We start from the raw sequence: 57671 nt of genomic DNA on the forward strand, positions 1-57671 counted from the left end.
GAAGATCAACGTCTCGACCGTGCTCGCCGGTCAGAGGCTCGGAATAAAGGAGGTCGACGACGGCATTTGGCTCGTAAGCTTCATGGACTATGATCTGGGATATATCGACCTGGAACAGAGAACCTTGCAGGCCATCGACAACCCGTTCGGCACGAGGTTGTCACCCATGTCTTAGGTACATTCTGTTACCTATGTCTCCGGGTCGTACCAATTTGAGAATTGGCTGGGGCGCCAGGATTCGAACCTGGGAATGTCGGTACCAAAAACCGATGCCTTACCACTTGGCGACGCCCCAACAGCCGGAGCGTGCCCGCTGTGCGCGCGGCCTTATAGGACGAGCCGGGAGAAAGCTCAATGCCGACATATCGACTATGCGCGACCGATCCACCAATTTTGCCATCGCTACTTTGAACGGATCTATTCACCCCACACCGCCATTTCATTGCCAGCCTGCTAGACGAAACGGAACCGCCTGCCGCCGGGGAATGAAAAGATCGGCTTGGCGATGGTGCCGCCGGCATTCTCGACGGCGCTCAATCTTCCTCCAGCCTTTCGGAATAGAGCACGGGCAGCGGCTTGGCCGGCGCGCATCTTCGGCATCAGCCTGAAAACCGCCGTCCAGCCCTTCAGCAAAGGCTGAATAGGTTGGCCGTAATCGGTGAACGACCATGAGAAGGCCGCGCTGTAGAAAGCCTTCACGCTGTCCAGCGTTCCGCCTGTCGCCGGCATTTCCAGACCACGAGCTTTCCGGTCATTCTCATCGTTCTGTCCTTTGTTCACGTTATGTTCTCCAGCAGAGCTTTCCAAAGAGCAGGTCTTTTCGGCGCAGCTTTTCATTAATCGATTGTAGAGGCCGGCCGGCTTGGTCGATGCCTTGCCTTTCGCACTGCAGCATCATATCGCTCGATTTGCCAATATTACAATCTCCTGCAACCGGGGAGCAAGCATGACCAAATGGGTTTACACCTTTGGCGACGGCGCCGCGGAAGGCCGTGCCGGTGACCGCGATCTGCTCGGCGGCAAGGGCGCCAATCTTGCCGAAATGTGCAGCCTGGGCCTGCCGGTGCCGCCGGGCTTCACCATCACCACCGAGGTCTGCAACGCTTATTACGCCAACGGCCACGCGTACCCGGCTTCGCTGGACGAGGACGTTGCGGTCGCGCTCGACCATATCGGTCGGCTGACCGGGCGCCGTTTCGGCGATCCCTCGAAACTGCTTTTGGTGTCGGTTCGCTCAGGTGCGCGCGCCTCGATGCCAGGCATGATGGACACCGTGCTCAATCTCGGCCTGAATGACGAGACGGTCGAAGCCTTGGCCGCCGATTCAGGCGATCCGCGCTTTGCCTATGACAGCTACCGCCGCTTCATCCAGATGTATTCCGATGTCGTCATGGGCCTCGACCATGAGGTGTTCGAGGAAATCCTCGAAGACCAGAAGGGCGGGCTCGGCCATGAGCTCGACACTGAACTGACAGCCATCGAATGGCAAGGCGTGATCGCGCTCTACAAGGCCAAGGTCGAGGAGGAGCTTGGCAAGCCCTTTCCACAGGATCCGCACGAGCAGCTCTGGGGCGCCATCGGCGCGGTGTTTTCCAGCTGGATGAACAACCGCGCGATCACCTACCGGCGCCTGCACGATATCCCCGAAAGCTGGGGCACAGCAGTCAACGTCCAGGCCATGGTCTTCGGCAATATGGGCGACACTTCGGCCACCGGTGTTGCCTTCACCCGCAACCCGTCGACCGGAGAAAAGCAGCTTTATGGCGAGTTCCTGGTCAATGCCCAGGGCGAGGATGTCGTCGCCGGCATCCGCACGCCGCAGAACATCACCGAGGCGGCGCGGATTGCCGCCGGCTCAGACAAGCCGTCACTGCAGAAGCTGATGCCGGAAGCCTTCCAGGCTTTCGTCAGCATCTCCGACCGTCTGGAAAAACATTACCGCGACATGCAGGATCTCGAATTCACTATCGAGCGCGGCAAATTGTGGATGCTGCAGACCAGGTCCGGCAAGCGCACTGCCAAGGCCGCGCTGAAGATTGCCGTCGACATGGCCAGGGACGGACTGATTTCGAAGGAGGAGGCCGTCGCCCGCATCGATCCGGCCTCGCTCGACCAGTTGCTGCATCCGACAATCGATCCGGAGACCGCGCGGGATGTGATCGGGGTCGGCTTGCCGGCCTCGCCGGGCGCTGCCACCGGCGAGATCGTGTTTTCCTCGAACGACGCCGAGGAGGCCAAGACGCAGGGCCGCAAGGCGATCCTGGTGCGCATCGAGACCAGCCCCGAAGACATCCACGGCATGCATGCGGCCGAAGGCATCCTGACGACGCGCGGCGGCATGACCAGCCACGCCGCCGTGGTGGCGCGCGGCATGGGCAAGCCTTGCGTTTCGGGCGCCGGCTCGCTGCGCGTCGACTACAAAGCCGGCACGCTGATGGCGATGGGCGCGACCTTCCGCAAGGGCGACATCATCACCATCGACGGCGGCAACGGCCAGGTGCTGAAAGGCGCTGTGCCGATGCTGCAGCCGGAACTCTCGGGCGATTTCGCCGCCATCATGGAATGGGCCGACGGTGCGCGCCGCATGAAGGTGCGCACCAATGCCGAGACGCCGCTCGATGCGCGCATGGCGCGCTCCTTCGGCGCCGAAGGCATCGGGCTTTGCCGCACCGAACACATGTTCTTCGACGGCGACCGCATCGTTGCCATGCGCGAGATGATCCTGGCCGATACGGAAAAGGACCGGCGGACGGCGCTGGCCAAGCTGTTGCCCATGCAGCGCTCGGATTTCCTTGAGCTGTTCGAGATCATGGCCGGCCTGCCGGTGACGATCCGCCTGCTCGATCCGCCGTTGCACGAATTCCTGCCGAAGACCGAGGAGGAGGTGGCCGAGGTCGCCGCTGCCATGAACGTATCGCCGGACAAGCTCAGGCGGCGCACCGAAGCGTTGCACGAGTCCAATCCGATGCTCGGCCATCGCGGCTGCCGGCTTGCGGTTTCCTATCCCGAAATCGCTGAGATGCAGGCACGAGCCATCTTCGAGGCAGCCGTCGAGGCCGGCAGGAAGGCCGGCGCGTTGGTGGTCCCGGAGATCATGGTGCCGCTGGTCGGCCTGGCGAAGGAGCTCGAATTCGTCAAGGCGCGCATCGATGCCGTCGCCAAGAGCGTGATGGAGGAAACCGGCGTCAAGATCACCTATCTTACCGGCACAATGATCGAACTGCCGCGCGCCGCGATCCGCGCTCATGTCATTGCCGAGGCGGCCGAATTCTTCTCCTTCGGCACCAACGATCTGACCCAGACCACCTTCGGCATCTCGCGCGACGACGCGGCCTCGTTCCTCGAGACCTACCGGCAAAAAGGCATCATCGAGCAGGATCCATTCGTGTCGCTCGACATAGACGGTGTCGGCGAGCTGGTGCGGATGGCGGCCGAGAAGGGCAGGGCGACGCGGCCCGACATCAAGCTCGGCATTTGCGGCGAGCATGGTGGCGACCCGGCCTCGATCCATTTTTGTGAGAAGGTCGGCCTCGACTACGTCTCGTGCTCGCCCTATCGGGTCCCGATCGCCAGGCTGGCCGCCGCTCAGGCGGCGGTACAGACCGCGAAGGCGGGGGCGTGACATCAGGTCGAAGCTCTGGCGCATACAGCGCTATCAGCTGGAAGTGCTCTCCGCCAGCGCCAAGCATGGCCTATCGCGACGCTCTGGATGCAAGCAGTGCTCCTAAAAGCGTCCCGGATGGGTTCTATCCCCGCAAGCGCAGATTGATGTTGTTACTGGACGCGTGAAATGGATGCGGGACGGTTGTCTATGACGAATGACGAAAAAAGCCGCTGCGGCGCGCTGGAACGCCGTCGGCCGCGACAAGCCTCTGCTTGTGGCGGTGGCATGGATCCTTTGCCTCTATTGCGCTGGTCGCCGGGCCGATGGGCTACGCGGTCCTGGCCATCAATGGCATCGCGGATTTCTCCAAGTAGTCCGAGTGGCGCTCGCACTCGGCGCCTCGTTTCGCTTCCAGCCACTTGCGCGATCGGGCCGAGAGTTACTTAGACTAGTGGGCGCCTCAAACAACAAACATCTGAATTCACCAGACAACAGCGACATTTCCACGGGCAAAGCCCGGCGGTTTCAGGCTTTAGTCTCAAGCGACTGATTCTAAAGGGAAACGTGCAACCGCCGGACCTTGCTCGCACAAAGCCGCGATTCATCTAACAGAATCAATTGTTTGCCGTTTATGGACGGGAGCTAGACTAGCCTGACGTGATTGCTTAGCCGGGATAAAACTGTTCTCCTCAATCGTTCGTACGTTGCGGGTACGAGGGTGGGAGGACATGTGACGATAAGGTCAGGCTTCCGGGCGGACTTTGAACATCAAGAAACAGGCGAGCTCCGGCCGCGAGCAGAAGCGTCAGGTGCCGGTCCGGCAGATCGGTAAGTATTTTCTTATCTGGTGCCCAGCGACACGCCCGATCGCCCATCCTCGCCCAGGAGATAGCCGCGCAGTTGGGGCACCGCTCGGGCGAGGCGCCGACGTCTATGAGGCTGCCTTGCACAATGGCGCGAAGCCAATGGCGGTGCGTGTCTTCAGGATGCCCGGCGGCACGCTGAAAGTACCGGAAATTGCGCAACCGCGAGGGCGCCGCGGCGTCCCCTGGCGGTCGAACAGGCAGCGCCGCCGCCAGCAACCAGCCGCTTGGCTGACGATAGGAGTCGGTCCGCGAGGGGTCAAAATTCTGGCGCCATCGGGCCACTGGCTCAGACGTTCAGCCTAAATTTGCGCCCAAGAAAAGTTGATGAGGCCGCGCTGTTGACTCTTCCGTTGGGGAAGGACTCTATTTGTTGCATTGCACATATATTTGCTGCGGCGCACAAGTGAAGGTTAGACCGATGGCGTTGCGTATCAGGCTGCCTAGCGGCACTCTGAAGATGAAGACTTATCGCGAATTGCGGGTTCGGGAGCGCGATCGGCGCGTACCTGTCTGGAAGATGGGATCGGTGTATTTCATCTGGTGGTCCGACAAGCAGAAACCCAACACTGGTCAGCCATCGGACGACATCTCTCGTTCCGGTAGCTCCATCTAAAATTGCAACCAGCATCTAGTGGCGATCCCCGACATCAGCTAAAGAACGGCTGGGTTAGGGGATTTAAGGCACGTGGGGCTCATCAAGATCAGGGGCATCCTTTCCACATGGAAGGGGCGCGTTATCGCGAGGAATATTGTTCCGTGGTCAGATCACTGGACCGTTCGGACGGCTGCGATCGCGGCGCACCTGCAATGGATAGGTCCAAATAGCCTTATGCTTGTCGGGACTCGCTCTTGGAACTTGTTCCGCCGCACCCGCTCGAAGGTCTCAAAGTAGTAAGCGCTGGCTTTGGCGGTGCGACCGCGGCCAATGTCTATGCTTCCATCGGATCCTCCGTCGTGTTGTCGGCTCTGAAAGCAAACCCGCCGGCAAAAGCCGTGATCCAAGTCGGAACGAACGACAGCAAGACAGGCGCCGACGCGGTCGCCGCAAAGACCATGGCGATTTGTTCTCTGCTTCGGAGCATCGGCACCGAAGCCATCGTGTTCGCGATCCCGCCAATCGAAGAGAAGAAAACCGCCTTCAGATCGGCTTCTGTCCCCGCCGCGATCAATGACGCGGCACGCCTGGCGTGTCTCAGAAGCGGCGTACCCTTTGTAGACCCGTACATCGCAATTCGCGGCTCGAATGCCGTGGCTGCCATCCACCGTAGCGGCGCTAATCAGTTCCTTGGTTGGGATCGCAGTCGGTTACCTCGCGCACATTGTTGTCGAGAAGAGAATTCAGCGCTATTTTGAGCCGATCAAAACACAAGCGAAGCTCCAGCCCAATCCGGCTCATCCCTAGACGCTCACCAGCGGTGCGATGTTAGCGGCAAAATTCACGACGAAGATTTTGACTGTCGACTTTAGCGCCCCGAGGTTGGCAATCAGTGGCTTGTAGGTCGCCTTGAAGCTGGCCAGTGCGGTCTGCGCAGCCCTGTTGTTGTAGTCGAACATGATGAGAGCAACGTCAGGATTGGCGTCGCCAAGATCGGTTTCCCAAGCGGAATTCACCAGCGAAGAGCCGTAGCCGAGATTGATATGCCGCCAGCCCTTGCGCGGCACAGTATTTCCATCCACGTCTTATCGGTGCGAGCGCGATCGGCGCCTACCGGTCATGAAGATAGGGTCGATCTACCTGATCTGGTGGTCGGCTAAGCAGAAGCCGGATGAGGATCGCGCAGGTAAATAATCACACGCGAGAGTACATTCGCCTGACCTAGTTTTCCAAAAAGAAATCAGCTAAAGACGACGCGGGTTTGGAGGAATTCGCATGTCTCGTAGCTTTTTTCTTTCCGTCTATAGAGCGATGCCCACCTCGCTGCAGGAGGATGCGGCGATCTGGCGGCACATGATGCTCAATGCGCGGATGGTAAAACAGCGCTCGCGAGCGCGGCAGTGCAACATATGCGGATACGATGGGCACTTCAAAACTCATGGTTTCCCTTTCCGGCTCGATGCCCGCTGTCCACAATGCCAGTCGCTAGAGCGGCACCGCCTTCTCAAGATGTGGTTCGACGAAAACAAAGACCAGCTAACGACCAAATCTGTGTTGCACTTTGCCCCGGAACCGGCAGTGACGCGCTTCGTTCAGCCGCTTGTTTCAAAGTATCTGACGACCGACCTGGATCCGTCGCTCGGCGAAGTTGTCCTGAACATCGAAGCCATCGACATGCCGGACAACTCCTTCGACCTGATCATATGCTCGCATGTTCTTGAGCATGTGGACGACGGGAAGGCGCTCAGAGAGATGGACAGGATCCTGCGGCCGGCAGGGACTGCGCTTCTAATGACGCCAGTGATCGAAGGATGGGCGGAGACATACGAGAACAGCTCTATTGTCAGTCCGCAGGACCGGGCGCTGCACTATGGGCAACGCGATCATGTACGGTATTTCGGCTCGGATATCCGCACCAGGATCACGGATGCAGGGTTCTCATTGAGCGAGTACACGGCTGTCGAACCATATGTTCACACACACGCGCTGACGCGCGGCGAAAAGGTATTCATAGCGTCGAAGCCGTCGAAGTCGGTTAGACGAAAACCCCGTTGAAAGCCGCCCACTCACTCTCGACGGCCTGCTGCGCTGTTCGACGCATCGTTGTCGCTTCTGCGGCCATCTCCTCGATGGCAAAGCGGGAGATCGTTTCCCTTCGACGTGAGAGACATGAAGATGTGACAAGATGTGACCGGTCGGGACCTCGTTCAGCTCCGAGGGTATCCCCGCCGTGTTCACACCTACCTGAACTCCGTCGTGAAACAACCTGACCTCTTCCTCCGGGATAAACGAGTAGGCGATCATATGAACGGCGTCTCGGGCCAGGGAGGGAGTATTGACGATGGCATGCAGCTCGGTGGTGCCGCTGACCGCAACAACACAAGGATTGTCGCCCGCGTTGCCCTGGTCGACCGTGAACTGAGAATTGCCAACCGTTGAAGATGTCCTACCCAGGTTTCGACGGACCCACGGCACATATGCGGTGGTCGCCCCATCTGTTGCCACAACATGAACAGGGCTGGCAACGTTCGGTCAAACCGCTGATCGGGTCCTAGATCGACCATGTCCCAAGAGCTAAGGTTGCCGCTAGAGTCCCACGTCGAGCCCTGACGCAGCGCGGTCTGTTTGATGCGAAGGCTGAGTCCCGCACGGATTGTCGCTCCGGCGCCACCCGCAAGATCATTGAAGGTGGCGCTGGTGGGGATACTTGTGGCAACGCTTGGATTGCACAAGGGATTGGTGAAGTCGAACATGCGTGGGAAGCGCCCCACCATCATGCTGGCGGGGGTTTTTGCGTCGGCCCTTGGGTTCTCACTGTTGCTGCTGGTCGTACACACGGTAGGCAGGTTCCTGCCGTAGTAACGCTGCCCCGCTGAGGTTGAGCTTCTTACGAGATTTAAACTATTCAGACCGGCGGGTGCGGCTCAACGGCCGGTTCAGGTGGGTCCGTCACAGATCGCTTGTTCGCTCGACGGATTTGTAACCCCGAGCCGCCCAGGCCCTTGGACTTGAGATTCACGGCGACTTCCTTCTAGCCGAGCGCGCAAAAGTTGTGGACATCCGGAGTTTCGCGCGACCTAGCCGAGGCTGATGAAATCGGCTAAGGAGAGCGTGGGATTTGGGGAAATCGTTACATGCTATTGGATTTGCTTCGCATGTGGATCCACGGCGGAGATCCGTCGAACTGGTCCCAGACTTATACTTTCAGCCACAAAGAACTGCCGGACGGTTCATCTGCTGCCGGGCCTCTCATGCGTCGTTGGCGGCATGGTCGTTGGGAATACAGGCGAATGACCGAGGAAGAAGCTCAAAACAAGGCTGAGGAATCAGCTTGGTAACAGCGAACGGACTGCCTTCGCATCACCTCGACTGCAACCAGGATCGCAACGCCTGCCGTTCCAGTCGTGCCACTATAGCCTCCCCAGCGGTCGTCCGGTGCGTTCCATCGATATAGTAGGTTGCGTGCGTATAATCCTGAAGTTGGGTCCGGCGCGAATGTCGACCAACGCGTCAACGTACCCCGACGCCACTGCCTGTGCGGCGAGCGCGGGCATTTGAATGAAGTGGACTGCTGGGGTGAATTGACTCGCCGTCCGGGCAAGCGCCTATTATTGCACTGCGCAATCTGGCGGGCTGTCAAAGGGCGTTGCGGATCAAGCTGCCTGGCGGCACTCTGAAGATGAAGACTTATCTCGAATTGCGGACCCGGGAGCGCGACCGCCGCGTGCCGGTGGTGAAGGTGGGCTCCCTATACTTTATCTGGTGGTCCAACAGCCAGGGGTCGAATGGTCCTTCTAGAAGCCGCAGGACGGCGCACGGTAACCATAGGCTCTGCGTCATTATCTACAAAGTCAGGGCTCCGGCTGGTGAGGACCACGCCCTGGAGGCGTGGGGGTGCAGTTGCGGTTCGTTCCAACTTTAAGGAATTCGCTCATATCACGTCTCACCGCGTCGGATGGCCGGATCCTGCTGGAGGCGAGGCGACGCGGGACACTGGAGCTTCTCGATCCCAGCTCTGAAATCAAGCAAAGAACTCAATGAGCTGACATGTGCATTGCGCTTTCAAGATGACGGCAAGGTTCTGAAAACGACCTGGCCGCAGTTGCCAATTCAGCTTACCTATTTGTAACCAAATTCACGCGAACGTGCGCGTGCCGGCTCCAAATCCCGACATCGTTTCTGCCCAGTTTCCGGCTCCCGAACCCGCCCCGGTGCCAGAAACAGATGTTGCAGAACCCGCCCACGCACGTCCGCTCGATTCTAATCCTTCAGACGAAATTCATCGGCGATCTTGTCCTCGCCTCGGCGCTCGCCAGAAACCTGCGCCTCGAATATCCAAAGGCCAGGATCGTGTTCCTTTGCGAGGCGAGCTTTGCCAGTTTCCTGACGGCTCATGGCATCGCCTCGGACGTGGTGGCGTTCCGGCGCGCCCGGATGCGTGGCACCCCACTGGAGCGTGGCCGCGAGCTTTACGCGATGGTGCGCGCTCTGCGCCGGTTCCGGTTTGACCTGACCATCGACCTGGCCGATTCCAAAACCTCACGCATCATCGTCAGGCTCGTCAATGCCAAGACCCGCGTCGGGTACGATCCTCCCGAAAAACCGTTGCGCTGGCTGGAGCGCCAGCCCGCCAACGTTTTGGCCAAGCCGTTTGGCTTTGGTGGCCAGCATTATCTCTACCGCTATCTATCGCCGCTTGAGGCGCTTGGCGTAGAGTTGCGCGCCCCGGTCCCAACGATTGAGCCGCTGCCGCTGGAGACCGCCAAGGCATTGGCGCTTCTCGACCGGCATCATCTCCGGCGTAACGCCTTCATAGCCGTTCATGCGGGAGCGAGCTTCCGGGGCCGGCAATGGCAACTGGAACGTTTTGCGCTGGCGATCGACGAGCTCTCGCGACAGACCGGGTTGGACTTCCTGCTTGTCGGCGGCCCCGGTGAACAGGCATCTGCCGAGCGCATCGTCGCCAAGGCCGTTTCGCCGGTCGTCAATTTGGTCGGGGCGCTTTCGCTGGCAACGCTGCTGGCGGTCCTCGGCCAGGCACGCCTGTTTCTGGGGAACGAGAGTGGCCCGATGCACTTGGCCGCCGCCGCGGGAACGCCGGTTGTCGGCCTCTTCGGCCTGACCGACCCCGCCGTCTGGGGTCCTGTCGGCGTGGCCAGTGTTACACCGCGGCCCTCCATGCCTTGCGAGTGCATAGCCAGGGACCTGTGCCGCCGTCCCGATCCGAGCAAGGCTTGCTGCGTCTGGCGACTAGAGGTCAAAGCGGTTGTCGACGCGGTGCGCGCGATCCTTTCACGAACGGTTAAGGACGTCGAGCACGCATTGTGACCTTGTGCTTGCCAACGGTCAGGCCGGCGGTCAAATTGCCGCTGCCGACGCTTTTGCAGGGGCATCGTCCCGATTTCCGCCTTGATGCCGGTCTTGGGGTCGCCGCTTCAACTTTGATCCGGCGACCTGGAAATAATCAATGCGCCTGTTCCAAAAGCATTTTTGCGCTATTGCGATATCGCTGTGGGCTGCCTCTCCCAGCAACGCCCAGTTGCTCGTCGAACCGACGCTGCACATCAAGGCTGAGGCGGGCGGCGGCCGCGTCGCGCTGACGCTCGATGCGTGCGGCGGAAGGACCGACACAAGGATTCTCTCGGCGCTGGTGGAAAACAAGATTCCTGCTACCATTTTCGTCACCGGCATCTGGCTGAAGCACAACGCCACCGCCGTCGAGATCATGCGGGCGCATCCCGAACTGTTTGAATTGGAAAACCATGGCGGCCGCCACGTTCCGGCCGTCGACACGCCGCAAAAGATCTACGGCATTCGCAGTGCCGGTAGCCCGGAGGCCGTGCTGGCCGAAGTCGAATCGGGTGCTGCCGCTCTTGCCGTGACCGGCGAACCGGCGCCGAAATGGTTTCGCGGCGCAACCGCCGAATACAGCCCGTCGGCAATCGCAATGATCCGCAAGCTTGGCTTCAAGATCGCCGGATTCTCGATCAACGGCGACGGCGGCTCATTGCTCGGCGCAAAAGAGACCGCCCGGCGCATCGCGGCGGCAAAGGACGGCGACGTCATCATCGCTCATATCAACCAGCCGACCCATGCGGCCGGGGAAGGCGTGGTGCAAGGACTTCTGGCGCTGAAGGCGAAGGGCCTCACCTTCGTGCGGCTCGACGATGCCGACGGCATCGGCGATGAAGGCACCACCGACTGATCAGCCGGGCGTGGCCTCGATGGTCACCTTGTTCGGATAAAACGCGCCGTGATCGCGAATATCTGACATCTCGTCGAAGGGCCGTTCATAGGCCCACATCGCGTCCTTGCCGGCATCGCCGGCGGGCAGCACGCTCCAATAGCTGGCATCGCCCTTGTAGGGGCAATGGGTCGAGTGTTCGGTCTTGCCAAGCTGTTTGAAGTCGATGTCGTCGAACGGAATGTAGAAAACCGGTGGGTAGGGCGATTCGGCCAGCACTTTGACCTTGCTGGACGAAGCGATGACGACATCGCCGGCGCGCACCGTCACGGTGCCCTTATAGGGCTCGACGGTGATGACCTTGCCCGGATTGCGCTGAAAGCCTGGTGCTGGGTTTGCGATCTGGTCCATGTCGGATCTCCTTGCCTCAACCCAAGATGTGTCTGGCAAGAGCCTCGCGCAAGAGCTGCCTGCCACCAAGCGGGTGTCGCCCGTGAGGGGAAGTCTCGCCTCTTTCTTCCGCTTCGCGGAAAACTCAGGCGGCGGCCTGGAAGGCGTCCATCAGCCCGGCATAGGCGGCGGCAATGCCGGCCACCGGATTGGTGCTTTTCGAGGTGGTCTCGACCTTCAGCGCACCACCGCTGGTCGGCAAGGTGAGCAGCAGGAACTGGCGATTGCCGCCATCGCCGACGCAGGCGGCAGCTACGTGCTGACTTTCGCCCTCGTTCTCGACGCACATCTTGAACAAGAGCGTGCCGCCGACCGCCTCGAGGGCGCCACCGACGACCTCGACGAATTCATCTTCGGAAACGGTTTTGGCGTCGGGCACCAGATCGGCCTGCGCGACATCGGCTGCCACCAGATCGGCCAGACTTTCAGCAAGCGTATTTTCGAGGGCTTCGTCGTCGAGCTGCGCGTCCATGCGACACCTCTTTCATTCGCCAATCGCGCCCCGTCCGTTAATCAACGTTAACGCCGAGGATGGCCGGATTGTGGCGAATTCGGCCTCATTTCGCCCTATGCACCGCTCCAGCCCGGTCACCGCTGGACAATTCGCCGGTTCGTCCCACAATGGCGCAAAAAATAACGGGAGGAGCAAGATGCTCGGGTTGATGCAGGAATGGCCGCTGCTTTGCCATAAGCTGATCGACAACGCCGAGAGGCAGCACGGCAGACGCGAGATCGTGTCGCGCTCGATCGAGGGGCCGATCGTGCGCAGCACATACGCCGAAATCCATCATCGCGCCCTGAAGGTCGCCGAGCGGCTCGATCGTGACGGCTTCGGGCTTGGCGACCGCATCGCCACCCTGGCCTGGAACACCGCGCGCCACATCGAGGCCTGGTACGGCATCATGGGTGTCGGCGCGATCTATCACACGCTCAACCCGCGGCTCTTTCCCGAGCAGATCACCTGGATCATGAACAATGCGGAGGACAAGGCGATCTTCGTCGACCTGACCTTCCTGCCGCTGCTCGAAAAGATCGCCGGCGCGGTCAAGTCGCTGAAGCAGGTTATTGTGCTGACCGACACGGCGCATATGCCTGAGACTGCGCTGCCCAATGTGGTTGCCTATGAAGAATGGCTTGCTCAAGCCGACGGCAACTTCGCCTGGAAGACATTCGATGAAAACACGGCCGCCGGCATGTGCTACACCTCGGGTACGACGGGCGACCCGAAAGGCGTCCTCTACAGCCATCGTTCGAACGTGCTGCACGCCATGATCGAGGCGATGCCCGACGCCATGGGCCTGTCGTCGCGCGATACCATACTGCCGGTCGTGCCGATGTTTCACGCGAATGCCTGGGGCCTTGCCCAGAGCGCGCCGATGATTGGCGCCAAGCTGGTCATGCCCGGCTGCAAGATGGATGGCGCTTCGCTGTACGAGCTGCTCGACACCGAGAAGGTGACCTTCAGCGCCGCTGTGCCGACGGTGTGGATGATGCTCCTCCAGCACCTGGAAGAGACCGGCAAGAAACTTCCCTATCTGCAGAAAGTCGTCATCGGCGGCGCGTCCTGTCCACGCGCGCTCACGACGAAGTTCCAGGACAATTACGATGTCCAGGTCGTCCACGCCTGGGGCATGACCGAGATGTCGCCGCTCGGCACGCTGTGCACCCTGAAGCCGGACTACGCCGGGCTGAAGGGCGAGGCCCGCCTCGGCGTCCAGCAGAAGCAGGGTTTTACCCCGTTCGGTATCGAAATGAAGGTGACGGACGATGCCGGCAACGAACTGCCATGGGACGGCAAGACCTTCGGCCGGCTCAAGGTCCGCGGGCCGGCCGTCGCGCGCGCCTACTATGGCGGCATCGGATCCGAACAGTTCGATCAAGACGGCTGGTTCGATACCGGTGACGTCGCGCACATCGATCCCTGCGGCTATATGCAGATCACCGACCGCGCCAAGGACGTGATCAAGTCGGGCGGCGAATGGATCTCGACCATCGAGCTCGAGAACGTCGCGGTCGGCCATCCCGATGTGGCAGAGGCCGCCGCCATCGGCATTCCGCATTCCAAATGGGGCGAGCGGCCTTTGCTCGTGGTCGTGCGCAAGCCGGGCAGGGAGCCGACCAAGACGGATATTCTCGCCTTCATGGACGGCAAGGTGGCGAAGTGGTGGATGCCGGACGACGTCGCCTTTGTTGGCGAAATCCCGCATACCGCTGCCGGCAAGGTCCAGAAGATTACCTTGCGCCGGCAGTTCCGGGATTATCACCTGCCGACGGATTAACCGGAGATGCGGCGTCTTTGCGCCTTCAAGCCGCCGCTGAAAGGCACTATGCCTTTGTTCGGGTTGGGGCAGCGCGGAAAACAATGACGGGAATTCCCGAGCGACAAACGTCGAGGGCTGCCGGTTGGTCGCGGCGCGCCGGCGCGTTTTCGGCAGTCCTGCTGCTGACCGCTCTCATCGGCCATCGCTATGACTTCGTCGAGACCCCAGCTTTCCTATGGGTGCTTGGCATTGTCGCCTTGCTGGCCGCATTTGCGCTTCCGTTTGCCGGATTTGCCTTTGCGCGATTGTGGAATTTCGGCGATCGCGGCGGCCAAGACCTGACCGTCGGCGCCTTGCTGGCGGTTCTGGTGCTCGTCCCATACGCTGTCGCGGCCTACTGGGCGGCGACCTATCCGCCGCTGCGCGACATCTCGACGGATCTGGACGACCCGCCGGCGCTCGATATTTCTACCCGGACAAAGGATATGAACGAGCTTTTGCCGCCGACACCCGGCGAGCAGCGCCTTCAAATCGAAGCTTATCCGCTTGTTACCGGACGCAGCTACACCTTGCCATTCGATCGCGTTCTGGAGGCGGTCAAAACCGTGCTCGATCGGCGCGGCTGGCAGCTCACGGCGCCATTCCCCGACGCAGCAGGGCAAAGCGACGTGACGGTCGATGCGCTGGCCAAGAGCTTGCTGCTCGGCCTTCCCGCCGATGTCGCCATCCGCGTGACCGACGACGGCGACGTGGTCATCGTCGATATGCGCTCGGCCTCGCGTTACGGCCGCCACGATCTTGGCGACAATGCAGCGCGCATCACCGATTTTCTTGCCGAACTCGACCAGGAAGTCGCCGGCCAGGTGGGCGTGGCGCCGGCGGAATGATATCGGGAGGGTACTACTTTACCGGCGAATAGATGCCGTCGATAGCCGGCGCGCCGTCGGTGTGGACCAGGCCGCGCGCCACCAGGTCTTCCAGATGGGCAAGTACCGACAGGCCGGCCGCGCCATGCAGGCGCGGGTCGGTGTCTCGATAGATCGCCTCCACCATGTCCTTGATTGCCCGGTCGCCGCTGTTGATCCGCTCCAGAATTGCCCGTTCGCGCATTTTGCGATGCGTTTTCAATCCGCGCATGAAGTTGCGCGGCTCGGTCACCGGCCCGCCATGGCCGGGCAGCAGCAGCCGGTCGTCGCGTTCGATCAGCCGGTCGAGCGATGTCATATAGTCCGCCATCGCGCCGTCCGGCGGCGCGACGATCGTGGTTGCCCACGCCATGACGTGGTCGGCCGAGAAAAGGATGCCGGTTCCCTCCAGCGCAAAGGCTGCGTGGTTGGCGGTATGGCCGGGCGTCAGCACCGTCCGGATCGCCCAGCCGTCGCCGTCGATCACCATATCGTCCGGCAGCGCGATGTCAGGAGCAAAGTCGGTGTCGGCGCTGGCATCGAGCGGACTGACCTCGCCGGTACGCAACGGCCGCGCCGGACGATGTCGGCCTTCCGCCAGAACCGCCGCACCCGTATGCTGCTTCAGCCGCGCCGCCAGCGGCGAATGGTCGCGATGCGTGTGGCTAACGAAGATATGGCTGACCGGCCTGGTCCCGATCGCTTCGAGCAGTGTTCTAAGATGTGCCTCGTCATCCGGTCCGGGATCGATCACCGCCAGTGTCTCGCGTCCGACGATATAGCTGTTGGTTCCGTGAAAGGTGAACGGGCTTGGGTTCCTGGCGGTGATCCGAAGGACGTCGGGTGCAACGGCTACGCCCTGGCCGTAGGCAGGGTCGAAGTGTGTGTCGAATTTCAGCGCCATGCGAACGTCGCGACCTTTTTTGGGGCGAGGGCAAAACCGATTGCCGCTTAGCACGGAAGCCAATATAGGAAAACGCAAGGCCGCGTTCGGCGGCAATCCGGAACGGGGAAGACCATGGCAATTGCAACGACGATGCGTCCGCTCATTTCTCTCGCTTTGCCCGAAAAGGGCGCAGCCCGCCTGGCGGGACAGCTTCTGCTGGCGTTCGCCGGAACGCTGCTGCTGGTCTTGTCGGCCAAGACCAAGGTCATGCTCGGTCCGGTCGATATCTCAATGCAGACGCTCGCCGTCTTCCTGATCGCTGCCTCCTTCGGCATGCGCCTCGGCGTCGCAACGCTGCTTCTCTACATGGCTGAGGGCGCGATGGGCTTTCCGGTCTTCCAGAGCACGCCGGAAAAAGGCATCGGCATCGCTTACATGCTGGGTTCGACCGGCGGTTATCTAGCCGGCTTCGTCGTCATGGCCGCGATCGTCGGCTGGGCTGCCGACCGTGGCTGGGATCGCCATCCTATCAAGCTCTTCAATGCCATGCTGGTGGCCGAGATCGTCATGATGGCAATGGGCTTTGCCTGGCTGGCGCTGTTGATCGGCCCGGAAAAATCCTGGCAGTTCGGGGTGGTGCCCTTTATCGTCGGCGATCTGATCAAGGTTGCGCTGGCCGCGAGCCTGGTGCCGGCTGTCTGGTCGCTGCTGAAGCGTTCGTGAAGCCGGTCGAGCGGAACTTAAGTCAAAAATGGACCTGCACGTTGCATCGCTGTCGCCATGTTATTGCCTGAACCCCCATGACTCGATGGTGACCCGTTCTGCGCGAAAACCTGCCGAATGGTTTTCGCCGTACTTGGTGTGACCGTGCAGGATCTTTGTCGCTGGCGGCAGGCGTGTGCGCGACGCCTTCCGTCACATTAGCTTCAAGTCGACGGACTAAGTACCAGAACCAACGGGCGATTCGTCACGACCAGCGTAACCAAGCACTTCCGTATGGAAATAAATTGCTCGACATAGCATCTCAGCCAGCTGAAAAAGAAAGCGGCTCGGTGATTATTTAGGCACAGCTAAATTTCTGGGCAATGTGTAGGAAATTCTTAACCCAACCGCCTTGACTCTAGTGGCTTGGTTGTTTGCTGGTATCCACACACTGTCGTAACCGTTGAGCTGAGATCATGCCGCCGACCGCCGAAGGGAGACACGTGAGTAGCGCGGAAAAAACAACGAGCAAGGCAACAATCCCGTCGCCTGAGCCGACCGCCGCGCCGGCAACCCGCTGGTATGCGGCCAGCGTCTTTCCCGGAAAGGAGCACGTTGCCGAGCGGCATCTCCGGATCCAGGGGTTCCAGCCCTTTGTGCCTCGCTGCGAGAAAACCGTGCGTCATGCCAGGCGGCTCGAAACACGAGTTGCGGCTTATTTCCCGGGCTATATGTTCATCGCCTTTGATGTCGCGCTGCAGCGTTGGCGCTCGATCAACGGAACGTTCGGTGTGCGCTCCCTCGTCATGCAGGGGGACCGACCTTTGCCTGTCCTCTCCGGTCTGGTAGAGCGCTTCATTGCATTGACCGGCAGGCATGGCTTGCTCGATTTCAGCGGCGGCCTCGCAGCCGGCGCTTCGGTTCGGATCCTTTCCGGCCCTTTCGCCGAAATGATCGGTCGCCTTGACCGGCTCGATCCAGCCGGAAGAGCTCGGGTTCTGGTTGCCATCATGAATGGCGAGATCCCTGTCGATCTGGATGCCAGGGATCTCGTAGCAATCGCATAGCCGTAAGCATCAAGGTGCGGCGAGGCGATGCAAATGTTGTAGGATCGGCTCTCGGGTTTTCACCCGGGAGTGCGGTAGCCGTTCTTCGGTGGGACTAGGCGCTGTCTGGCGAGATCGTCTCATCGGCGCTGATTGAGGGTACGCGGTATGCGAATAACAATGATTGGTGCCGGCTATGTAGGGCTCGTCTCGGGCGCCTGCTTCGCCGACTTTGGCCATCAGGTCTGCTGCGTCGATCGGGATGCGGAAAAGCTTGCCATGCTCAAACTCGGCAAGATACCGATCTATGAGCCAGGGCTTGACGACCTCGTCACCACCAACGCCGCGCAAGGCCGCTTGCGTTTCGACGACAATCTGGCGGACGCCGTTTCTCAGTCGGATGTCGTCTTCATTGCCGTAGGCACGCCATCGCGACGGGGCGACGGTTTTGCCGACTTGTCCTTTGTTTATGATGCGGCGGCCGAAGTCGGCCGCGCGCTGAAGGGATTTACGGTCGTGGTGACGAAATCGACCGTCCCCGTCGGTACCGGCGATGAGGTCGAACGAATCATCCGCGAGCAAAATCCCGCCGCCGATTTTGCGGTGGTCTCCAACCCGGAATTTCTTCGCGAAGGATCGGCGATCGAGGACTTCAAGCGGCCCGACCGCATCATTGTCGGCACCGATGCCGAACGGGCCAAAGCCGTCATGGGCGAGATCTACCGCCCGCTCTCGCTGAATGTCGCGCCGATATTCTACACGAGCCGGCGTACGGCTGAGCTTACCAAGTATGCCGGCAACGCGTTTCTGGCCATGAAGATCACCTTCATCAACGAAATAGCCGATCTGTGCGAACGGCTGGGGGCCGATGTGCAGGATGTCGCGCGCGGCATCGGCATGGACAATCGCATCGGCGCAAAGTTTCTTCACGCCGGGCCGGGCTATGGCGGTTCCTGTTTCCCGAAAGATACGCTGGCCCTGGTCAAGACCGCGCAGGACGCGGCAAGCCCCGTGCGACTTATTGAAACGACGGTCTCGATAAACGACCAGCGCAAACGGGCGATGGCGCGCAAGGTGGTCGAAGCCTGCGGCGGCTCGGTTCGTGGCAAGACCATCGGTATCCTCGGCCTTACGTTCAAGCCGAACACCGACGATATGCGCGATGCCCCGTCATTGGCCATCATTCAGGCGCTCAAGGACGCGGGCGCTTCGATCAAGGCGTATGATCCGGTCGGCATGGAGCAGGCGCGCAAGATGATCGAAGGCATTGAATTCGGGGAAAGCGCCTACGCGGTGGCCGACGGCGCGCACGCGATCGTAATCGTCACCGAGTGGAACGCGTTTCGGTCACTGGATCTGAAGCGGCTTCGTGCAGTCATGGCGACGCCGGTGATGGTCGACCTGCGAAATGTCTATCGCGGCGAGGACGTCGTAAAGGAAGGCATAGCCTATTCGAGCGTTGGCCGAGAGCGGCATCCTGTCCAGTGAGCGTCCAGCAAGAGCCTACTGGAATTTCGAATCTTCGGGTTAAACGTTCCTGCAGAGAATAAGGTAAGTAGGCAAAAAGCATTTGAAAAGATTAGAATTCAGTAACTCGCAACAGAGATTTTGAACTTGAATATAGTGATGATGAATCGGCCAAGACAGCGCCACCTCGTGCACAGGGTCAGGTTTCAGCTCCTGGGCGGTTTGGCTTTTGCAATCATGCTCCCTGTTCTTGTAAGGATTTTATTTGATCCATCAATTCTATATTATTCCAACCTACAGATTACAATCTTTGCAGGTTTTGTAGCGCATACAATAGGTTATTTTTCGTTCCGACGTATAGGTAATTTCCCGGGCATCGCGGCCTCGGGCTACATATTTCCGACATTTGCTTTTTCTTACGGGATTGTTTATTTGGCGATTTTCCTGTTTAGGATTGAATATAGCGGTTTCCAGGCGGTCAGCAGCTTGACGTTGTCAATTCTCTGGTACTTTGTCTTGACCATCATAAGCCGGCGCCTTGACCCTTACAGTCTTGCTGTGGTTCCAGGGGGCGCCGTTGATCGCCTAGAGGAGATAGACGGGGTAAACTGGCATTGGCTTGTATCCCCTGAAATGATCGTGGAGCGCGTCAACGGCGTCGTTGCCGATCTGCGCGCCGATCTGTCCAGCGATTGGGAGCGCTACATTGCCGACCGGGCGCTTGCGGGAGTTCCGGTCTACCATGTCAAGCAAATCACCGAATCACTGACTGGTCGCGTCGAAATCGAGCATTTATCCGAAAACACGCTGGGCTCAATTAATCCCAACCAGGCTTATATCAAGATCAAACAGGCGATCGACTGGATCTGTGCGCTGTTGGCGCTGATCGTGCTGGCGCCCTTCCTGTTGTTAATCGCGCTGTTAATCAAGCTGGAATCTCCCGGACCCGCCATATTTCGCCAGGAGCGCCTCGGTTTTGGCGGAAAGTCCTTCACGGTCTACAAGTTCCGGACGATGACCGTCAGCGAACCTGAGGCGGCAAACGTTCGCAGTCTCGCCGTCACTAAGCCGGGTGACAGCAGGGTTACCCGGCTCGGCCGCTTCCTTCGCAGAAGCAGAATTGACGAACTGCCGCAGCTGATAAATATCGTTCGTTCAGAAATGAGCTGGATCGGGCCTCGCCCTGAGGCGACAGTGTTGTCGTCGCACTATTCGGTGGCGTTGCCGTTCTATCGCTACCGAAATATCGTGCGCCCTGGTATCTCTGGATGGGCGCAGGTGAATCAGGGATATGTGTCGGAAGACGACGATGAGACCGAGAAGCTGCACTATGATTTCTATTACATCAAGAACTTCTCTCCTTGGCTTGATTTCGTCATCGTGTTGAGAACGTTGAAAACTCTGCTAAGTGGGTTCGGATCTCGATAGAGACCGTGCTGAATTTTGCTTCCATCGAAATTTATCTGTCGAACACTGCGCCAGGATAATGCTTGGCGATAATGTTTATTAAGCTGCCGAAGGGTATGAAATGAGCCGAAAAACCGCGCTAATTACAGGCATCACCGGCCAGGATGGTGCTTATCTCGCCGACCTCCTGCTCGCCAAGGGCTACGCAGTCCACGGCATCAAGCGGCGTTCGTCGTCTTTCAATACGGGCCGTATCGATCATCTCTACCAAGACCCGCATGAAACCGGCGTCAATTTTACACTGCACTATGGCGACATGACCGATGCGACGAACCTGATCCGCATAATCCAGGAAGTGCAGCCGGACGAGATCTACAATCTCGCGGCGCAATCGCATGTCCAGGTGAGCTTCGAGACCGCGGAATATACGGCGAATGCCGACGCGATGGGCACGTTGCGCCTTCTGGAAGCCATCCGGCTGCTTGGCCTGACAAAAAAGACGCGGTTCTATCAGGCATCGACTTCAGAGCTCTATGGCAAGGTGCAGGAAGTCCCACAGAAGGAAACGACGCCTTTTTATCCCCGCTCGCCCTATGCGGCCGCAAAGATCTATGGCTACTGGATCACGGTGAACTACCGCGAAGCCTATGGCATTCATGCTTCCAACGGAATTCTGTTCAACCACGAGAGCCCAATGCGGGGCGAAACATTCGTGACCCGCAAGATCACGCGAGCCGCCGCGGCTGTCAGCCTCGGCCTTCAGGACAAGCTTTATCTCGGCAATCTGTCTGCCGAGCGCGATTGGGGACATGCGCGCGACTATGTCGAAGGCATGTGGAGGATCCTTCAGCAGGAAACCCCGGACGACTATGTGCTGGCCACAGGGATCAAGAACTCCGTTCGGAAATTTGTCGAACTCGCCTTCGCCGAAGTTGGGGTCCGCATTCAGTGGAACGGTTCCGGGGTTGACGAAAAGGGTGTCGACACGAAAACCGGCAGGATATTGGTCGAGGTCGATCCGCGCTACTTCCGGCCGACCGAGGTCGACCTGTTGCTCGGTGACCCTTCGAAGGCCGAACGGATCCTTGGCTGGAAGGCGACGACGTCGCTAGATGAGATGGTGCGCGAGATGGTTCAATCCGACCTCAAGGTGGTGGCGCGCGAATTCGAGCATCGCCGGCTTGACGAAGAGCACAACCGCAAAGCGGCCCGGTAGCCGCTACGAGTCCCCCGCGAAGATGAAGATTTCCGTTCTAACGGTCTGCTGGAATTCGGCGGCGACGATTCGTCATACGCTCGACAGTTTCTTTGCCCAGGATCACGAGGACAAGGAACTGATCGTCGTCGACGGTGCCTCGACCGACGAGACGCTCGCGATTGTCCGCTCCTATGCTGGGCAAGGATTGCAGGTCATCAGCGAGCCCGACCGCGGCATGTATGACGCGTTGAACAAGGGGCTGGCGCTTTGCACGGGGGAGGCGATCGGAGCCCTTAACGCGGACGATGTATTTCATGACGCTTCCGTGCTCGGCAAGATCAGCGAGGTGCTTGCTGAAAGCGATATTGTCCACGGCCACCTCGACTTCGTTGAAAACCATGAAAGCAAGCGGGTGGTCCGGCGCTGGCGGGCAGAGCCAAGACCCCGTGATGGGTTCCGTTCGGGCTGGATGCCTGCCCACCCGACCTTCTATGTCCGGCGCGCCGTCGCAGAACAAATCGGGCCGTTCGACCTGTCACTCAAAGTCTCCTCCGACTACGACTGGATGCTGAGAGCCGTCGAGCTCCACGGATTCAGGATAGCGACAATCGATCAGGTCCTCGTCGACATGATGATCGGGGGAGCCAGCACAAGGAGCTTCCGTTCGCACCTTGGGCATAATCTGGAAGCGCTGCGTTCCCGACGCCGGTGGCTCGGATCAGGCCCGGTCGATTATGCGCTTATTGCAAAGCCGGCACGGAAGTTGGGACAATTCTTGTCGAAACAACCTCTCAAGTCGAAGGGATAGAGACCTGGCGGTGGTCGATAGGGGCGGCATTTCATCGGACGCAGTGAAGCGGGACGGTACGCCGTGAACGACAGCAAGCCGTCCAATGCAGATATCGGAAGTGCAGCAGAGCCTCGCCACCAAAGCATGGGTATCATATATGTGAGATCGGGTTCAGGACACAGGCAGTCTTATGTTGACCTGTTGGGACCGGTTTTGGGCCTGTCTCCTGTATTGGGGCCAATGTCACGGGTTCTTAAAAAAAGACTGCTGGCGGCCGATCGTCTGTTTTTTGCGACCCTCGATGACGACTTGGTTTCTTTTGCCTCGATAGCTCTTCGGCGGGCGACTCTTGGAAGGGCGACGGTTGCATTGTTCTTGGGACCGCAGTCCTGCTTCGGACCCTTCAACTTCAAGCGATTTCTTAAGAAAAGCATTTTTGTTGTTCTGAGGCTTGTGCCAAAGGTCACGGTCGCGAGTATCATACCTCTCAGTCTGGCTCCGGAATATGGCAGCGTTGTCGATGTCGGCCTTCACGATCCGCAGTGGTGGGACATGCACGACGGTCACGTCTTGAGGCAGCCCGGCCATACGCCAGTGGCGACTGAAGTCCACCGCCTGGCTGCCGGTCGGCCGATCGTCTGCTGGCTTGGTGCTGCCTCGGTGCACAAAGGCTTTGCCTTCATGGTCGAAATTCTCGAGGCCAACCCGGATATCGCCCAACGCCTGTGTTTCATAAGCGCTGGGACGGCGAATTCGGAGCAGGCATTGGCTTCCCGGTTCAGATCGATGGGGGGAATTCATATTGACCGGCGGCTCACCGATGCCGAGTGGGAAAGCCTGTACGGCGTCGCCGACGCAGTGTGGGCCTGCTACGATCCGAGATACGATCAGGCGTCGGGAGTTTTTGGCCGGGCGCTGCAATTTGGCGTTCCCGCGATCGTGCGCCGTGGCTCCCTGATCGAGACGGCAGCTCGGAAGCTAGACGCTCCGGTCCACGCAATCGATTTTGGCGACTGTGATGCGGCGGCAACTGAGCTAAACAAGATTGCCAACGCAGACCGGGGGACGGTGGCAGCAAAAGAACGTGAAATCAGGATCGGGTCGTGGCGCAATGATTTCATCTCCTCCACAGTGCGCGCCTTGGACGGGTTACGCATACCGACGCCGAATTCTTCGAGTGAGCGGCATGACCAAGCCTGATGCCTTCACTTACAACCCGGACCGAGTCATTGTGGCTGCCCATAAATGGTGAAGAAAGTATTGTACTTTCATCATGCGACCGCGCTGGGAGGTGCGCCGAAGAGTTTGGCATTGTTGATAAAATCGCTCGATCGCAAAGAATTCTCTCCAATAGTTGCGATGCCGCTTCGCCCAGGTAATTCTGGCGTTCGCCAACTGTTCGAAGATGCAGGGGCAGAGGTAATCGAGGAAAGGGACATTCGTCCTTTCCACGCATCGACGGTCGCGCCCTGCAAGGACTTGAAATCGAAGATACACGCGATACTGTCCTTTCCACTTCTCGTCAGGTGTGCGAAGAAGCTAGTCCGTGAGATACGGCCGGACATTGTTCACCTGAACTCCACCTGTATGGTAGCCGCCGCCAAGGGTGCGCATGACGCCGACCCCTCAATCCCCGTTATTGCGCATGTCCGTGAACCGATCCTGCACAACTGGTGGGGTAACATTCTTCGCCATTTAAATAAGAAGCACGTCGACTATTTCGTTGCTATCGACATAGCAGGTCTGGATAGCGTCGGCGCTTCCGCTACCCCGGCATCGGTTGTCTACAATAGTGTTGATAGCGGTCTCTTCCGTACGCCGGACGAAGGCGTTGCTGAGTTGAGGCGGAAATTTGGATGGGGAGATGGCGATGTCATATTCCTCTCACTGTCACGAATTGCGGAGTCGAATGGCATTCTGCCGTTCGTACAGGCGGTCAACTCGCTTGAGACAAACCTTCCCGAATGCGCTCGGTTTGTATTTGCAGGTTTTGGAAAAAACGAAGAAGGCTATGGAAAAGCAGCATTGGAGGCGATAAACGCAAGCCGCCGCTGCAGCGCCATGCCATTCATAGATGACATCGTTCCCGTTCTCACGGCCAGTGATGTCGTCATTGCACCTTTTCTAACAAGTCACAGTGCTCGGTGCATTTTCGAGGGAGCGTCGGCGGGACGCCCGGGCTTGGTGACCCGCTTGCCGAATCTGCTTGAGCTGATCGAAGAAGGTAGGACCGGCTTGAGCTTTGAAATGTCCTCTTCCGGCGGTCTTCTCGAAGCCATCGAAAAACTCTGCCGGCGCGATACCCGGCTCGCTATGGGGCGGAGCGCACGCCAGTTCGCAATGGCCAGGTTCCACATCGATCAAAACGTCGCGGCAATTCAAACGCTTTATCGCGATCTGTCAGAATCAGGCCGTTGATGTCTCCCTTTAAGTTACTTGATCGAAGTGAGCGCCTATTCTGGAACGCACTTGCAACGCTTCAGTTTGCGGTGAGGCGCAGGAAGCGGCCCCGCCACTTGTCCGTGCTCGGGCCAATTGGGCTAGGAGGGGCGGGCGTCCTCGAGATCGGAGATCACGTAACCATTGTCAGCAAATCGAGGTTCAATCGAGCCGGTGTAAATCATCCCACTCAGCTGGTTGTTGGGTCGTCAGGGAAACTCTGCATAGGGGACAATGTTGGGATTTCCGGAGCGTCTATTTTTTGTGTCGAGAACATTGCAATTGGAAATAATGTTCTGGTCGGAGTGAACTGCAATATTTTCGACACAGACTTTCACGCCGTCGATTATCTGGACCGGAGGCAAGGGCGGGGTACACTTTCCGCGCCAATCGTAATCGAGGAGGATGTCTGGCTGTGCGCCAACGTGACCGTCCTGAAAGGGGTGAGGATTGGTGCACGCTCGGTCATTGCCGCCGGGAGCGTCGTCACTTCCGACATCCCGCCGGATTGCCTGGCGGGCGGCGTGCCCTGCAAGGTCATACGGTCCCTGGTACTGACGCATGCGGGGTCGATTGAATGATGAACTGTTTCGTCAACATCGCCCCGATGGCCGGCAACGGTTTAGTGATAACGTCCTGCATAACCATAGCATGTTGCGGGCGAAGCAGATTGCGGCATATGCCACATAGCTACGCGAATGGCCCCGTGGCCAGCCGACAATTGCGCAGTGGACTGTTCTTGTGACGAAGGGCCCATCCGATCGTTCTGATACATCGATAGATTCAGCACTGTCTAATGAGCATTTAACGCGGGATCTCGGGAGACGCACAGCATCTGGAGGGATCATAGCCCTCTGCACCCAGGCTTTAATTCTTCTCACACAAGTCGGCTACATGGCGCTGATGGCACGTTTGCTCCAGCCCGATGACTTCGGTCTGGTGGCCATGGCAGCGTCCGCCACGGCGTTTGTCGGAGTCTTCGCCGACTTGGGTCTGTCGATGGTGACCATCCAGCGCAAGGAGGTTGATCATGACACCATCAGCGCTCTATTTTTCGTCAATCTTGGCGTCGGTTTCGCTCTCATGCCGCTGACATGGCTGATGGCGCCGGTCGCAACCTGGCTCTTTAATGACCCTCGCGTTTTTCACCTTATCCTGGTTCTGGCGGTAGCCATTCCGATCACTGCGACCGGTGCGCAGCACAAAGCGCTGTTGGTTCGCAACATGCGTTGGATGTCATTGCAAAGTGTGAATCTTGGCAGTCTCTTGTGTGGATTTGCTGTCGGTATTGCAATGGCATGGGGCTGGGATTTCAAATACTGGGCCCTCGCTGCGGCGACGCTCACCACGGCTTTGGTTGGTACGGTCGCCCAGTGGATGCTGTCACCTTGGCGTCCGACCAAGGTCGCGAATTGGAAAAATGCAAGATCGGCTATTAATTTTGGAGTCCATTACAGTGGATCCCAATTCACAAGCTACATCAACCGCCAATCTGACAATGTGCTGATCGGCTGGAAATCCGGTACCGGCGAACTCGGATTCTACACCCGGGCGTACTCTTTGTTCATGTTGCCGATAACGCTCGTCAGTGGACCAATTGGCTCGGTTATCATTCCAATGCTGAGCCGACTCCAAGCCCAACCCGACAAGTGGGCTAGAACCTACCTCAGCGCTATGCGACTTACACTCATGATGAACACGATATTGTGTATACTCATCACCATCAATGCGGAACAAATTGTAGCGCTCGTTTATGGAGAGAACTGGTCGAAGTCCGGTACTATTTTGATGGTGCTTTCGTTGTCCCTCATTACGAGTATTTCCGGTCAGTTTGGTGGCTGGGCGCTCATCTCTGTGGGTCGAGCTCGCGAGCTATTTATGTTTTCTATCTTTTCGTCGGCTATTCGCTTTGCGGCCTTCTTATTTGCTGTTCAATGGGGTGCCTCTGGAGTTGCGCTTGCGTGGTCTGTCACGTCCTGGGTATTTACCCCAGTACTTTGGATTTATGCAACAAGAGACACAAAGCTTAGATTTGCGGACCTTGTGAAGGCCGCCGCCCCCTTCTTCTTTGCTTATGTTGCGGTCGTCGCCTTGTTTCACTTTTCTGGGATTTCGTTCGGCCTCTCATCTGGCACCTTATTTCTGCCAGCCGGGGGCAACATCGTGTTGAACTCGACAATCGCGATCGCAATCTATGCAATTTTTGTCGTTGCTCCGTATCGTTTCGCCGGCTCCATGTTAGGGGACATGCGGCTTTTTCTGGACAAAGACGAACGTCTGAGGACCTAAATCATTGAAGATAATTGTTGAAACAACGGTTTTTTTGAATGGCGGAGACGCCGCGATCCAAGTCGCAACAAAACGCATTCTCAGGACCGCGTTCGGAGACGATGTTGAGGTCGTTTTTGCGGACATGGACGAGAAAGTCGCTGCAAGGTATTATCCGGAAAGCAAATTTATTTGTTTTCCTTCCGCGCAGATTCGTAAGAGCATAGCTGTTCGATTGGTGAATAGATTGACCAAAGGACGACTAGAGTTCAAGTTGATTTATTCGATTATAATCGCAATGACTTTTATTGAGCGGTATTTTCGATGGTTGAAATATCTTGGATATGGAGGAACGGTGGCTCGGGCTTTGCGAGAATACATCACCGCAGATCTTATTGTTTCGACAGGCGGCACGTACCTTTCAAAGAAACATCTAGGATCGGTTGCACTCCGTCTGCCAGAATATGCGAGAGACATTTATCTCGGAAAGCCGCCCATTTTTTTCACGCAATCTATGGGTCCGTTTGGCGACGATCGCATCTTCCGCCGACTTGCGATCGTTCTGAGAAAAAGCCCACTCATACTGGTCAGAGACCAAAAATCCATGGCTTTTGCGAAAGAGCTCACCGGATACAGAGGTAACATTGAGACAGTGGCAGACAGCGTTTTCGTTCTGACGGACCAGAACCAGATCGAGAAACGTCGCGCAGTATCGCGGGCTGCGACCCCGGGACGGCGGCCAAGGATCGCTGTTTCTGTGCGGCCATGGGCGGATTTCGGGGAACGAGGCTTGGAGGTTGGCCGAGCGAAGTACCACCAGTCGGTAGCTCGGGCCGCAGCGTGGCTCGTGGAGGAGGCTGGGGCCGAAGTGACGTTTGTTTCGACTTGTCAGGGGATTCCTGAGTACCGTTTCAACGACTCGGACACGGCGCGAGATGTCTTGAAATACCTACCAGATCACGTTCGAGACAGCGTAGTCGTCGATTCGCAGTTCAGGAACACTGAAACATTGCTCCGCAAGATTGATGACTTCGATGGCGCTATCTGCACACGCATGCATATGTGCATTCTGTGTCTGTGCCGCGGCGTTTCAGTCTTGCCGATCTGCTATGAGAGGAAAACCGCGGATCTTTTCCAGTCGCTTGATTTGCAGGAATACATAACTTTCATCGATAGGATTGAGCCGGATAGTTTTCGCGCTCTTGTCGAGCGCTGGTGGCAGGATCAGGAATCGATAACAGAAAAATCGTGGCGGGGGACGCTTGAGTTGCGTGATAGTGCTCAATCCACTGTCGGTATTCTCAAAAACAGATTTGCACCGGTGGAATTGCAGCCGGAGACGGTGTCATGATTGCGGTTGTTTCGCAATTCTTCAACACGCCTTCCGAGACCTTTATCCGAGATCATGTTCGCCACCTTGCGCCCGGTGAGACTGTGCTCGTCTGCCAGGGGCCCGATGGTTCCGATCAGTTCGGCTATCCGGTTCTTTCCGGGGTTCCGGGGCCGTCGCCGCTTAGCCGGCTACCTGCCCGCATCGCCAATGTGACGCGCCTATGCTGGCTTGCATATGTCCGTGATGGGATGTCGAGGAGGGATGAAGACAGAGTTGTCGAATTTTTCAAGGCTCACAATGTGGAGGCCGTCCTTGTCGAGTATCTGACGATGGGTGCGCTGTTTGCTCCCGCTTGTCGCCGCGCCGGCGTGCGACTATACGCCCACGCTCATGGGGCGGATTCTACCGTGATGCCTAGGAAGCACTTGTGGCGACGTCGTTACCGGCGTCTCTTCGCCAGCGCTGACGGCATCATCACGCCATCACGTTTCATCGCCCATCGCCTGCTTCAAATCGGCTGTCCGAATGAGAAACTGCATGTCAGTCCATGCGGAGTTTTGCCCGAGCGCTTCACATCATCGAAGCGCGAAAGCGGTCGGCTCCTTTTCGTAGGGCGGTTTGTTGAAAAGAAATCACCGCACCTGGTGATCGAGGCGTTCGCCCGGATCGCTTCAAGGTTTCCCGGGGGGCGGCTTGATTTGGTTGGGGATGGGCCTCTCATGGCCCGGTGTGAGGCATTGGTTAGGCAGGAAAACCTGTCGGACCGTATCGTCTTTCATGGCTATCAAAGCACAGAGTTTGTTCAGGGGATGATGCAGAATGCTGCAATCTTCGTGCAACATTCGGTGGCGGCCCGCAATGGGGATATGGAAGGCCTGCCGGTATCGATCCTGGAGGCCATGGCAAGCGCACTCCCCGTTGTGGCGACGCGTCACAGCGGCATTCCAGAGGCTGTTATCGATGGTGAGACCGGCATACTTGTAGACGAACACGATATCGAAAGCATGGCAAAGGCGTTTGCTAGGCTCTTGGAAGAGCCTCGCCGTGCTGCCGAGATGGGGTATGCCGGGCGACGGCGTGTGATGGATCATTTCACGCAACGGCACACGCGCGATCTTCTTCGACATGCCATGATGCTGCCGGCCATGGCGAAACCTCTCGACTTCGCTGAAGGCCAGGTTCTATGAAAAATGTCGACCTGTGGAAGCCCACAAAGTTCGAACGAACGGATAAGGGCGTTTGGCGCTCGAATCGCAAGGAGGTACCGGCGCGGTCGCGCTTGATCGCCGATCGATTGGCGTCCGTCTATGCCACTGCGGTCGCTACTCATGCTAAGGGCCGTCTCGCCGATTTGGGCTGTGGGGCCGTTCCGCTTTACGGGATCTACCGCGACTATGTCAGTGATGTGTTCTGCGTCGATTGGCCGGGCAGCACACACGGCACTGCCTATGTGGACCTGTTCGCGGACCTCAACGAGCAGTTGGTTCTGGAGGAAGGGAGTTTCGATACGATCATCGCCAGCGATGTTATCGAACATTTGCATACGCCGCAGGCGTTGCTCGACAGTGCAGCCCGGGCCTTGAGGCCTGGCGGTAAGCTGATACTCGGCGCGCCGTTCCTTTACTGGCTGCACGAGGTCCCTCACGATTACCATCGCTACACCCGTTTTGCATTGGAGCGGATGGCGGTGAAGGCTGGCTTAAGCACAATCGAGTTGTCGTCCTATGGCGGCGTCACAGATGTTCTTTCCGATCTTGCCACGAAGGCCGTGTCCACTCGGCCTTGGATCGCCGATTTGGTCTATTGGCTTACTACGCTGATGCGTGCCGTGCCACCTATCAAGAAACTGGGGCTTGCGACTCGCGAGAGCATGCCGATGGGCTATCTTCTGGTAGCTGAAAAAGTGTCGGCCCCACCGTCGTCGGGGGGAGGCTAAACATGTGGCCCGCGTATACTGGCGCCTCCGGACCGGAGTCGTCGAGAGCTCAGAAACATTGTTGAGAGACTCAGAACAGAGTCACAAGGCTCCGCTGACTGGGGTCCACAATCGAGGCACCAACGATGCAGCATCTGTGCGGCGTCCGCGCGGAATAGCGGCCAGGTAGTTGTTGCGTAGACTTGGAGAAATGGGACGGTTTTCGTGGTGATTGTCAAGACATTTATCAGCTGGAACAGGAACGCTGCAGCATGGCTCGAGCGTCAATTTCCCGGAATTTTTGGCGCGCCATCTTACAAGGCAGAACTCGAACGTCGTATCGCCCACGACATTGAGCGCCTAAGGCCGTCAGCGATCCTTGAGGCTGGCGGCATCGATCGGCCGCTTCTGGAGCGCGGCATTGGCTTTATCTATATCGGTCTCGATATAGAGGAGAGGCCTGACTGCTACAACATCTACGACCGATTTCTCGTTCAGTCGATCGAGCAGCCGATCGATGTCGAGGCAGATATGCTGATTTCGATCACATTAATGGAACATGTACCGGACAACAGGGCGGCAGCCCGTGCGATGTATCTGGCGCTACGGCCAGGTGGCGCGATGCACCATTATATTCCGTCGAAATGGCACCCCTATTCGATGGCATTGCGGCTTGTCGGACCCGTTTTGCAAAAACGGCTCATCCCGCACCTCCGGCCGTCTGCAGTCGGTGTTACCGGCTACCCGGCCTTTTTTGACCATTGTTCTCCTTCGGACATGGCGAAGCTGTTTCGGGAACAAGGATTTGAGCAGGTAGACGTCATGTCATTTTACCGCGCTAGCGATTATTTCGCTTTCTTGCTACCGGCCTATCTTTTTGTCGCTTTGTTCGAGAATCTTTGCGCAGTCCGGAACTGGCGCTTCTTCTGTTCCGGATTCGTGATCAGTGCTACAAAGCCACTCACCAGCAAGAGTGAGGGGATGCTACCCTGTTGAAATTCTGCCTAACTCAACTTATCGGCCCCGACTTGCTGACCTCCTCAGGCAGGGTAGGGGATACGAGCAGCAGAGGACCCGTTAACGGACGATTGCTATGGGGCGGTCTATTCTCTGCCGACACTCGCGGGGCAACTGCGGCGGTTATGACCCGCGGCCTGGCTCCTGGGTGTCACTGCATTTCGCCCAAAATCTGCGCCTTGGGCGTCGATATTAAGATCGACGATGAACGATAAACCCAGGAGCTTCAGCATGGCATCTGCGCAGTACCGGGACCTGAATCGGCGCGATGTCTTTTCTGGCAAGCGAACGTCGTTTGTGGAGCGGGTATTCTCAGCCGCGTTCTCCACTGGATCAGCTTTTTCGGTTGCAATGTTTGGGTTTTACTCGTTGTCGACAATGATAAGCTCGGACGGGGACGATAATCAATCCTTGTCAATCTTTATCAGATTGTTTTTGGTTGCATTGGTCGCCATTGCTTACATAAGACGAGCACCCCGCCCATTTTCGCGACTAGACCTTGTACTGCTTCCTGGATCCGCATTCCTACTTATATACACGTTGCGTCTTTATGAAAACATTTTCATTTCCGGCGTTACAGTCGCTAACGGTACCGCGGTTGTCATGGGGATATTTTTAGCTAGCGGTGTTATTCCCGCATACGCAATTTCAACACGTTACCGAGGTATAAAGGATAGTGACTTCATTGCTGTAACGATTGTTTTGTTACTCTTGATGTTGCTTGGCATGTTAAGGAATTTGGATACCCTTGTAGAAACCTCCGCTGTGAGGATGGCGATGGATAGGGTAAACCCAATAGCCTTGGGTCATCTCGGGTTTTCATATTTGATTTTTCTTGTCCTGTCTTTCAGGCGTTCTGTATGGATCAAAGCCCTTGCAGTATTGGCCGTTCCAGCGTTGGCATTGGTAATCGTCTACGCGCGGTCGCGCGGGCCTTATCTCGCGGGCTCGGGCGCGCTTCTGTTATACGTGCTGTTGCTAAAGGGCGGGCGCCGTGTGTGGATTGTGTCCGCTTTAGGCCTGGCGGGCGTTATTTTGGGATTTCTGCTTCGTCCCGATCTAGTCGACATTGTCACCTCTCAGTTGTCACGGAGTGATCTTGATTCAGACCTGTCAAATAGGCTGCGAGTTATCGCCTTCACCGGCGCCTGGAACCAATTTTTAGACCACCCGTTTGTTGGACGTTACGTCATCGAGCTCCAGACGCATTACTACCCGCACAATATTTATTTAGAATCGCTGATGTCTGTTGGCCTTGTCGGCTCTATACCTTTCTTCATTCACTTTATATTATCAATACGTTCGGCGGTCGGAATTATTCGTGATGAAAACTCAACGATATGGGCAACCTTTGCCGCCGTGATGTTCTTTAGAGAGGCATTGGGTAATTTTGTTAGTGGAGGTATATGGGGAGCGACTGGGTTTTGGATTACGTCCTTCCTTACTATTGCGGTTTGGTACGGTGGATTTCCCATTGCACCTCGCAAGGAAGCGGCACGTCGAGCGGGGCGTCTTCCGCTGCGTGGTTAACTTTCACGTGATCATCGACCAATTGTTCGCTAAGCACAACCAGCAACCCTCCACCTCAACAGTTGGTCTCGACAAGATCATTGCTGGCCCCAAACGAGGCGACCAAAGGTTAGTCTAGGGTTTCTATCCACTGACACACCTCCTCGAGCGTTCGGATTGTCACCATTAACCACGACTGTGCATCCGCTCGCAAAGCACACGCGGGAGAGCGCGGCGTTTTCTGTGTCGAGATTAGAGATGAAGGCGAGGCTTCGGGTTTCGCGTGACCTTGCCCCTCTGATCTAATCCGGTTTGAAGTTCGTTCTGGCCCATCGAGAGGACCAGGACATGAAACGCAGCGGCTTCTCGGAAGAGCAGATCATCGGAATTTTGAAGGAACATGAGGCCGGGGTATCGGTTGCCGATCTGTGCCGCAAGCACGGGGTCAGCGACGCATCGATTTACAACTGGAAGGCCGCTTCGGCGGGATGGATGTCTCCGAGGCTCGGCGACTGAAGGCTCTGGAGGACGAGAACACGCGGCTGAAGCGGCTTCTGGCCGACGCCATGCTCGACAATGCCGCGTTGAAGGATCTTGTGGGAAAGAAATGGTGACGCCCGCGGCCAAGCGGAAAGCTGTCGCTCGCCTGAAGGAGGGCTTTGGGATGAGCGAACGGCGGGCGTGTAAAGCCATCGGCTGTTGCCGCATGGCGGTTCGCTACGAGACCAGCAGGCCGGACGACCGCGAGCTTCGCGAGCGGATGAAGGCGATCGCGCAGGAGCGTCGCCGGTTCGGCTACCGGCGTCTTCTCGTGATGCTGAGGCGGGAGGGCCTCGTGAACCACAAGAAGCTGTTCCGGCTCTATCGGGAGGAGAAGCTCGCCGTTCGCCGCCGTGGCGGCCGCAAACGGGCGATCGGGACCAGGGCGCCGATGCTGGTGCCGCTGAGGCCCGACGAGCGCTGGTCGCTCGACTTCGTATCGGACCAGCTCACAGACGGGCGCCGCTTCCGCATCCTGGCCGTCGTCGACGACTGCACGAGAGAGTGCCTGGCACTCATCGTTGATACGTCTCTCTCGGGCATGCGGGTTGCCCGCGAATTGGACCGGCTCATCATCGAGCGCGGCCGGCCGAGAATGATCGTCAGCGACAATGGCAGCGAGTTCACCTCGAACGCCATCCTCTCCTGGGCGGATCAGAACCGCGTCGAATGGCATTACATTGCGCCCGGCAAGCCGATGCAGAATGGCTTCATCGAGAGCTTCAACGGCCGACTGCGCGATGAACTGCTCAACGAGACGCTGTTTACTTCGCTGGCTCAGGCACGCGTCGCCATCGCCCTGTGGCGCGCCGACTACAACACCGCGCGGCCGCATTCCCAAATCGCCTCACAGACACCGGCCGAGTTCGCCACCACCTTCAATCTGCGACGGTCGCTCGCGCTGCGCTATGCCAAAGGTTCCGCGCCAGCGCCCGTCGCTTCACCCGCCCAACAGGGCACAACCCACGCCGGAAACGAAATCAAAACTGGATAGAAACTGGGGGCAAGGTCACGCGCCAAGAAATCGCAGCGCTCTACTCGTGGAAGGCCCCCGGTCGTCCGTGGAAGTTCTACTCGATGTTATTTGGTAAATCGGGGCGTATAGATTCGGGGACCGAATTATGAAGACGCTCGATCACCCTAAGGTCAGCGCGCTTGGTCGAGACAAGGGCGTTCGTTCACAAATTGCCAATTCCACCTGAGTTTTTGGCCAGCGTGGTTCGCTGCAACCCTTGTGATCAAGGCACTAGGGAATTTTGTCCAATTCACGAAGGAATTTCAAAGTAGCTTGCCACCACTCCGCTTTCTCATCCCATTTCACTGGCCCGTCGCTTGGACCGCCACGCATTGTGCCCCAGATCACGATGCCGTCAGCCAACGTCCTGCAGGTGTCCAGCTGCGCATACCAGAGGTCCCCCGGCAGAAGAGCAAGTGTTTTATGAAACTGAGGCCACAGAAAACAGTACACCGGCTTTCCTTGTGAGATTCTACGCGCCTCTCCAATGTTGGCTTGCGCATAGGCCACCCAAGCGTCTTTGTCGCCATAAAACGTATATAGGGAAGGAAAGAGCACATCGACATAGGGGACGAGAGACGACGCGATCTTGGTGTTTTGCTGTTTCCAGTCGTCCGCTGCGCGACTCCCCCGATGACCGATTGCTCTCCAGTAGTCCCGGACCGGCAAGACGGCGTAAAGGCCGAGCTTGAGGCTTGGATCTGCCTCTCTGAATGCGCTGAGCGTTTTCTGATATTTCGCGAGCGACGATGCTTGATCCGGGCCCTCCAGTGGCCAGTTTTCGATGTCGATGGAGAGATACTGATTGGTTCGCGGCAGTTTTAATGCGTGTTGGATGTGCACAGACTGCGGAACATCGGGTCCAAGACGATGACGATCTGCGATCGTAAGGTGTTCGAAACCGAATTTCTGCAAATCGGGTCCGCCTGTGAACTGTATAGCCTCGAAAAGTTTAAATGGAGCCGACGTTTGGGCCGTGGCCGGCCCTGAGCCCGTAAGAAAGCATATGATAAATATCGCCTTGAAAAATATGACGCTTGGGTTCCGATATCGCCAGAAGATGGATTCTTGCGTATCCAATTTTGGCATGCCTGGCTCCCTTAGACCTGACCTTGACGACCCAATAAAGGGTAGCCTAGCTGTCGGCCTTGAACAACGTCCTCACCGAAGAGTGATCGACGAGCAGCTACAAGGCGCGACTACGAAACGGGAGTTCATTTAATGCAAGAGCTACTGACCGCCGAATTCGCCCCGATTGTAATTTTCGCTTACAATCGCGTGGATCGGCTGCGTGCCTTGATCGAATCGCTCAGTCGGTGCCGTCAGTTTCACGCCTCCCCCGTCCAGATATACGTGGACGGCCCAAAAGATATTGAAGATTCTGTAAAAGTAAACGGGGTGTTACGTTATCTATCGTCCATCAGTCACGGTAATATAAAGATCGTGCAACGAGATAGCAACTATGGACTTCGTAGATCAATCTATGCTGGCGTGGGCCAGATGCTAAGCGAATATGACAAAGTAATTGTTTTAGAAGACGACCTAATTGCGTCTGAAGACATACTTTCATATTTCAACGCTGCATTAGAGAAATATGCATCGCACTCTCGCGTGTACAGTGTTTGCGCATATGCTCCGGTTGTGGATCGCGTTTCATCATTTGCCAGCTCATTAATCTTGCCAAGCGCGCACCCGTGGGGCTGGGCAACTTGGCGGCGTGCGTGGCGAGAGTTCGATATCGATTTGCACGTTCGCCCTGAGGACATTTCGTCGAGGTCGTTTCGTACCGCTTTTAACCTGTCAGGCTTCCGCAACTATACAACTATGCTTCGGCTCGCCGCTCAAGGGCGTCTAGACAGCTGGTTCTTAGTTTGGAATTACTATCTGTTTATGAAAGGCGGGGTTTCGATTTTCCCACCGAGATCTTTAGTCACGAATGCAGGGTTTTCGAAGGGTACTCATTCCAGCAGTTGGAATATCTTGAGACATTTTAATAAAAGAATGCCGCCCGCGAGATTTGATTTCGATCTACCGTCCGATATTCGTGTGGACTATTGGGCGATTGATTGCTTGGCGCGCTCGCGGGAAGCGCGGCTGAGCCTGATAACCACGAAAGCCGGAATTTTAAAGCGTATGGTTCGGGATTGGAAGCTATGAGCGTATTGCTCCGAGTATCGCGTACAGTCGTGCGGCGCCTTTACCGCGTACTTGCCGTGAGGCGCAACGTCGAGGTTGGGGAAGATTTTGAAATTGGAAGAGGAAGTTACATCGCATCGCCAACAAGACTTACGATCGGACGGAACGTTAGCATCGGTTCATATTGTTGGATTGCGTGTGATGGTCAGATTGGGGACGGGGTACTGATTTCGAGTTTCGTGGGGATCGTGGGTCGTAGAGATCATGATATGCGGTTCGTTGGCAGTGCCATAGTTGATGCGCCGTGGGTGTATGCGGACGGTGGTAAATTAGCACAGGCCGAGGATACGATACAAATAGAGGACGACGTTTGGATTGGCTTTGGTGCAACTCTCTTATCAGGCATTCGTATCGGAAGGGGAGCGGTGGTAGGTGCGGCTGCAGTTGTTACAAAGGATGTGCCTTCATATGCGATAATGGTTGGAAATCCGGCCAAGAAAGTTGGCTCTAGATTTACATCTGAGGAAATCGTTAGGCATGAGGCCTTGCTAGACCGCCATCGCACTCTTCGCGATTAATCTCGAATTTGGGCGCATGGTGGCCAAGCCGGCGTGATCCTCCTACAGCAGACCTTTTTGGGCGTCAGCTCACGTTGCATTGTGTTCAAAGACCAAAACTGTCATGCCTTGATCATTGAATGGGAGCCAAGGACTTGTCGATCAGAATGTCAGCGGTGCTTGGTTTAATCGCGCTGGCGTTTGCGGGCAGCTTTCTCATCATCATCATCAACAAAGGAACAAATCTGCGAGCTCGAGGGCCGAAGCCGACCGTGGCTCTGATGGCTAGCAATGGCAAGCTTATTGTCCAGTCGATCGAGGATCTGCGTGTCGCCGGCCGCAAGATTGTGCTCTGCGGTGTCGCATTTACCAAGCCTCAATCCATGCGCGGCATAGTCACCGACGCTGTGCGCCGGGATTTTCAAGGGCTCACCCTGACGTGCCGGCCGGTCGGCACGGGGACACCGTGCGACGGCAATGCCGCGCCAAAATTTCGTAATGCCGTCGTGGTGCAATGCTTTACCTCGGATGGCACGGATCTGGCTGCAAAACTCGTCGCGGCTGGCTTCTTGTGCGGACAGCCTGCCCAGGCGGGCTCCGCTTACAAGCCTTGCGCCCCAAGCCCGTAGCTCCTGCCTCGAATCTAAGAAGGCCGGGTGAACGACATTAGGACATTGGCGACCGCACATCCGTATGAGCGTCGACGCGACGGTAGCGGCGAGATGGCCAGATTGGCTCACGGCAACCGACAAATTGCGACGGCGGTAAAGATGGTTAAATTGCGATATCCTAGATATTCTAAGAGTGTGTTGAATCAACCACACCGAAACCAGAAATTATCTCGCAGCTGCGAAATGGATTGGAATTGGCGCAAAAAGCTGTTAGGCGCTTTGAGTACCTTAGCGGTTGGGTGGGCCTCAGGTAACGTGGGACAGAAGGATTGATGCGGATGAACCTAGTTTTGAAAAGTGCGTTGGCCGGAGTTGTTGTGTTGGCCGGCTTCGCCCCGGTGTCGTCTTTCGCGCAGGATGGATCGTGCACCTGTGCAACTGCCTATAACGGCGTAAATCCGATTGGATCGCTCGGCAACGTCAATGGCGACGTAATGATCTCGCAAGTGGCTGGCTATGGCCCGGCGCAAGCGGGTGGCGCGCTGGATTTTGGCAGTCGTGTCGTGGTCGGGGCCAAGGGCTCGGCTTCGGTTCAGGTCGGTGGCTGCAATGTGAGCGTCCCGGCGAATTCGACGCTCGATATCTCGCGTGTCGAGAATAAGATCTGCCTCAACGTCCTCGGTTCTGAGCACACCGCCCAAACTGGCAATTCCGGGGGCATTACCAACAACAAGCCGGCCTGGATTTTCCTCGGGTTGGCCGGCGGCGCCGGTATTCTGGCGGCAACGCAGGACAACGGCAACGGCCACGCCGTTAGCGACTAAGTTGACCGTAAATAGGGCAACGGCAGCAGAGGCGCACGGCGCTTCTGCTGCGCGTCTGTTGTTGGATGGAATGGCCCTGGCGTTTATGCTGGTGTAGTGACCACGTATCGCTCTGAGTCTGGCGAACATGCCCGATGAAGGGCGGAGTGCCGGTCTATCCTCGCAAAATGGCAGAATGGCAATCTTTTGCTGCTGCGTGTGTTGGTGCAATTTTTCGATACGACGTCCGGCAAACGCGACGATCAAGATCAATCCTGCGGAAGGCGGCATGTGTGTGTAGCGCTCGAAACATCAGGCGCCGCCTTTGTCGCGGGTGCGGCGCTGGTCATCGGCCTGCATGATGACGACGATTCTGTCCGCTAGTAGCCGTGACCTCGCATCCATCGTATCGCATGAACTTGACAAATGCGTCATTCGCTGTCTTGCGGGTGACGCATTTATGCTTTTTGGGGATGACGTCGCCACGTTGGTTCGCTGCAGTCACAAACGCCCATGATCGATCTACATTCCCATATCTTGCCCGGCCTCGATGACGGCTCGCCCAGTCTCGCCGAATCGCTGGAAATGGCTCGATTGGCGGTGGCCGACGGAACGACCCACATGGCGTGCACGCCGCACGTGACGCCAGGCGTTTACGAGAACGGAACAACGAACATTGTTCGGGCGGTTCAAGAGTTGCATCAGGCGCTGCGCAGTGCCGCCATACCACTTGCCCTCTACGTTGGCGCCGATGTTCACATTGCGCCGGATCTTCCGGACCAATTGGCGGCGGGCAGCGTGCCGACCTTAAACAAGTCGCGCTATTTTCTGTTCGAACCGCCGCATCATGTTTTACCTCCGCGAATGGAGGATCTCGCTCTACGTCTGATAAATGCCGACTTTATCCCGATTCTCACTCATCCTGAGCGTTTGACCTGGATCAAAACGAATTACGACGTTATCGAGAGGTTGAATGCAGTCGGCTGCCTTATCCAGCTTACCGCAGACTCGATTGTTGGTGCTTTTGGACGGACGGCGCTTTATTATTCGGAAAAGCTGATTGACGAGGGCAGGGTGGATATCATCGCATCGGACACTCATAGCGCAACACGCCGGCGTCCTGGGCTTTCTAAGGCGGTTGCTGCTGCTGCCAAGCGATGTGGGGAAGACGAGGCCCGCAACATGGTGTTGAAACGTCCAGGCGAAATATTGGCGAACCGGCCCATCGAGGCGGTCGGAAAAGCACGTCCGAATAAAACAAATGCCGGCAACGCCGGGCGCTTTGGGGGATTGAGCCGCTTGTTCAAGGGCGGGATAGCGTGATGGTGATTGTTCGTTTCGCAAAAGGCCATGCGGGGACCCTACTACTCTTGCTCGGTTCATTCGCAATGTCGGCCTGCACGAGCATGTCATCGACGACACCGTCTTCGTCGAGTTCGGTCGATGCGTTGCAATTGACATCATCTTCGACGCCACTTGCGGGCGGTGGTGCTCTGCAGGTGGTAAAGGATCTGCCTGCGCCGCAAAACACCCAGAACGGCAGCGAGCAGCCTCTGTCTCCGAACGATGTGCTCGAGGTGAACGTGTTTCAGGTCGACAATTTGAACAGAACGGTTCAAGTCGACTCTGCTGGCCAGATTTCGCTTCCGCTTATCGGCACCATTACTGCGGCAGGGAAAACGGTCCGTCAGTTGGAGCAGGAAATCGAGACCGCCTACGGCGCCAAATATCTGCAGTCTCCTGACGTCACGGTTTTTGTCAAAGAATCCATCGGACAGCGCATAACTGTCGATGGCGAAGTCAATAAGGCCGGCATTTATCCGGTGTCGAGCAGTTCTTCTCTCATCGATGCGATCGCCCTCGCCGGAGGGTTCAACACGATCGGAGATGCAAGAAAGGTCTTCGTCTATCGGAATATCGGTCCAAACACGCTGGTCGCTAATTACAATATGGAACAGATTCGTGGTGGGAAGAGTCGCAATCCACGCATCTACGGTGGCGACAAGATCGTCGTCTTCGCTTCGAAGTCGAAAATCGCGATGGGCAACCTCAAGGACGCTCTCGGTATTGCTTCAAGTGCAGCCCGAATTGCAGTGATCCCCGGACTTTAAATTGCGACCGTCTGAATTTCGGAGACAAAACTAGGATTACCTCGCACCATGCTAGATCGTAGCAGACAGCCTCAAATTGCCGGCCCAGCACACGGCCAAGCCTTGTCCGCCGACCTTTATTATGACGGTGCGCAAAACTACAGCCCGTATGGCCGCGACTACGCGGAGCAGGACGAGGGCTTCAATCCACTCAGACTCTTCTTCTACGTTGTCCAGTATCGGTGGCTGATCGTCACCATGGCGGCAGCAGGGCTTGTTGCGGGCATCATCATCACCATGATGCAAACGCCAAAATATCAGGCAACAACGCAATTGGAGGTGCTGGTTCCTTCGGCCAAGGTCTTCCAGGACATCGAAGTGGTTTCTGAAAACAGCGACTTGCGGGCGTTTCAAACGGCTCGGGAAAAGCTGAAAAGCCGCGCATTGGCCCAGCGTGTAGTGTTTCAACTGGGTCTGAGCGAAAAGCCCGACTTCCTGTTTCCCACTGCGGACTTTTCTCTCGGCAATATCTTCTACCGCGCGTTTGGAATTTCCAAAGCGCCGTCCATTGAGGAGAAAACTCCGGAGCAACGCGAGGCAATAGCGATCGGACGCATTTTAACTGATCTCACCGTCACCCTCGTTCCCAACACGAGCCTGCTATCGATCACGTTTGTCGATCAGACTCCGAAATATGCAAGTGATGTAGCCAATCAGGTCGCACAAAGTTTCATTGACCAACGCCTCGACCAGACAAGCGAAACATCGGACTTGGCACGGCAGTTCATCCAGGAACAGGTTCTGCAGGTGAAGCAAAAGCTGCAGAAGTCCGAAGAGGATCTGGTCGCGTACGCGAAGGATGCGGGCATCACGATAACCGGCGACGACAAGTCGCTGATAGGGTCGAACATTGAGGCGCTGAACACAGCTCTGGCAACCGCGATCCAGGATCGTCTCGATGCAGGGCGGGTGGTAGACCAGATCGACAAAGGCCGCGGTTCGAGCTTGGCACCCGTCCTGGAAAGCGAAGGTCTGCAGAAACTCAGTGACAAGCTAGCGGATCTAACCAGCCAGTACCAGCAGAAGCTGAGCATTCTAAAGCCCAGTTTCCCGGAAATGCAACAGCTTCAGGCGCAGATCAAGGAGTTGCAGCGGCTTTATAACAACGGGGTCCTGGCGATAACGGATTCGCTGCGGTTGAAATACCAGGAGGCACAGAATAAGGAGGCCGATCTAAAGGCCAAACTTGCCGAAATGGAGAAGCAGCAGGTTGTCTTCAACGATAAGAACATCAAGTACACGATCCTTAAGCGCGAGGTCGATTCAAACCGGTCGCAATACGATAGCCTCATCGCCAAACTGAACGAGGTTGGTGTCAGCTCCGAACTTAAGACCCAAAGCGCCGCAGTCGTAGATTTTGCCACCCAGCCGAATAGCCCATATTCGCCGCGCGTGAGCATCAACGTGGCGATCGCGCTGGCGCTTTTTCTGGCTCTGAGCGCGTCGATAATCTATGTCATTGAGCTGTTGAACAACACCTTCACCAATCCCGAGCAGGTTGAAAAAGAGCTGGGACTGGCAATGCTCGGCATCTTGCCACTCGTCGATGACCGGGAACTCGTAGCCGCTATCGCCGATCAGAAGTCCGGCTTGTCCGAGGCCTATCGCTCTCTGCGAACGTCTTTGCAATTCTCCGGTGCGGAAGGCGCGCCACGATCGTTGGTTATCACGAGTTCAGAGCCCTCGGAAGGCAAGTCGACCACCTCGTTCAAACTCGGGCAGGACTTTGCCGCACTTGGTGCGAGAGTTCTCATTGTCGATGGGGATCTGCGGAAGCCGAATCTTCATCGCCTGTTTGGTCTCGACAATACAATCGGACTGAGCAATCTGCTGACAAATACCGTTCGTAAGGAGGATCTGGCGGGCATCTTCAGGGCGACGAAGTATCCCAACGTCACCGTTCTGACCTCTGGTACGATCCCGCCAAATCCCGCGGATCTGCTCTCGTCACCGAAGATGGCTCTGATCGTGACCAATCTCGGGAAGCGTTTCGATGTTGTTATCATCGACGCGCCACCGATCGTCGGTCTTTCGGATGCTCCTATTCTCAGCCGACTTGCTGAGGGCACATTGATGGTCATCTCTACCAATCAGGTGACGCGCAAGTCGGCGAAGGCGGCGTTGAAGCGCATGCGAGCCGCTGGTGCCAATGTGGTTGGGGCCGCGATGTCAAAGTTCGCGGTAAACAAGTTCGACTATAACTATGCGTACAAGTACATGAACTACCAATATTATAACTATGGTGCGAATACAGCGAAAATTGAGGGCAAAGTGGATGATGGAGCAGACCAGCCCGCTTTTACAAAATCTTCGGCGTTCAAGCGTTTGGTTCGTCGCGTCCGTTCTGGCATTGGCGGCTTCGTCGATCGGGCTAAGTCGGTTAGTTGAAACGGAAACCCCAGCCGTTTCGCTCGCGCTGGGTCCGCTGAACGTCGATGCGCTGATAGGCGAGATCACCAGCGATCTGAACGATTCCGATAATGCTCCGGACCTCGAGGCCCTGCTTGCCAGGGTCAAGGATGCGCTTCGTTTCAACCTGGCCGACGCACGTCTCTACAGCCTGATCGGTGAGATCAAATACCGGCAAGGCGAGAAAGACGAAGCCAATAAGCTTTTCGATCAGGCTCTGGGATTGTCCAAGACAGAAATCCATGCACTCCAGAGGTCAATTGGCCACGCGACCGAGACAGGTGATTTGTCAAAGGCCGTCGGCGAGATCGACATATTGCTGCGGCGGTGGCCAGACCAATTTCCGGCGATCTCCGATGGCCTACCGACAATCCTCTCAAACCCCGATGGATACCAAGCCGTGCTGACAGCCATCAGGGCGGAGGCGCCCTGGAGAGCCAGCCTGATCTATGCTCTCAGCAAAACTCCCGAGGGGCTCGATCTCGCAAATCGGCTGCTGCTCGATTTGACCGGGTCAAACTCCCCACCGAAAACGGCCGAACTCACTATCGTTATCAACGGCTATTTTCGTCAGAAGGAATATGGACGGGCATATCGGCTGTTTCTTTTCAGCCTATCAAGTCAAGAGCGCAAGTTAGTGGGATATATTTTCAACGGCACGTTTGAGCCGGTCTCGGGCGGCAAACCCTTCGATTGGCAGGTCCGCGATCAATCGGGCTTGGAAATTACCTTTGTTACATCCCAGGATGCGGTGGAGGGCGAGGGTGGAGCTACGGTCCGGTTCTTGAACACACCGGTCAAGAACACAGCCCTTCAGCAGTATGTTGCGCTGCCTCCGGGTGCGTACAAGATTTCACTGATTGCCTCTGCACGAAGCCTGAAGCTTCCAAAGGAGTTATTCTGGTCGATTAGATGCCTGGGGCCAAGCGGCGAGATCGCACGGTTCAACATTCCGGAGGGGACATTCAACCGACAAATTCTGACTCAGGATTTCTCGGTTGGGCTGACTGACTGCCCCATGCAAGTGTTGACGCTGAAGACGGCAGCCATTGCCGAGAGCTGGCGATTTCGGTATGTCGGCACCTTGGTAATGCACAAGCTGAGCATCGAGAGACTTCCATCTTGAACAGCCGGCCGTCGGAATGGGATAAATATCTCCTCGGCACGGTCTTGTTCGTATCGCTGCTGATCGGCGGTGGTACTGCCAGCGGCCTTTACACAGACACTCTGATCGAGGTCGCGGCAATAGTTTCGGCGGCGGCCGTGTTTTCGCAAACCCCCGGCCAGAGAATCCCCCGACCCGTTCTGTGGCTGCTGGTCTTCGCCGTGGCGTTGATGGTTTTGCAGATCGTCCCATTGCCGGCGGCCATATTCAACGGATTGCGGCCGGAGCTGTTGCTCGGAACACCCTGGGTTGGAGAAAGCCGATTTCGCTTCATCAGCGTCGGGGTCGGCCGGACGGTCGAATGCCTGCTTTATCTTTTGGCCGCTGCAGCGTTTTTTTTGGCCGTATTGCGTTTGCGTGCCGAGCAGGTCAGCGCGCTCCTTCCGTTTTTCTTCATGGGTGTTATTTGCAACGGTTTGGCGGGGGCGATTCAATACTCACTCTCCGACGACGTCGCTATTGTCGGGCTGTTGCCTTTTACGATCAATGCCGGGCTTTTTGCCAACGTAAACCATTTTTCGGCGCTGCTTTTTGTGTCTATCCCGTTCGTCGTCTATTATGGCCTGTTCCGCGGACATCTCCTGTCGGGGTCATTCGGCTTGATCGCGCTTTTGGTGCTGCTTTTGGCCGCCGGTTCCCGAGCCGGTGTTCTGATTGGGTTGGCGATCACTGTATTGTCCGTGATCTTTCTCTCAGCCCGTTCCAGGGTAAGTGGGTTCAGCGTTCTTCTGATTTTTATTGGGCTTTCGATCTACACGATAAGCGCCTGGACCAAGCTGGATGCACAGGCGCTTGATCCGGCGTTTGGGCGAGGAGAATTTGCCCGAACCACGATCGAGGGCATCAAAGACAATTGGGCGACAGGCATTGGATTCGGGAATTTCCAGAAAGCCTATCAGATATACGAAAGAGCAGGCATGATTTTCAGGCAATACGTCAATCATGCCCATAATGAATATCTTGAAATAGCCTTCGAAGGTGGAGCTCTGGCTATCCTGCTGATGGCAGGTTATTTCGTAATGTTTTTTGCTGCATTGGCGAGGGTTCGCCGTGATCCTCTTCAGAAGGCGGCATTTCTCTCGGTGTCTTTTCTTCTCATTCATTCGCTGGTTGACTATCCGTTGCGAACCGGTGCGCTGGCGATGACCTTTGCCTACATGAACGCCATCATCTTCCACAAAGGATTTGCGGAACGCTTGACCCGCAAGAGTGAGATGATCGAGATCGATCACAACGGCGACAAGCTACTTGTCCCCATCGGAACTTCGTCCTAGCCCCCTCGTTGCCACGACTGGCATCGCCAGAATGAGGCGGGACGACTCTCCGTTGCCGCTTGGCCGCATGGCGGGTGTTCGCTGGGAGCACTCTGACCGCCGGCTCCTGGCGATTGCCTTCCCCGACGCAGGCAATATTTTCCTGCCCCTCGCAAGCGCACCGCTCGCTGAGCAGAAATTTCCCGAAATAGCCTGCTGCATGGAAAATTCATTCCCGAACCATTCGGCCGCAGGCCTATCTTGCATTGTTCTGGACCGAAACGATCTGCTAGAACGCCCCGCACGAGAAATAGATTGTCCAGAAGTGCAGCTTGAACGGGGCGGCTGAAGATCGCGCCCGTTGATGAAACAGGCCCTTCTGTGGATGGCACGAAAGAACGCTCACAGTCCATGAACATCGCACTTACGCACCTTCAGCGGCTTGAGGCTGAATCCATCCATATTTTTCGCGAAGTGGCCGCGGCTTTTGCCAAGCCGGTCATGCTCTATTCGGTCGGCAAGGATTCGTCCGTGCTCATGCACCTGGCGATGAAGGCGTTCTATCCGGCCAAGCCGCCCTTTCCCTTTCTCCATGTCGACACGACCTGGAAATTCCGCGAGATGATCGCCTTTCGCGACCAGATGCAGCAAAAGCTCGGCTTCGACCTCCTGGTCCATGTCAATGAAGACGGCGTGCGCGACAACATCAACCCGTTCGACCACGGTTCCAACACGCATACGCATGTGATGAAGACGGTGGCGCTGCGGCAGGCGCTCGACAAATACGGGTTTGACGCTGCCTTCGGCGGCGCGCGACGCGACGAGGAGAAGTCGCGCGCCAAGGAGCGCATCTTCTCTTTCCGCAACGCCCAGCATGTCTGGGATCCGAAGAACCAGCGGCCGGAGATGTGGAAGATTTTCAACACCCGCATCGCTGCCGGCGAATCGATCAGGGTGTTTCCGCTGTCGAACTGGACCGAGCTCGACATCTGGCAGTACATTCTCCAGGAAGACATCCCGATCGTGCCGCTGTATTTGGCCAAGGAGCGGCCGGTCGTCGAACGCGACGGCATGCTCATCCTGAGGGATGATGAGCGTATGCAACTACGGCCCGGCGAGACAGTGGAGAACCGGATGGTGCGGTTCCGCACGCTCGGCTGCTATCCGCTGACCGGCGCGATCGACTCGGACGCCGATACTCTGGAGGCGATAGTCGGCGAAATGCTCACGGCGCGCACGTCCGAGCGGCAAGGTCGCCTGATCGACCGCGACGAAGCGGGCTCGATGGAAAAGAAGAAGCGCGAGGGGTATTTCTGAATATGCGCCATATCATGGCCAAGAGCCTCGCCCCAACCGACGGCGTCCGGGACTATCTGGCGGCGCAGGAACGAAAGTCGCTGCTGCGCTTCCTGACCTGCGGCTCTGTCGACGATGGCAAGTCGACGCTGATCGGGCGCCTGCTTTCCGACACCAAGCAGATTTTCGAGGACCAGCTGGCCACGCTCGAGCGCGATTCGCGCAAGCACGGCACCACCGGCGACGACGTCGACTTCGCGCTGCTCGTCGACGGCCTCGAGGCCGAGCGCGAGCAAGGCATCACCATCGACGTCGCCTATCGCTTCTTCGCCACGCCAAAGCGGAAGTTCATCGTCGCCGACACGCCCGGGCACGAACAATACACGCGTAACATGGCGACGGGTGCATCGACGGCGGATCTCGCCATCGTGCTGATCGATGCCCGCCAGGGCGTATTGCGTCAGACCAGGCGGCATTCGATCATTGCCTCGCTGCTTGGCATCCGCCACATCGTGCTCGCCGTCAACAAGATCGACCTTGTCGGCTTCGACGAGGCGGTGTTTAAACGGATCGTCGCGGATTACGGGCAGTTCTCACGTGAGCTCGGCTTCCAGACGATCGTGCCCATTCCTATGTCGGCCCGTTATGGCGACAACGTTACCGGCCGTTCCGACAGGACGGACTGGTATTCCGGCCCGACACTGATCGAACATCTCGAAACCGTGTCGGTTGACGAGGCCGCGGTTGAATTGCCGTTCCGCTTTCCCGTCCAATATGTGAACCGTCCCAATCTCGACTTCCGCGGTTTCGCCGGCACCATCGCCTCCGGATCGGTTGCGCCGGGGGACGAGGTGGTCGTCGCCAAATCCGGCAAGTCCTCGCGTGTCAGGCGCATCGTATCGCATGGCGGCGACCTTCAGCAGGCTATTGCCGGCCAGGCCATTACGCTTGTTCTCGATGACGAGGTCGAGGTCTCGCGCGGCAATATGCTGGTATCGCCGGCAGCCCGGCCGCAGGTCGCCGACCAGTTCGCCGCCAATATCGTCTGGTTCGACGAACACGCGCTTCTGCCCGGCCGCTCCTACATCCTGCGCACCGAGACCGACCAGACCAGCGCCACCGTGACCGACCTGAAATACCGCGTCAACGTCAACGACTTCGCCCATGAGGCGGCCAAGTCGCTTGAGATGAACGAAGTCGGCATCTGCAATATCTCGACGCGGTCGCCGATCGCCTTCGATCCGTTTGCCGAAAATCGCACCACCGGCGCCTTCATTCTGATCGACCGCATCACCAATGCCACGGTCGGTGCCGGCATGATCCTGCATTCGCTGCGCCGCGCCGAAAACATCCACTGGCAGTCGCTCGATGTCGGCAAGCACGCCCGCGCGGATATGAAGAATCAGCGACCCGCCGTGTTCTGGTTCACCGGGCTTTCAGGCTCGGGCAAGTCGACCATCGCCAATCTGTTCGAGAAGAAGCTGTTCGCCACCGGACGCCATACCTACATTCTGGATGGCGACAACGTCCGTCACGGGCTCAACCGCGATCTCGGCTTCACGGACGCCGATCGGGTCGAGAACATTCGCCGCGTCGCCGAAGTGGCGCGCCTGATGGCCGACGCCGGGTTGATCGTCATCGTGTCGTTCATTTCGCCGTTCAGCGCCGAGCGACGCATGGCGCGCGAATTGATGGCCGACGGCGAATTCGTCGAGGTGTTTGTCGACACACCCTTCGAGGAATGCGCCAGGCGCGATCCGAAGGGCCTCTATGCGCGGGCGTTGAACGGCGAAATCAAGAATTTCACCGGCGTCGATTCACCGTATGAGGTGCCGGAAAAGCCCGAGATCCATCTCAAGACACTCGGCAGATCGGCCGAGGAGATGGTGGACGCCCTTGAACACTGGCTGAACGAGCGGGACATTGCCGAAGACCAATATGACAGCGGCGGCGGTATCTGACGCCGAAGCAATGCTCGCCGTCTTCGAGCACCTTGCCTTGGCGGCAGGGCGCGAGGTGATGCGCGTTTATCGCGCCGGCTGTGCGGTCGACAGCAAGTTGGACAGTTCGCCAGTGACGGAGGCTGACCGCGAGAGCGAGAAGATTATTCTTGCCGGGCTGCGCGCCGCATTTCCCGAGATTCCGTGCGTGGCCGAAGAAGAAGCTTCGGCCGGCATCATGGCACCGGATCTCGGCGACGCCTTCTTCCTGATCGATCCTCTCGACGGCACCAAGGAGTTCGTCAACCGCAGGACCGATTTCACCGTCAATATCGCGCTGGTTCGCAATGGCGTGCCGGAGATCGGCGTTGTCTTCGCGCCTTGCACCGGCCGCTTCTTTTCCGGGCGGCCGGGCAAAGCGGAAGCGATCGAGATCAATGACTATGAGATCGTCGATCGCCAGCCGATTTCGGCGAGGGCCGGTATGGTGCCGCTGACCGTCGTTGCCAGCCGGTCCCACAACACGCCGGAAACCGACGCCTATATCCGCGCGCTTGGCGCGGCCGAGATCGTCTCGGTCGGCTCATCGCTGAAATTCTGCCTCCTCGCCGGCGCCGAGGCGGACGTCTATCCGCGCTTCGGCCGCACCATGGAATGGGACACTGCCGCGGGTGACGCGGTGCTACGCGCTGCCGGCGGCATGACGCGCACGCTGGATGGTGCGCCGCTCGCCTACGGCAAGCGCAACCAGAGCGACGACGAGGATTTCGCCAACCCGCATTTTATCGCCAGCGGCAAGGCTGCTGGGCCTGCCTAGACGATGACTGCGCAGTTCCCAGACCCGAACGAAAGTGCGAGTGTTACAAGTGAGTTATGGAAGCCACCTCAGACATTGCTCGAGATCTGTAAGCACACTGGGACGATCCCTATCCAGCCTGGCGTGGCCGATTCGCTTCGTGTCTGGTCGATGCTGCGGGGCCTTCACACGGTGTCTCCAAATTGCTCTATACCGATACACTTGAACGGCTATACGAGCGAGTGATGGCGTTCCACATCAAGAATCCCAAGACCGACGCGCTGGCCCGCCAGGTCGCCGCGCTTAAGAGGACTGGTCTGACAGGCGCCGTCCACGCCGCGCTGAAGCATGAGCTTGAGCGCGAACAGGCTAGACCGTCCCTGGTGGAGATCGGCCTCAAGCCCGGGGCAAGCCTGATCACGGCAGGCCCGCCGACAAGGCGTTTCGCGACAGCCTGTACGAGAATGACTGATGTTCATCGACGCCTCGTCCTGACGGCGCTGATGACCAAGAGGAGCGCGGACTCCTTGCACGCATGCAGCAGACCAGAAAGCGGCTGACGTCGCCACTTGCGGTATGGGAGGCTTCAAGCGCGGTCGCGAGAGTCTTGGACTTGGCAATCAGCGAGGCGGCTGAGGCCGTCGAAAGCTATCTGTCATTGATGGAGATTGACATGGTCGCGTTGCCACTGACACGGCTCGACTCGCGATTGATGCTTTCGATCGCTTCGGCAAGGGCCGGCACCCGGCGCGGCTGAATTTTGGTGACTGCTTCGCCTATGCTTGTGCCCGGCATTTTGACCAGCCATTAATGTTCAAAGGCGCCGACTTTCCGCAGACCGACATCGAGGCTGCGTGAGTGGCACAGTCTCGCGACGCAGGGCGCAAGCGTCGCTCACCGGCTTGTCGCGCTCCCCATTAGTACGACGGTTTAGCCGACTGTCACGAAACAATGCCAGGTTGCCCGTTCCACGGTCCAGATTGCATCACGGTTCAAGAACCTAAAATGCGGCGGGCTTGCTTCGGATGGATAAGGCCAGGAGCGCCTCCGAAAGTCGTTTCTTCGCCCGCTCGACCGCATTCTCGTCGATTGCCTCAACATCAAGGAACAAGTCGAGGCCAGTCGTGTGCTCGCTGATGACCTGAGGGCGTTGTGCGAGTTCACCCAGGAGGCCCTCGACCTCGTAGGGGACAACCTCCCGGCTGATCCCCTTCATGGCAATCGGTGCTAATGGACGCGCCCGGACAAGGTCGCGCACGAGCGCGTAAGTCTCATAGCTGAGGCAGATGCCGCCGGGCTCGGCAATCGACTGCAGACGGGCCGCCAAGTTCGCCTCAGCTCCAATGATCGTGTAGTCCATCCGATCATCGGAACCGAAGTTCCCAACATTGCAATAGCCTGTGTTGATGCCCATGCGAGCTCGGAAGGGCCGTTCAACTCCGCGGTCATGCCACACTCTGTTCAACTGCTCCAGCCGACGCTGCATGTCGACAGCCATGCGCAAGCAGGCTCTCGCGTCTTCCTCGACACCTTGCGTCTCGGGGTCTCCGAAGAACACAAGAAGCGCGTCGCCGATGAACTTGTCGACGGTGCCGCCGTGTTTGAGCGCGATCGTTGACATCTCGGTGAAGTACTCGTTGAGGAGAAGCGTCAGGTCCTCGGGCTGGAGACGTTCCACGATCGCGGTGAAATCCTTGACGTCGGAGAAAAAGATCGTGAGCTTCTTGCGCTCGGTCGCGATGGTGACGTCCTTCTGGCCGCTGAAGATGCTTTTGTAAATTTGAGGCGAAAGGTATTTGGCGATCTTCAATGAGATCGCGGCCAGGAAGTCGTTTGCCTCCGAAAGCTCCTTGTTCATGCCTTGAATCAACGCGGACTGCCGACGCTGCAGGAGAATGAACGTCAGGCCCGCCGCCGCCGCGAAACCGAAATATAGAAGCAGATACTTGAAGGTCAGCACGTTCGCAGCAATAGGCTGATTGACTGATATCTCCTGGATCCCTCGGACATCCCCGACCTTCCAGTCCGTCTTGGGGCTATCCGGGTGTGAGTTATGGCAGGTCACGCAGACTTGTCCCATTATGACAGGGGCCGCGGCGCGGACCTGCCGGTCAAACAGTGAGCCCGAGACTTCGATGATTGGCTCCTTCGGGTTGGCGCGCAAAGCCAGGATTGCATCCCGCTCGAACGCATCGAGCTGGTGGGGCGCGCGACCTTTGAAAGGCAGATCCGAGACGAACCGATATTTGACCGAGCCGTCGTGAGCGCTGATGCGCTTGCCGAGTTCGATCGAGAGGGTTGCTGGAATAGGGATCGCACCTGGCACGTCCCGGTAGTTGTGCGTCGCAGTCACGGCGCCGTCTGCCTGCAGCACGCGTCCCACGACGTCGCTGCCGTAGAATCCCCGCATTTCGTCGATGATGCGGCTGATTTCGCTGGCTTGCCTGCGCAGCATCCGTTCCGATAGGTCTCGGAGGTCGAGCCAGGCTGCGACGGGCAGACCGATAAGGCCGATGACCACTGCCGCCACCAGGAGCGGTCCCATGGTGCGCTGCTGACGCGCAATCTGTTCACCCAGTCCAGCCATTGTGCAAGCGCCCGGCCGTCACAGTATCAGAACTATAGCTCATTCAGTCCCGGCACGGTACCAGAGTCAGTCTTGGTTCGATGAAAACACGTCAGCCCTGCAACTTCGGACCGACCTTGAGCGGTTGCTGCTAAGCCCCGGCCCTCACAGCGGATTTCGCTTTCTGGCGCTAGACGGCAGTGCCAGTGAAGGGGATGTCGCAAAGTCGGCTGTGGCCCGGAATGCGCTCCGCGATAACCGCTCAGGGGTCAAAAATTCACGTCTGGCAAGATTGAGACTTCTGCGGATGGAGAGAGCACGTCGGAAAAGAAAGCGTCCCGCAAAGTATCCGCGCTTCCGCCGCACTATGGAATGGGACCCTGCGGCGGGTGACTCGGTACTGCGCGCTGCCGGCGGCATGACGCGTACGCTGGACGGTCAGCCGCTCGCCTGCAGCGCAACCGGAGCGACGATGAGGATTTCGCCAATCCGCATTTCATTGCCAGCGGCAAGGGTTGCCACGGCGCTTAGCCACCATGATGAACTCGGATCCCATCCCGGCTCGTCCCCTCCAAATGACGCCGTCGCGCATGCGACGCCTAGGTGAAACATTTATTTTCAGTCGAACCGTTGCGCGAGGAATAACCCTACGGTGTGGACCGTGGCAGCGGCGCTTTCGCGTGTTAAACTGCTTGCATGGAGATCGACACCGACAAGATCGACGATGCCGTTATGGGCCTGCTTTGGCTGACGCTGCATGAAGAGAGGCGCGCCTGGAAGGGGTTGGATTGGAATGCTCTGGATCGCTTGCGCCAGAAAGGGCTGATCGCGAATCCGGCAAACAAGGCGAAGTCAGTGGTTCTGACAGATGAAGGACTGCGGCGTGCTGAGGAGCTATTCCGAACCCTGTTCACTCGCCCGGCGCCCTGAGCCAGAGCGCTGGACGGGCCCCTGCGAGCTGATAGCGCACATGGCTGAATTTCGGCACCGGCGGCGCGCTGACCCCAGGCGGGACGGCGATGCTCTCGCCATGGCGGCCAAATTCGTCACCTACGCCAACGGGGCATCCTGTCTGTCAAGGCGGTGGCAGAGAACAGCGCAGCCGCGACCCTCAAACGTCAACGGCATTGGCGCGAAGTCCAGCCGCGAGATGCTCTCCCGGCGAATCGGGCGCCCAACGCGCTGAGTTGCAGCCAGCAGCGGGTCTGTGCCGCTGCTGACACATGGGATGTTAGTGGGGCAGATTGCCACTGGCGATGCGAAATCTCTATGGCTGCGGATTTCCGAAGGCAGGTTTCTCAAGCACGAGCACATGACTACCAAGGGGCGATGTGTGAGTGCTCTTGACCTGGAAACCCTCGTCAGAAAGCGTTTCGATGAATTCGCCATCCGTTCCACGCGGAACGCGGGCAACGACGTTTGAGGTGCGCCTCACAATATTGGAAAGCACCCTTCGCGCCTTGCCTGGGCCGATGTTGCGCTGCATGTGCTGATAGACGGCCAGCAGCAGAACGATATCGTATTTCGGTAGAAGGATATTGCCGAGGCGCCGGCTGCCAAGATTCAGGCGATCGAACCGGGCATGTACCGGGGAGCCGCTCAACAACATCTTTGCAGTCTCGATATGCGGCTTGGCAATGTCGATCCCATGGATCGAACTGGGTTTCAGCTTGGATATCTCATAGGCGACAACACCCATATTGCAGCCAACATCGAGAATGGATTTTCCGGCGTAGTCGACCTTTGCGGAGAATAGCCCGTCAAGTCTGTCGTCCCACGTTCCTGCAAAACCCCTTTTGAATCTTGACCACCACAAATCATCAGCTCCTTTGGAAGAGCCCCCTTGAGCGCCTCCTACCACGAGAGAATTAACGGTCGATACCCTTTCAACTGGAATTGATCCCATTGACGAACCAAGGCAGGGACGTGTGCGGCGGCGTCACAAGCCCATCACCTTGAGTGCCGCGGGAACCGCGTAGCGGCTGCCGTCATAGCGCAGCCGGTAGGTCCGCTTCACAGGCTTGCCGGGATGGGACCGGCATTCGCCATTCTGGTCGGGGGAGGGATTGTCGGTAGTCGACCGCTCGACCGCAATGATGTCTCGATAGCCGTGGTGGCGCGCCGGGCTCATCGCCAGGCTGACCTGGCTGGAATGAAAGGATCCGGCGCAACTGGCATCGCTATCGCCGCCAGAGCCGGCCACCACGAGGCCGTCGAGCACCAAGCGCAGCGCATCGCTGGCGACGGCATAGAGCCGCAGGTCGGTTTCAGTGAAGGGAGTAGCCTGCGAATGGTTTGCCATTTCGATGCGCAGGCCGAAGGCGGTGACCTCAGGGGCCAGTGCATAGCGGCCGGTGTCGAATTCCACCTTACGGTTCGCGATGGCATCATCGGTCATCAGTCCAGGCTGGAGCAGGCGCTGGCGCACCCGCAGGCTCTTTCTATCGACCACCAGTAGCTCGATGTCGCCGACATGCAGGTGGTCGCCGTTAGCACTGTCGATCAGGGGTACCGCGACCAAAAGCAGGTCGTCATGAGCCGGCCAGATCTTGCAGGCGAGGCCGAATGGCGCATCGCTGGCCGGGAGCGTTGAGGCGATGCTCGTATGGGGTACAAGCGTGAACGACGCGCCGTCGGCGCTCTTTTGGGCCTTGGGATAGGCCTGCCGCACCAGGGCGGCGGCATCGCCGCAATCGCCGGCCGTTGCCCGGGCGGGCGACAGGCTGGCGAGGGCGGCGCCGAGCAACAGAACAGGCAACACTATTCGCATGGAGTTCTCGCGTCGCAGGGCCGGGCTCGGCCAGGCCCTTCTACGCGAGATTGGTGGCGGCGCACAGTGTGTAGGCAAGTGACGGCTAGCTCCACCCGCTGCGTCAGGACCATAGGTATCCTGGAACGTTTAAAATCCGAGCTCCCTTAGGGACGGTGATCATGAGAACGCCGCCCGAGCGGCCAATTTTTGCCAATGCTGTTCGAGCTACCTGAAACAGATACTGACAAAGTGATCTCGATTGCCTTGTCGCGCTCCGATTAGATAAAGAAGCGCTCCGACAACAAACCGCTCCAAAACCGGACCTCGCCGATCCGTCAAGCGCACCTTCTAGGGAGTACATTCCAAAATTAACTCGGCATGACCTCCGTTTCTGACCCCTGAGCCGGGCGCGTTGGCTGTCGGCGCGGCATTGAAGCAGAACCAATGCCGCGCCTGCTTCGGCTTTCCGAAACCCCAGCTTGACTTTCCTTGAGACTTGGCAGCACGGCGCGTTCAATCGCAACCGTGCTGCCTTCAATGTGCAGCCAGTCCAATCATCCGGTGAGCTTGTAAACGCCGGCAGCCTTTTTGGCAGCTGCGAGCACCGCATTCATGTCGAGTTCTTCGAGGACAACGAGGTCCTTTATCCAGCCGTTTGACCGCACCGCCAGTGCTAGGTCCATCCCATCGGCCTGGTCCGGAACCTCAGCATTGATGACAATATCATAGGCGCCGCGAGTAAACATCATACGGGACACCTTGCCACCAACGCTTTCCAAAACCGCCTTGATTGCAGCTTCTCGGTCTGAGCCTTGTATCAGTCCCTTGTAGGCATGGGGCGGATAGTTTCCCAGGATCGTCACTTTCATGGGTATTCCTCCCGATCTTGTACTGGTTTCGTTATTGATCGTTTGACCCACGGGGCAACAGTTGGGCAGCCGTAGCCCTGCATCGCAACGCTCTTGCTCGTATCCAAAGCTGGCAGCGGGAAAGGTTCGACGTGCCCTGCGGTCTTGTCCAAATACTGCATCAGGGCCGTCACGAGGTGGTAGAAAATGCTCGCGGGAACCTCCGTTGCTAGTGACCTTCCGCGCTCGTCAATCCTGTCGATCCACAAGCCAAGCGGTGCGGGATCGATATGCCATTTGAAGAGGCGGGCGACCCGAGCTTCGATCTCGGGTTTCAGATCAGGCCCGCCGATGCCGTCTAGGGCGACGGCCGCTTTGACGGCTTCGCATTGCGGCCAGCTGCGGGAGAGCCGGTCGAAGGGAATTCCCTGCCGCGACACGGCTGCATAAGCCAAGCCCGTGGCCCGGTTCAATCCGCTGGCGATCGCCGACGAATAGAGCTTCCTGGCGTAGGCTGCCAAGTCTTTCTGCCCGCTTGCCCGCGCGAACTCGACGAGGAGCGAAGCCCATTCGAAATGGTGCCCTGGTTCGGTCCACTGCCCCTCGTCTCCCGGCAACGGTAGCCAGTCGACGTCGAAATGTTCCCCAAGCGTCCAGCTCTCCTGGTCGAAGAAATGGCACCGGAAGAGATCGACGACGCGTGCCGCCCGACGGAGATATGCACGCTCGCCGGTGACGCCATGCCAGGCAAGGAACGATTCCAGCATGTGCATGTGCGGGTTCGAGAACCGCACCCCCTTCCAGCCGGGGGTCTCGAGGAAACCGTTCAGGCTCACGTCCTCGAGATGGGTGTCGATGAAATGGAACGTCTCTTGTGCCAGCTGCAGGGCATCCTGATGGCCGCATCGGTGAGCATGGGCAAGCGCCAGGAGCACGCAGGAATGGTCGTAGGCGTCCTCCGTCGGGTCAGCCACGCTGCCGTCGGAATTAAGGGTGCGCACCCAGCCACCGCGATTGGTGCGGCCGTGTCTTGCGATGAACTGGATGCCATGGTCGATGAGCTTGTCGGCCGGTCCAACCCAGCCGCGTTCTTTGGCCACCGCGAACGCGTAAATCTGGCGAGCCATCGTGCGCATGCGCTTGGGTTTGCCCAGCGGCCTTGCATCAAAACCGAGCGCCTCGTGGAAGCCGCCATACGTATCGTCGACACCCGCAGTGGACCACAGCGGCAAGGTTTCGTTGAAGAGCCAATGTTCGACCCGCTTGCGCCATGACCCGCTGATGATGACCCGGTCGTCCGACCCCGTGAACTTCGTTTCAAGGCGTCCGCTCTTCTCGAGTTGTTCGACGACCTTCTTCACGTTCTGGCTGTGGCTGACAGGCGCGACGAATACCGCGTCTGGTGTCGTCACCACCGCCACATTTTTCATTCCGATGACTGTCAGCAGTCTGCCCTGGCTCCGGAGATAGGAGTTGCCGCAATCCATGGCGACAACGTCGCCCATTACGACATTGCCGTCGCGGTCCGTCGGGCTGGCTTCGAGCAGCGATTGCCACGATCCAAGGTCGTTCCAGCGGAAGGAAGCCGTAACCATCGCAATACCGCGTGCATGCTCCATGACTGCGTAGTCGATCGACGTCGATGGGACAGCCGAATAGAAGTCCTGGGGCAGGTAGATGCCCGAGACGTCGGTCCGTGCGGCCTTATAGGCCCGTTCCGCGGCGTCCCAGATGTCTGGCCGGAAGTCGAGAAATGCCTTTCGCATCGTGTCGGCACGAAACAGGAAGATGCCGGCGTTCCAGTAGAATGTTCCCGAAGCCACATATTTGCGGGCCGTCTCGGCATTGGGCTTTTCGACAAAGTGTGAAACGGCGGCCACGCCGTCACCGGTTGCCGCAACCTCGATGTAACCGTACCCGGTTTCGGGATGGGTCGGCTTGATGCCGAATACAACAGTGCTTCCTGAATCGGCGGCAGGCATGCCCGCCTCG

At 57.9% G+C, this 57671-nt stretch carries 48 protein-coding genes, 1 tRNA gene and 4 pseudogenes (1 of these 53 running past the window's edge); 41 read left to right on the forward strand and 12 right to left on the reverse strand.

What is annotated here, in order from left to right:
- Nucleotides 1-175 (forward strand): annotated as a pseudogene (locus tag NKJ72_RS30990) (transposase); the annotation flags it as partial.
- Nucleotides 176-220: 45 nt separating this feature from the next.
- Here the strand turns inward: NKJ72_RS30990 and NKJ72_RS17120 are convergent.
- Nucleotides 221-295, reverse strand: a tRNA-Gln gene (locus tag NKJ72_RS17120).
- Between the two features lie 158 nt (nt 296-453).
- Nucleotides 454-761: pseudogene (locus tag NKJ72_RS17125) on the reverse strand (VOC family protein).
- A gap of 185 nt (nt 762-946) precedes the next feature.
- On the opposite strand from NKJ72_RS17125, the gene ppdK reads away from it, so the two are divergent.
- Nucleotides 947-3622: a pyruvate, phosphate dikinase gene (gene ppdK / locus NKJ72_RS17130; RefSeq protein ID WP_352478442.1), complete on the forward strand. Its 2676-nt coding sequence runs from the start codon at nt 947-949 to the stop codon at nt 3620-3622.
- A gap of 1697 nt (nt 3623-5319) precedes the next feature.
- Nucleotides 5320-5823, forward strand: coding sequence for an SGNH/GDSL hydrolase family protein (locus NKJ72_RS17135; RefSeq protein ID WP_352478443.1), 504 nt, complete (start codon nt 5320-5322; stop codon nt 5821-5823).
- A 45-nt stretch (nt 5824-5868) separates the two neighbouring features.
- On the opposite strand, the gene NKJ72_RS17140 is transcribed toward NKJ72_RS17135, so the two are convergent.
- A complete protein-coding gene (locus NKJ72_RS17140) occupies nt 5869-6132 on the reverse strand; it encodes an SGNH/GDSL hydrolase family protein (protein ID WP_352478445.1) in 264 nt (87 codons plus the stop codon).
- 208 nt (nt 6133-6340) lie between these two features.
- On the opposite strand from NKJ72_RS17140, the gene NKJ72_RS17145 reads away from it, so the two are divergent.
- The 4 genes from NKJ72_RS17145 to NKJ72_RS17160 all read left to right on the forward strand — a co-directional run bounded on the left by NKJ72_RS17145 (nt 6341) and on the right by NKJ72_RS17160 (nt 11270).
- Nucleotides 6341-7120: a class I SAM-dependent methyltransferase gene (locus NKJ72_RS17145; protein ID WP_352478447.1), complete on the forward strand. Its 780-nt coding sequence runs from the start codon at nt 6341-6343 to the stop codon at nt 7118-7120.
- 249 nt (nt 7121-7369) lie between these two features.
- Entirely contained in the window at nt 7370-7504 is a 135-nt protein-coding gene (locus NKJ72_RS17150) for a hypothetical protein (RefSeq protein ID WP_352478449.1), read from the forward strand.
- Between the two features lie 1785 nt (nt 7505-9289).
- Nucleotides 9290-10393 (forward strand): glycosyltransferase family 9 protein, encoded by a 1104-nt coding sequence (locus NKJ72_RS17155; RefSeq protein ID WP_352478451.1) that lies wholly within the window; start codon nt 9290-9292, stop codon nt 10391-10393.
- 139 nt (nt 10394-10532) lie between these two features.
- Entirely contained in the window at nt 10533-11270 is a 738-nt protein-coding gene (locus NKJ72_RS17160) for a polysaccharide deacetylase family protein (RefSeq protein ID WP_352478453.1), read from the forward strand.
- On the opposite strand, the gene NKJ72_RS17165 is transcribed toward NKJ72_RS17160, so the two are convergent.
- Nucleotides 11271-11660, reverse strand: coding sequence for a DUF427 domain-containing protein (locus tag NKJ72_RS17165; protein ID WP_352478455.1), 390 nt, complete (start codon nt 11658-11660; stop codon nt 11271-11273).
- A gap of 124 nt (nt 11661-11784) precedes the next feature.
- A complete protein-coding gene (locus NKJ72_RS17170) occupies nt 11785-12171 on the reverse strand; it encodes a hypothetical protein (RefSeq protein WP_352478457.1) in 387 nt (128 codons plus the stop codon).
- 178 nt (nt 12172-12349) lie between these two features.
- On the opposite strand from NKJ72_RS17170, the gene NKJ72_RS17175 reads away from it, so the two are divergent.
- Together NKJ72_RS17175 and NKJ72_RS17180 are read left to right on the forward strand one after the other, a co-directional pair.
- Nucleotides 12350-13978: a fatty-acid--CoA ligase gene (locus NKJ72_RS17175; protein WP_352478459.1), complete on the forward strand. Its 1629-nt coding sequence runs from the start codon at nt 12350-12352 to the stop codon at nt 13976-13978.
- 83 nt (nt 13979-14061) lie between these two features.
- Entirely contained in the window at nt 14062-14847 is a 786-nt protein-coding gene (locus NKJ72_RS17180; RefSeq protein ID WP_352478461.1) for a DUF1499 domain-containing protein, read from the forward strand.
- A 13-nt stretch (nt 14848-14860) separates the two neighbouring features.
- On the opposite strand, the gene NKJ72_RS17185 is transcribed toward NKJ72_RS17180, so the two are convergent.
- Nucleotides 14861-15769 carry an MBL fold metallo-hydrolase gene (locus tag NKJ72_RS17185; protein WP_352478463.1) on the reverse strand — a complete coding sequence of 303 codons (909 nt, stop codon included), beginning with the start codon at nt 15767-15769 and terminating at the stop codon, nt 14861-14863.
- Between the two features lie 114 nt (nt 15770-15883).
- On the opposite strand from NKJ72_RS17185, the gene NKJ72_RS17190 reads away from it, so the two are divergent.
- From NKJ72_RS17190 to NKJ72_RS17265, 16 genes and pseudogenes are all read left to right on the forward strand, one after another.
- On the forward strand, nt 15884-16474 hold the full coding sequence (locus NKJ72_RS17190; protein ID WP_352478465.1) for a biotin transporter BioY: 591 nt from the start codon (nt 15884-15886) through the stop codon (nt 16472-16474).
- Nucleotides 16475-16956: 482 nt separating this feature from the next.
- Entirely contained in the window at nt 16957-17520 is a 564-nt protein-coding gene (nusG, locus tag NKJ72_RS17195; RefSeq protein WP_352478467.1) for a transcription termination/antitermination protein NusG, read from the forward strand.
- A gap of 147 nt (nt 17521-17667) precedes the next feature.
- Entirely contained in the window at nt 17668-18987 is a 1320-nt protein-coding gene (locus NKJ72_RS17200; protein ID WP_352478469.1) for a UDP-glucose dehydrogenase family protein, read from the forward strand.
- A gap of 138 nt (nt 18988-19125) precedes the next feature.
- Complete coding sequence (locus NKJ72_RS17205; RefSeq protein ID WP_352478471.1) at nt 19126-20394, forward strand: sugar transferase; 1269 nt, start codon at nt 19126-19128, stop codon at nt 20392-20394.
- Between the two features lie 100 nt (nt 20395-20494).
- Entirely contained in the window at nt 20495-21589 is a 1095-nt protein-coding gene (gene gmd, locus NKJ72_RS17210) for a GDP-mannose 4,6-dehydratase (protein WP_352478473.1), read from the forward strand.
- Nucleotides 21590-21611: 22 nt separating this feature from the next.
- Nucleotides 21612-22379 (forward strand): glycosyltransferase family 2 protein, encoded by a 768-nt coding sequence (locus NKJ72_RS17215; RefSeq protein WP_352478475.1) that lies wholly within the window; start codon nt 21612-21614, stop codon nt 22377-22379.
- Nucleotides 22380-22442: 63 nt separating this feature from the next.
- On the forward strand, nt 22443-23561 hold the full coding sequence (locus NKJ72_RS17220; RefSeq protein WP_352478476.1) for a glycosyltransferase family protein: 1119 nt from the start codon (nt 22443-22445) through the stop codon (nt 23559-23561).
- 45 nt (nt 23562-23606) lie between these two features.
- The gene (locus NKJ72_RS17225; protein ID WP_352478478.1) at nt 23607-24779 is read left to right on the forward strand and encodes a glycosyltransferase family 4 protein; all 1173 of its coding nucleotides are present in this window, start codon (nt 23607-23609) and stop codon (nt 24777-24779) included.
- The gene (locus tag NKJ72_RS17230; protein WP_352478480.1) at nt 24779-25381 is read left to right on the forward strand and encodes an acyltransferase; all 603 of its coding nucleotides are present in this window, start codon (nt 24779-24781) and stop codon (nt 25379-25381) included. Before NKJ72_RS17225 ends, NKJ72_RS17230 begins: the two co-directional genes overlap by 1 nt.
- Before the next feature lie 160 nt (nt 25382-25541).
- Complete coding sequence (locus NKJ72_RS17235) at nt 25542-27089, forward strand: lipopolysaccharide biosynthesis protein (protein ID WP_352478482.1); 1548 nt, start codon at nt 25542-25544, stop codon at nt 27087-27089.
- Nucleotides 27090-27093: 4 nt separating this feature from the next.
- Nucleotides 27094-28419 carry a polysaccharide pyruvyl transferase family protein gene (locus NKJ72_RS17240; RefSeq protein ID WP_352478484.1) on the forward strand — a complete coding sequence of 442 codons (1326 nt, stop codon included), beginning with the start codon at nt 27094-27096 and terminating at the stop codon, nt 28417-28419.
- Entirely contained in the window at nt 28416-29588 is a 1173-nt protein-coding gene (locus NKJ72_RS17245; protein WP_352478486.1) for a glycosyltransferase, read from the forward strand. The genes NKJ72_RS17240 and NKJ72_RS17245 overlap by 4 nt, the downstream gene beginning before the upstream one ends.
- On the forward strand, nt 29585-30337 hold the full coding sequence (locus NKJ72_RS17250; RefSeq protein ID WP_352478488.1) for a class I SAM-dependent methyltransferase: 753 nt from the start codon (nt 29585-29587) through the stop codon (nt 30335-30337). The genes NKJ72_RS17245 and NKJ72_RS17250 overlap by 4 nt, the downstream gene beginning before the upstream one ends.
- A gap of 204 nt (nt 30338-30541) precedes the next feature.
- On the forward strand, nt 30542-31312 hold the full coding sequence (locus NKJ72_RS17255) for a methyltransferase domain-containing protein (RefSeq protein WP_352478490.1): 771 nt from the start codon (nt 30542-30544) through the stop codon (nt 31310-31312).
- Between the two features lie 252 nt (nt 31313-31564).
- Nucleotides 31565-32863: an O-antigen ligase family protein gene (locus NKJ72_RS17260; RefSeq protein ID WP_352478492.1), complete on the forward strand. Its 1299-nt coding sequence runs from the start codon at nt 31565-31567 to the stop codon at nt 32861-32863.
- Nucleotides 32864-33190: 327 nt separating this feature from the next.
- Nucleotides 33191-34376, forward strand: a pseudogene (locus NKJ72_RS17265) (IS3 family transposase).
- 252 nt (nt 34377-34628) lie between these two features.
- Here NKJ72_RS17265 and NKJ72_RS17270 read toward each other — a convergent pair.
- Entirely contained in the window at nt 34629-35486 is an 858-nt protein-coding gene (locus tag NKJ72_RS17270) for a hypothetical protein (protein ID WP_352478494.1), read from the reverse strand.
- A 132-nt stretch (nt 35487-35618) separates the two neighbouring features.
- Here NKJ72_RS17270 and NKJ72_RS17275 point away from each other — a divergent pair, with 132 nt between their 5' ends.
- From NKJ72_RS17275 to NKJ72_RS30995, 14 genes are all read left to right on the forward strand, one after another.
- Nucleotides 35619-36554, forward strand: coding sequence for a glycosyltransferase family protein (locus tag NKJ72_RS17275; protein WP_352478496.1), 936 nt, complete (start codon nt 35619-35621; stop codon nt 36552-36554).
- A gap of 248 nt (nt 36555-36802) precedes the next feature.
- Nucleotides 36803-37111, forward strand: a complete 309-nt coding sequence (locus NKJ72_RS17280; RefSeq protein ID WP_352478498.1) for a DapH/DapD/GlmU-related protein — start codon at nt 36803-36805, stop codon at nt 37109-37111.
- Between the two features lie 134 nt (nt 37112-37245).
- Complete coding sequence (locus tag NKJ72_RS17285) at nt 37246-37719, forward strand: hypothetical protein (protein WP_352478500.1); 474 nt, start codon at nt 37246-37248, stop codon at nt 37717-37719.
- Between the two features lie 314 nt (nt 37720-38033).
- The gene (locus NKJ72_RS17290) at nt 38034-38525 is read left to right on the forward strand and encodes a hypothetical protein (RefSeq protein WP_352478752.1); all 492 of its coding nucleotides are present in this window, start codon (nt 38034-38036) and stop codon (nt 38523-38525) included.
- Nucleotides 38526-38711: 186 nt separating this feature from the next.
- Nucleotides 38712-38888, forward strand: a complete 177-nt coding sequence (locus tag NKJ72_RS17295) for a hypothetical protein (protein ID WP_352478502.1) — start codon at nt 38712-38714, stop codon at nt 38886-38888.
- A 129-nt stretch (nt 38889-39017) separates the two neighbouring features.
- Complete coding sequence (locus NKJ72_RS17300; protein ID WP_352478504.1) at nt 39018-39827, forward strand: tyrosine-protein phosphatase; 810 nt, start codon at nt 39018-39020, stop codon at nt 39825-39827.
- On the forward strand, nt 39827-40615 hold the full coding sequence (locus NKJ72_RS17305) for a polysaccharide biosynthesis/export family protein (protein WP_352478506.1): 789 nt from the start codon (nt 39827-39829) through the stop codon (nt 40613-40615). The genes NKJ72_RS17300 and NKJ72_RS17305 overlap by 1 nt, the downstream gene beginning before the upstream one ends.
- A gap of 102 nt (nt 40616-40717) precedes the next feature.
- Nucleotides 40718-43042 carry a GumC family protein gene (locus tag NKJ72_RS17310; protein WP_352478508.1) on the forward strand — a complete coding sequence of 775 codons (2325 nt, stop codon included), beginning with the start codon at nt 40718-40720 and terminating at the stop codon, nt 43040-43042.
- Nucleotides 42930-44189 carry a tetratricopeptide repeat protein gene (locus NKJ72_RS17315; protein WP_352478510.1) on the forward strand — a complete coding sequence of 420 codons (1260 nt, stop codon included), beginning with the start codon at nt 42930-42932 and terminating at the stop codon, nt 44187-44189. Before NKJ72_RS17310 ends, NKJ72_RS17315 begins: the two co-directional genes overlap by 113 nt.
- Complete coding sequence (locus NKJ72_RS17320) at nt 44186-45502, forward strand: O-antigen ligase family protein (RefSeq protein WP_352478512.1); 1317 nt, start codon at nt 44186-44188, stop codon at nt 45500-45502. The genes NKJ72_RS17315 and NKJ72_RS17320 overlap by 4 nt, the downstream gene beginning before the upstream one ends.
- Before the next feature lie 390 nt (nt 45503-45892).
- Nucleotides 45893-46798 (forward strand): sulfate adenylyltransferase subunit CysD, encoded by a 906-nt coding sequence (gene cysD / locus NKJ72_RS17325; protein WP_352478514.1) that lies wholly within the window; start codon nt 45893-45895, stop codon nt 46796-46798.
- Nucleotides 46799-46800: 2 nt separating this feature from the next.
- Nucleotides 46801-48738, forward strand: coding sequence for a sulfate adenylyltransferase subunit CysN (gene cysN, locus NKJ72_RS17330; protein WP_352478516.1), 1938 nt, complete (start codon nt 46801-46803; stop codon nt 48736-48738).
- Between the two features lie 10 nt (nt 48739-48748).
- Entirely contained in the window at nt 48749-49534 is a 786-nt protein-coding gene (gene cysQ, locus NKJ72_RS17335) for a 3'(2'),5'-bisphosphate nucleotidase CysQ (protein ID WP_352478754.1), read from the forward strand.
- 224 nt (nt 49535-49758) lie between these two features.
- On the forward strand, nt 49759-50073 hold the full coding sequence (locus tag NKJ72_RS30995; RefSeq protein ID WP_502901853.1) for a type II toxin-antitoxin system VapB family antitoxin: 315 nt from the start codon (nt 49759-49761) through the stop codon (nt 50071-50073).
- Nucleotides 50074-50513: 440 nt separating this feature from the next.
- Here NKJ72_RS30995 and NKJ72_RS17350 read toward each other — a convergent pair whose 3' ends face one another.
- Nucleotides 50514-52100, reverse strand: coding sequence for an adenylate/guanylate cyclase domain-containing protein (locus NKJ72_RS17350; RefSeq protein WP_352478518.1), 1587 nt, complete (start codon nt 52098-52100; stop codon nt 50514-50516).
- Nucleotides 52101-52425: 325 nt separating this feature from the next.
- Between NKJ72_RS17350 and NKJ72_RS17355 the strand changes: the two are divergent.
- Nucleotides 52426-52610, forward strand: a pseudogene (locus tag NKJ72_RS17355) (inositol monophosphatase family protein); the annotation flags it as partial.
- Nucleotides 52611-52775: 165 nt separating this feature from the next.
- On the forward strand, nt 52776-53009 hold the full coding sequence (locus tag NKJ72_RS17360) for a DUF6429 family protein (RefSeq protein ID WP_352478520.1): 234 nt from the start codon (nt 52776-52778) through the stop codon (nt 53007-53009).
- Nucleotides 53010-53346: 337 nt separating this feature from the next.
- Here the strand turns inward: NKJ72_RS17360 and NKJ72_RS17365 are convergent, their stop codons facing one another.
- From NKJ72_RS17365 to NKJ72_RS17380, 4 genes are all read right to left on the reverse strand, one after another.
- On the reverse strand, nt 53347-53985 hold the full coding sequence (locus NKJ72_RS17365) for a class I SAM-dependent methyltransferase (protein ID WP_352478522.1): 639 nt from the start codon (nt 53983-53985) through the stop codon (nt 53347-53349).
- Nucleotides 53986-54018: 33 nt separating this feature from the next.
- Nucleotides 54019-54849, reverse strand: a complete 831-nt coding sequence (locus NKJ72_RS17370) for a PA3715 family protein (RefSeq protein ID WP_352478523.1) — start codon at nt 54847-54849, stop codon at nt 54019-54021.
- Between the two features lie 536 nt (nt 54850-55385).
- Nucleotides 55386-55700, reverse strand: a complete 315-nt coding sequence (locus NKJ72_RS17375; protein ID WP_352478525.1) for a GYD domain-containing protein — start codon at nt 55698-55700, stop codon at nt 55386-55388.
- Nucleotides 55697-57671 carry the 3' portion of a mannose-1-phosphate guanylyltransferase/mannose-6-phosphate isomerase gene (locus NKJ72_RS17380; RefSeq protein ID WP_352478527.1) on the reverse strand. The gene runs 395 nt beyond the window's last position, so only the last 1975 of its 2370 coding nucleotides appear in the window; its start codon lies off the right edge, out of view; it ends in the stop codon at nt 55697-55699. Before NKJ72_RS17380 ends, NKJ72_RS17375 begins: the two co-directional genes overlap by 4 nt.

Source organism: Mesorhizobium sp. M0045 (assembly GCF_040323385.1).
GTDB lineage: Bacteria > Pseudomonadota > Alphaproteobacteria > Rhizobiales > Rhizobiaceae > Mesorhizobium.

What these genes read in the sequence shown, in the direction of transcription:
- ppdK (WP_352478442.1), top strand. Translation starts at nt 947, where the DNA reads ATGACCAAATGGGTTTACACCTTTGGCGACGGCGCCGCGGAAGGCCGT.
- NKJ72_RS17145 (WP_352478447.1), top strand. Translation starts at nt 6,341, where the DNA reads ATGTCTCGTAGCTTTTTTCTTTCCGTCTATAGAGCGATGCCCACCTCG.
- NKJ72_RS17150 (WP_352478449.1), top strand. Translation starts at nt 7,370, where the DNA reads ATGAACGGCGTCTCGGGCCAGGGAGGGAGTATTGACGATGGCATGCAG.
- NKJ72_RS17155 (WP_352478451.1), top strand. Translation starts at nt 9,290, where the DNA reads ATGTTGCAGAACCCGCCCACGCACGTCCGCTCGATTCTAATCCTTCAG.
- NKJ72_RS17160 (WP_352478453.1), top strand. Translation starts at nt 10,533, where the DNA reads ATGCGCCTGTTCCAAAAGCATTTTTGCGCTATTGCGATATCGCTGTGG.
- NKJ72_RS17165 (WP_352478455.1), bottom strand. Translation starts at nt 11,660, where the DNA reads ATGGACCAGATCGCAAACCCAGCACCAGGCTTTCAGCGCAATCCGGGC.
- NKJ72_RS17170 (WP_352478457.1), bottom strand. Translation starts at nt 12,171, where the DNA reads ATGGACGCGCAGCTCGACGACGAAGCCCTCGAAAATACGCTTGCTGAA.
- NKJ72_RS17175 (WP_352478459.1), top strand. Translation starts at nt 12,350, where the DNA reads ATGCTCGGGTTGATGCAGGAATGGCCGCTGCTTTGCCATAAGCTGATC.
- NKJ72_RS17180 (WP_352478461.1), top strand. Translation starts at nt 14,062, where the DNA reads ATGACGGGAATTCCCGAGCGACAAACGTCGAGGGCTGCCGGTTGGTCG.
- NKJ72_RS17185 (WP_352478463.1), bottom strand. Translation starts at nt 15,769, where the DNA reads ATGGCGCTGAAATTCGACACACACTTCGACCCTGCCTACGGCCAGGGC.
- NKJ72_RS17190 (WP_352478465.1), top strand. Translation starts at nt 15,884, where the DNA reads ATGGCAATTGCAACGACGATGCGTCCGCTCATTTCTCTCGCTTTGCCC.
- NKJ72_RS17200 (WP_352478469.1), top strand. Translation starts at nt 17,668, where the DNA reads ATGCGAATAACAATGATTGGTGCCGGCTATGTAGGGCTCGTCTCGGGC.
- NKJ72_RS17205 (WP_352478471.1), top strand. Translation starts at nt 19,126, where the DNA reads ATGATGAATCGGCCAAGACAGCGCCACCTCGTGCACAGGGTCAGGTTT.
- gmd (WP_352478473.1), top strand. Translation starts at nt 20,495, where the DNA reads ATGAGCCGAAAAACCGCGCTAATTACAGGCATCACCGGCCAGGATGGT.
- NKJ72_RS17215 (WP_352478475.1), top strand. Translation starts at nt 21,612, where the DNA reads ATGAAGATTTCCGTTCTAACGGTCTGCTGGAATTCGGCGGCGACGATT.
- NKJ72_RS17225 (WP_352478478.1), top strand. Translation starts at nt 23,607, where the DNA reads ATGGTGAAGAAAGTATTGTACTTTCATCATGCGACCGCGCTGGGAGGT.
- NKJ72_RS17230 (WP_352478480.1), top strand. Translation starts at nt 24,779, where the DNA reads ATGTCTCCCTTTAAGTTACTTGATCGAAGTGAGCGCCTATTCTGGAAC.
- NKJ72_RS17245 (WP_352478486.1), top strand. Translation starts at nt 28,416, where the DNA reads ATGATTGCGGTTGTTTCGCAATTCTTCAACACGCCTTCCGAGACCTTT.
- NKJ72_RS17250 (WP_352478488.1), top strand. Translation starts at nt 29,585, where the DNA reads ATGAAAAATGTCGACCTGTGGAAGCCCACAAAGTTCGAACGAACGGAT.
- NKJ72_RS17260 (WP_352478492.1), top strand. Translation starts at nt 31,565, where the DNA reads ATGGCATCTGCGCAGTACCGGGACCTGAATCGGCGCGATGTCTTTTCT.
- NKJ72_RS17270 (WP_352478494.1), bottom strand. Translation starts at nt 35,486, where the DNA reads ATGCCAAAATTGGATACGCAAGAATCCATCTTCTGGCGATATCGGAAC.
- NKJ72_RS17275 (WP_352478496.1), top strand. Translation starts at nt 35,619, where the DNA reads ATGCAAGAGCTACTGACCGCCGAATTCGCCCCGATTGTAATTTTCGCT.
- NKJ72_RS17280 (WP_352478498.1), top strand. Translation starts at nt 36,803, where the DNA reads ATGCGGTTCGTTGGCAGTGCCATAGTTGATGCGCCGTGGGTGTATGCG.
- NKJ72_RS17290 (WP_352478752.1), top strand. Translation starts at nt 38,034, where the DNA reads ATGCGGATGAACCTAGTTTTGAAAAGTGCGTTGGCCGGAGTTGTTGTG.
- NKJ72_RS17300 (WP_352478504.1), top strand. Translation starts at nt 39,018, where the DNA reads ATGATCGATCTACATTCCCATATCTTGCCCGGCCTCGATGACGGCTCG.
- NKJ72_RS17305 (WP_352478506.1), top strand. Translation starts at nt 39,827, where the DNA reads ATGGTGATTGTTCGTTTCGCAAAAGGCCATGCGGGGACCCTACTACTC.
- NKJ72_RS17315 (WP_352478510.1), top strand. Translation starts at nt 42,930, where the DNA reads ATGATGGAGCAGACCAGCCCGCTTTTACAAAATCTTCGGCGTTCAAGC.
- cysD (WP_352478514.1), top strand. Translation starts at nt 45,893, where the DNA reads ATGAACATCGCACTTACGCACCTTCAGCGGCTTGAGGCTGAATCCATC.
- cysN (WP_352478516.1), top strand. Translation starts at nt 46,801, where the DNA reads ATGCGCCATATCATGGCCAAGAGCCTCGCCCCAACCGACGGCGTCCGG.
- cysQ (WP_352478754.1), top strand. Translation starts at nt 48,749, where the DNA reads ATGCTCGCCGTCTTCGAGCACCTTGCCTTGGCGGCAGGGCGCGAGGTG.
- NKJ72_RS30995 (WP_502901853.1), top strand. Translation starts at nt 49,759, where the DNA reads ATGGCGTTCCACATCAAGAATCCCAAGACCGACGCGCTGGCCCGCCAG.
- NKJ72_RS17350 (WP_352478518.1), bottom strand. Translation starts at nt 52,100, where the DNA reads ATGGCTGGACTGGGTGAACAGATTGCGCGTCAGCAGCGCACCATGGGA.
- NKJ72_RS17360 (WP_352478520.1), top strand. Translation starts at nt 52,776, where the DNA reads ATGGAGATCGACACCGACAAGATCGACGATGCCGTTATGGGCCTGCTT.
- NKJ72_RS17365 (WP_352478522.1), bottom strand. Translation starts at nt 53,985, where the DNA reads ATGGGATCAATTCCAGTTGAAAGGGTATCGACCGTTAATTCTCTCGTG.
- NKJ72_RS17370 (WP_352478523.1), bottom strand. Translation starts at nt 54,849, where the DNA reads ATGCGAATAGTGTTGCCTGTTCTGTTGCTCGGCGCCGCCCTCGCCAGC.
- NKJ72_RS17375 (WP_352478525.1), bottom strand. Translation starts at nt 55,700, where the DNA reads ATGAAAGTGACGATCCTGGGAAACTATCCGCCCCATGCCTACAAGGGA.